This is a genomic window from Streptomyces sp. NPDC044061 (assembly GCF_056434305.1).
In genome coordinates this window covers 1-57671 of record NZ_JBWKFL010000026.1, presented here as the reverse complement: position 1 = coordinate 57671, position 57671 = coordinate 1, and the positions used below count along the sequence as shown (strand labels likewise).

51 protein-coding genes, 1 tRNA gene and 2 pseudogenes (1 of these 54 running past the window's edge) are annotated in these 57671 nt (G+C 68.8%); 23 read left to right on the top strand and 31 right to left on the bottom strand.

Going from position 1 to position 57671, the window contains the following annotated elements; translation table 11 throughout:
- Window positions 1–740: the final stretch of an NACHT domain-containing protein gene (locus tag AC07CM_RS34035; RefSeq protein ID WP_478880335.1), read on the top strand. Its footprint begins 2212 nt before the window's first position; the window shows 740 of its 2952 coding nt (coding positions 2213–2952); its start codon lies off the left edge, out of view; the stop codon is at window positions 738–740.
- A 120-nt stretch (window positions 741–860) separates the two neighbouring features.
- Complete coding sequence (locus tag AC07CM_RS34030) at window positions 861–2279, top strand: helicase associated domain-containing protein (protein WP_478880334.1); 1419 nt, start codon at window positions 861–863, stop codon at window positions 2277–2279.
- A gap of 222 nt (window positions 2280–2501) precedes the next feature.
- On the opposite strand, the gene tpg is transcribed toward AC07CM_RS34030, so the two are convergent.
- A complete protein-coding gene (tpg, locus tag AC07CM_RS34025) occupies window positions 2502–3059 on the bottom strand; it encodes a telomere-protecting terminal protein Tpg (RefSeq protein WP_478880333.1) in 558 nt (185 codons plus the stop codon).
- Window positions 3060–3068: 9 nt separating this feature from the next.
- Window positions 3069–5318 carry a telomere-associated protein Tap gene (gene tap, locus AC07CM_RS34020; protein WP_478880332.1) on the bottom strand — a complete coding sequence of 750 codons (2250 nt, stop codon included), beginning with the start codon at window positions 5316–5318 and terminating at the stop codon, window positions 3069–3071.
- A gap of 404 nt (window positions 5319–5722) precedes the next feature.
- On the opposite strand from tap, the gene AC07CM_RS34015 reads away from it, so the two are divergent.
- The 4 genes from AC07CM_RS34015 to AC07CM_RS34000 all read left to right on the top strand — a co-directional run bounded on the left by AC07CM_RS34015 (window position 5723) and on the right by AC07CM_RS34000 (window position 11386).
- Window positions 5723–7117, top strand: coding sequence for a DNA-binding protein (locus tag AC07CM_RS34015; protein WP_478880331.1), 1395 nt, complete (start codon window positions 5723–5725; stop codon window positions 7115–7117).
- A gap of 173 nt (window positions 7118–7290) precedes the next feature.
- Window positions 7291–8187 (top strand): TnsA-like heteromeric transposase endonuclease subunit, encoded by an 897-nt coding sequence (locus AC07CM_RS34010; RefSeq protein ID WP_478880330.1) that lies wholly within the window; start codon window positions 7291–7293, stop codon window positions 8185–8187.
- The gene (locus AC07CM_RS34005) at window positions 8184–10334 is read left to right on the top strand and encodes a Mu transposase C-terminal domain-containing protein (protein WP_478880329.1); all 2151 of its coding nucleotides are present in this window, start codon (window positions 8184–8186) and stop codon (window positions 10332–10334) included. Before AC07CM_RS34010 ends, AC07CM_RS34005 begins: the two co-directional genes overlap by 4 nt.
- Before the next feature lie 83 nt (window positions 10335–10417).
- Complete coding sequence (locus AC07CM_RS34000) at window positions 10418–11386, top strand: TniB family NTP-binding protein (RefSeq protein ID WP_478880388.1); 969 nt, start codon at window positions 10418–10420, stop codon at window positions 11384–11386.
- A gap of 1085 nt (window positions 11387–12471) precedes the next feature.
- Here AC07CM_RS34000 and AC07CM_RS33995 read toward each other — a convergent pair.
- Window positions 12472–14292, bottom strand: a complete 1821-nt coding sequence (locus tag AC07CM_RS33995) for a serine/threonine protein kinase (RefSeq protein WP_478880387.1) — start codon at window positions 14290–14292, stop codon at window positions 12472–12474.
- A gap of 190 nt (window positions 14293–14482) precedes the next feature.
- On the opposite strand from AC07CM_RS33995, the gene AC07CM_RS33990 reads away from it, so the two are divergent.
- Window positions 14483–15085 carry a TetR/AcrR family transcriptional regulator gene (locus tag AC07CM_RS33990; protein ID WP_478880328.1) on the top strand — a complete coding sequence of 201 codons (603 nt, stop codon included), beginning with the start codon at window positions 14483–14485 and terminating at the stop codon, window positions 15083–15085.
- 629 nt (window positions 15086–15714) lie between these two features.
- On the opposite strand, the gene AC07CM_RS33985 is transcribed toward AC07CM_RS33990, so the two are convergent.
- Window positions 15715–15927, bottom strand: coding sequence for a hypothetical protein (locus AC07CM_RS33985; protein WP_478880327.1), 213 nt, complete (start codon window positions 15925–15927; stop codon window positions 15715–15717).
- 281 nt (window positions 15928–16208) lie between these two features.
- Between AC07CM_RS33985 and AC07CM_RS33980 the strand changes: the two genes are divergently transcribed.
- Complete coding sequence (locus AC07CM_RS33980) at window positions 16209–16412, top strand: cold-shock protein (RefSeq protein ID WP_388446727.1); 204 nt, start codon at window positions 16209–16211, stop codon at window positions 16410–16412.
- Window positions 16413–16582: 170 nt separating this feature from the next.
- Window positions 16583–17360: pseudogene (gene istA / locus AC07CM_RS33975) on the top strand (IS21 family transposase); the annotation flags it as partial.
- Between the two features lie 550 nt (window positions 17361–17910).
- Here the strand turns inward: istA and AC07CM_RS33970 are convergent.
- From AC07CM_RS33970 to AC07CM_RS33920, 11 genes are all read right to left on the bottom strand, one after another.
- A complete protein-coding gene (locus AC07CM_RS33970; RefSeq protein WP_478880326.1) occupies window positions 17911–18471 on the bottom strand; it encodes a hypothetical protein in 561 nt (186 codons plus the stop codon).
- Window positions 18464–19018: an RNA polymerase sigma factor gene (locus tag AC07CM_RS33965; protein ID WP_478880325.1), complete on the bottom strand. Its 555-nt coding sequence runs from the start codon at window positions 19016–19018 to the stop codon at window positions 18464–18466. Before AC07CM_RS33965 ends, AC07CM_RS33970 begins: the two co-directional genes overlap by 8 nt.
- Window positions 19018–19260, bottom strand: coding sequence for a hypothetical protein (locus tag AC07CM_RS33960; RefSeq protein WP_478880324.1), 243 nt, complete (start codon window positions 19258–19260; stop codon window positions 19018–19020). Before AC07CM_RS33960 ends, AC07CM_RS33965 begins: the two co-directional genes overlap by 1 nt.
- Window positions 19261–19697: 437 nt before the next feature.
- The gene (locus AC07CM_RS33955) at window positions 19698–23111 is read right to left on the bottom strand and encodes a CHAT domain-containing protein (RefSeq protein WP_478880323.1); all 3414 of its coding nucleotides are present in this window, start codon (window positions 23109–23111) and stop codon (window positions 19698–19700) included.
- Window positions 23112–23220: 109 nt separating this feature from the next.
- The gene (locus tag AC07CM_RS33950) at window positions 23221–23538 is read right to left on the bottom strand and encodes a hypothetical protein (protein WP_478880322.1); all 318 of its coding nucleotides are present in this window, start codon (window positions 23536–23538) and stop codon (window positions 23221–23223) included.
- The gene (locus tag AC07CM_RS33945) at window positions 23535–24356 is read right to left on the bottom strand and encodes an RNA polymerase sigma factor (RefSeq protein WP_478880321.1); all 822 of its coding nucleotides are present in this window, start codon (window positions 24354–24356) and stop codon (window positions 23535–23537) included. The genes AC07CM_RS33950 and AC07CM_RS33945 overlap by 4 nt, the downstream gene beginning before the upstream one ends.
- 428 nt (window positions 24357–24784) lie before the next feature.
- On the bottom strand, window positions 24785–25657 hold the full coding sequence (locus AC07CM_RS33940; protein ID WP_478880320.1) for a GNAT family N-acetyltransferase: 873 nt from the start codon (window positions 25655–25657) through the stop codon (window positions 24785–24787).
- Window positions 25658–25756: 99 nt separating this feature from the next.
- Complete coding sequence (locus AC07CM_RS33935) at window positions 25757–25969, bottom strand: hypothetical protein (RefSeq protein WP_478880319.1); 213 nt, start codon at window positions 25967–25969, stop codon at window positions 25757–25759.
- 2 nt (window positions 25970–25971) lie between these two features.
- Entirely contained in the window at window positions 25972–27087 is a 1116-nt protein-coding gene (locus AC07CM_RS33930; protein ID WP_478880318.1) for a radical SAM protein, read from the bottom strand.
- Window positions 27088–27334: 247 nt separating this feature from the next.
- On the bottom strand, window positions 27335–27868 hold the full coding sequence (locus AC07CM_RS33925; protein WP_478880317.1) for an ATP-binding protein: 534 nt from the start codon (window positions 27866–27868) through the stop codon (window positions 27335–27337).
- 4 nt (window positions 27869–27872) lie between these two features.
- Window positions 27873–28364: a hypothetical protein gene (locus AC07CM_RS33920; RefSeq protein ID WP_478880316.1), complete on the bottom strand. Its 492-nt coding sequence runs from the start codon at window positions 28362–28364 to the stop codon at window positions 27873–27875.
- Window positions 28365–28526: 162 nt separating this feature from the next.
- Between AC07CM_RS33920 and AC07CM_RS33915 the strand changes: the two genes are divergently transcribed.
- The 5 genes from AC07CM_RS33915 (at window position 28527) to AC07CM_RS33895 (ending at window position 33810) form a co-directional block, all read left to right on the top strand.
- Window positions 28527–29759, top strand: coding sequence for a helix-turn-helix domain-containing protein (locus AC07CM_RS33915; RefSeq protein ID WP_478880315.1), 1233 nt, complete (start codon window positions 28527–28529; stop codon window positions 29757–29759).
- 15 nt (window positions 29760–29774) lie between these two features.
- Complete coding sequence (locus AC07CM_RS33910; protein WP_478880314.1) at window positions 29775–30137, top strand: hypothetical protein; 363 nt, start codon at window positions 29775–29777, stop codon at window positions 30135–30137.
- A 605-nt stretch (window positions 30138–30742) separates the two neighbouring features.
- Entirely contained in the window at window positions 30743–31198 is a 456-nt protein-coding gene (locus AC07CM_RS33905) for a DUF3761 domain-containing protein (protein ID WP_478880313.1), read from the top strand.
- A 182-nt stretch (window positions 31199–31380) separates the two neighbouring features.
- On the top strand, window positions 31381–33219 hold the full coding sequence (locus tag AC07CM_RS33900; protein ID WP_478880312.1) for a TerD family protein: 1839 nt from the start codon (window positions 31381–31383) through the stop codon (window positions 33217–33219).
- Between the two features lie 327 nt (window positions 33220–33546).
- Entirely contained in the window at window positions 33547–33810 is a 264-nt protein-coding gene (locus AC07CM_RS33895; protein ID WP_478880311.1) for a hypothetical protein, read from the top strand.
- 16 nt (window positions 33811–33826) lie between these two features.
- Here the strand turns inward: AC07CM_RS33895 and AC07CM_RS33890 are convergent.
- Together AC07CM_RS33890 and AC07CM_RS33885 are read right to left on the bottom strand one after the other, a co-directional pair.
- A pseudogene (locus AC07CM_RS33890) lies at window positions 33827–34087 on the bottom strand (IS5/IS1182 family transposase); the annotation flags it as partial.
- Window positions 34088–34666: 579 nt separating this feature from the next.
- The gene (locus tag AC07CM_RS33885; protein ID WP_478880310.1) at window positions 34667–35914 is read right to left on the bottom strand and encodes an FAD-dependent monooxygenase; all 1248 of its coding nucleotides are present in this window, start codon (window positions 35912–35914) and stop codon (window positions 34667–34669) included.
- A gap of 282 nt (window positions 35915–36196) precedes the next feature.
- Here AC07CM_RS33885 and AC07CM_RS33880 point away from each other — a divergent pair, with 282 nt between their 5' ends.
- A complete protein-coding gene (locus AC07CM_RS33880) occupies window positions 36197–37591 on the top strand; it encodes an APC family permease (protein ID WP_478880309.1) in 1395 nt (464 codons plus the stop codon).
- A gap of 310 nt (window positions 37592–37901) precedes the next feature.
- Here AC07CM_RS33880 and AC07CM_RS33875 read toward each other — a convergent pair whose 3' ends face one another.
- Entirely contained in the window at window positions 37902–38174 is a 273-nt protein-coding gene (locus AC07CM_RS33875) for a hypothetical protein (protein WP_478880308.1), read from the bottom strand.
- Window positions 38175–38495: 321 nt separating this feature from the next.
- Between AC07CM_RS33875 and AC07CM_RS33870 the strand changes: the two genes are divergently transcribed.
- Both AC07CM_RS33870 and AC07CM_RS33865 read left to right on the top strand, forming a co-directional pair.
- Window positions 38496–40175 carry a chloride channel protein gene (locus AC07CM_RS33870; protein WP_478880307.1) on the top strand — a complete coding sequence of 560 codons (1680 nt, stop codon included), beginning with the start codon at window positions 38496–38498 and terminating at the stop codon, window positions 40173–40175.
- A 159-nt stretch (window positions 40176–40334) separates the two neighbouring features.
- A complete protein-coding gene (locus AC07CM_RS33865; protein ID WP_478880306.1) occupies window positions 40335–40763 on the top strand; it encodes an SPW repeat protein in 429 nt (142 codons plus the stop codon).
- A gap of 238 nt (window positions 40764–41001) precedes the next feature.
- Here AC07CM_RS33865 and AC07CM_RS33860 read toward each other — a convergent pair whose 3' ends face one another.
- Entirely contained in the window at window positions 41002–41361 is a 360-nt protein-coding gene (locus AC07CM_RS33860; protein ID WP_478880305.1) for a hypothetical protein, read from the bottom strand.
- Window positions 41362–41627: 266 nt separating this feature from the next.
- Entirely contained in the window at window positions 41628–42164 is a 537-nt protein-coding gene (locus AC07CM_RS33855; protein ID WP_478880304.1) for a MarR family winged helix-turn-helix transcriptional regulator, read from the bottom strand.
- Between AC07CM_RS33855 and AC07CM_RS33850 the strand changes: the two genes are divergently transcribed.
- Complete coding sequence (locus tag AC07CM_RS33850) at window positions 42140–42697, top strand: ATP-dependent DNA ligase (protein ID WP_478880386.1); 558 nt, start codon at window positions 42140–42142, stop codon at window positions 42695–42697. The two genes, AC07CM_RS33855 and AC07CM_RS33850, sit on opposite strands and share 25 nt — an antisense overlap.
- A gap of 14 nt (window positions 42698–42711) precedes the next feature.
- On the opposite strand, the gene AC07CM_RS33845 is transcribed toward AC07CM_RS33850, so the two are convergent.
- Window positions 42712–44382 (bottom strand): S8 family serine peptidase, encoded by a 1671-nt coding sequence (locus AC07CM_RS33845; protein ID WP_478880303.1) that lies wholly within the window; start codon window positions 44380–44382, stop codon window positions 42712–42714.
- A 213-nt stretch (window positions 44383–44595) separates the two neighbouring features.
- Window positions 44596–45057 carry a hypothetical protein gene (locus AC07CM_RS33840; RefSeq protein WP_478880302.1) on the bottom strand — a complete coding sequence of 154 codons (462 nt, stop codon included), beginning with the start codon at window positions 45055–45057 and terminating at the stop codon, window positions 44596–44598.
- A 367-nt stretch (window positions 45058–45424) separates the two neighbouring features.
- Between AC07CM_RS33840 and AC07CM_RS33835 the strand changes: the two genes are divergently transcribed.
- The 3 genes from AC07CM_RS33835 to AC07CM_RS33825 all read left to right on the top strand — a co-directional run bounded on the left by AC07CM_RS33835 (window position 45425) and on the right by AC07CM_RS33825 (window position 46736).
- A tRNA-Gln gene (locus AC07CM_RS33835) sits at window positions 45425–45496 on the top strand.
- Window positions 45497–45593: 97 nt separating this feature from the next.
- Window positions 45594–46205 (top strand): ATP-dependent DNA ligase, encoded by a 612-nt coding sequence (locus AC07CM_RS33830; protein WP_478880301.1) that lies wholly within the window; start codon window positions 45594–45596, stop codon window positions 46203–46205.
- A 288-nt stretch (window positions 46206–46493) separates the two neighbouring features.
- The gene (locus tag AC07CM_RS33825; RefSeq protein ID WP_478880300.1) at window positions 46494–46736 is read left to right on the top strand and encodes a hypothetical protein; all 243 of its coding nucleotides are present in this window, start codon (window positions 46494–46496) and stop codon (window positions 46734–46736) included.
- 82 nt (window positions 46737–46818) lie between these two features.
- Here the strand turns inward: AC07CM_RS33825 and AC07CM_RS33820 are convergent, their stop codons facing one another.
- Together AC07CM_RS33820 and AC07CM_RS33815 are read right to left on the bottom strand one after the other, a co-directional pair.
- Entirely contained in the window at window positions 46819–47220 is a 402-nt protein-coding gene (locus tag AC07CM_RS33820; RefSeq protein ID WP_478880299.1) for a hypothetical protein, read from the bottom strand.
- Window positions 47221–47290: 70 nt separating this feature from the next.
- Window positions 47291–47464, bottom strand: coding sequence for a hypothetical protein (locus AC07CM_RS33815; protein ID WP_478880298.1), 174 nt, complete (start codon window positions 47462–47464; stop codon window positions 47291–47293).
- Between the two features lie 1003 nt (window positions 47465–48467).
- Between AC07CM_RS33815 and AC07CM_RS33810 the strand changes: the two genes are divergently transcribed.
- On the top strand, window positions 48468–48821 hold the full coding sequence (locus AC07CM_RS33810; RefSeq protein ID WP_478880297.1) for a helix-turn-helix domain-containing protein: 354 nt from the start codon (window positions 48468–48470) through the stop codon (window positions 48819–48821).
- Window positions 48822–49121: 300 nt separating this feature from the next.
- On the opposite strand, the gene AC07CM_RS33805 is transcribed toward AC07CM_RS33810, so the two are convergent.
- From AC07CM_RS33805 to AC07CM_RS33780, 6 genes are all read right to left on the bottom strand, one after another.
- A complete protein-coding gene (locus AC07CM_RS33805; protein WP_478880296.1) occupies window positions 49122–49757 on the bottom strand; it encodes an IS3 family transposase in 636 nt (211 codons plus the stop codon).
- A 134-nt stretch (window positions 49758–49891) separates the two neighbouring features.
- Window positions 49892–50149 (bottom strand): transposase, encoded by a 258-nt coding sequence (locus AC07CM_RS33800; RefSeq protein ID WP_478880295.1) that lies wholly within the window; start codon window positions 50147–50149, stop codon window positions 49892–49894.
- Between the two features lie 128 nt (window positions 50150–50277).
- Window positions 50278–50865 carry a hypothetical protein gene (locus AC07CM_RS33795; protein WP_478880294.1) on the bottom strand — a complete coding sequence of 196 codons (588 nt, stop codon included), beginning with the start codon at window positions 50863–50865 and terminating at the stop codon, window positions 50278–50280.
- 121 nt (window positions 50866–50986) lie between these two features.
- Entirely contained in the window at window positions 50987–52897 is a 1911-nt protein-coding gene (locus tag AC07CM_RS33790; protein ID WP_478880293.1) for a M50 family metallopeptidase, read from the bottom strand.
- 175 nt (window positions 52898–53072) lie between these two features.
- Entirely contained in the window at window positions 53073–53285 is a 213-nt protein-coding gene (locus AC07CM_RS33785; protein ID WP_478880292.1) for a hypothetical protein, read from the bottom strand.
- A 443-nt stretch (window positions 53286–53728) separates the two neighbouring features.
- A complete protein-coding gene (locus AC07CM_RS33780) occupies window positions 53729–54151 on the bottom strand; it encodes a hypothetical protein (protein ID WP_478880291.1) in 423 nt (140 codons plus the stop codon).
- Window positions 54152–55442: 1291 nt separating this feature from the next.
- Here AC07CM_RS33780 and AC07CM_RS33775 point away from each other — a divergent pair.
- Window positions 55443–56348, top strand: a complete 906-nt coding sequence (locus AC07CM_RS33775; protein ID WP_478880290.1) for a pentapeptide repeat-containing protein — start codon at window positions 55443–55445, stop codon at window positions 56346–56348.
- On the opposite strand, the gene AC07CM_RS33770 is transcribed toward AC07CM_RS33775, so the two are convergent.
- Window positions 56324–57439, bottom strand: a complete 1116-nt coding sequence (locus AC07CM_RS33770; protein ID WP_478880385.1) for an IS630 family transposase — start codon at window positions 57437–57439, stop codon at window positions 56324–56326. The two genes, AC07CM_RS33775 and AC07CM_RS33770, sit on opposite strands and share 25 nt — an antisense overlap.
- Window positions 57440–57671 lie beyond the last annotated feature (232 nt).

Here is a 57671-nt window from a genome sequence, read left to right as displayed (position 1 = left end):
AGATCTCCGAGCACCTCTCACCCGAGCACACCCACACACTGCACATCTCCTCAGACCGTTTGCTCAGGAATCTGAAATTCATCCGCAAACTCCCCGCCTTGAAGACACTCGAACTATCCGAGTGCGCGCAACTAGCACACCTTGAAGATCTCGCAGGAACCTCTCTCACCAGCTTGAGCCTCACTAACCAACCACGCGAATTTTCCTTCGACGCGCTAAATTCATTGCCGGAGCTGACTAGTCTCTCTTTCTATACACACCTACCGTCAGAGAGCCTTGCGGACGTGCCTGCGCCGGAAGGTTTGACATCCTTGAATCTGGGCTGGACCGACGCTTCTCTGGGTGGCATCTCAAGGTGGCAAGAACTGCAAGAACTGACAATAGCTGATGGGCTAAATAACGCAGCATGGCAAGAAATTGCGACGCTCCCCCACCTGACAGAGCTGTGCATTTCTGGCTACGACCTTAAGCATGCCGTATCCCTACCAAACGTCACCTATCTCCGGCTTATATCCCCGTCAGACCCACAACTAGACTTGATTCCGAACCTATTCCCCAACCTCCAGCGCTTCTTCATTAACTGCCAAAGAGTGCAGTCAGACACCACTGACATCACCCCTCTGAGTCAGATCAAGGGCCTCGAAATCTCCGTCAGCTACGCAAGTAGCGTCACCGGCCTCGAACGATTCACCCCAGAAGCAGTCGGGCTGTACCCACGCCCACGGACAGCGAGCATCTGAACCGCCCTCAGGCCAAGTCCCGCACCGGATCCGACCTCGGCGCCCATGCCGCCGCGACCAGAACAAACGTCCCTCGCACTCCACTACTGCTAGATAATCGACACCCGCGAATGCGACTCCGTGTACTTCGCCGACGTACGCGGCTCCATGCCCGACCTCGTCCAAGCCGTCGGCCGCGCCCTACGCATCCACCCCGGCGACGGCAAGACCGCCTCCCTCGTCGTACCCGTCCTGCTCGGCCCCGGAGAGACAGCCGACAACATGCTCACCAGCCGCGCTTTCGGCGGGTTGGCGAAGCTGCTCACAGCGCTGAGAGCGCACGACACCCAGGTGGTGGAGCAGCTCGCCGAGCAACAGGCCCGAAGCCGCGTACGAGGCGTACAAACCCTCACTGGAGACGAGGAAGCTACGGGCGAGCGAAGCGATCGCGTGTCAGTGCCGGCCCAGCAGCTGCTGAAGTTCTCCACTCCGCGGGACCCCGCGCAGCTGGCAGCGTTCATCAACCTCCGCGTCCTCAGCCCCGAACACGCCCACTGGCGACGCGGCATCGAGGCCTCTGTCATCTACCAGCGGCTCCATGGTGACCTGCGGGTGCCCTTCACCTACCGCGTCCCCACCGCGGGTGGCGACGACCAGGAGCAGGAGGTGGAGGGCGGCGAGGGGTGGCCGGCCTCGCTCGCCGCGCTCCCGCTCGGGCAATGGATCGCCGACGCGCGCCGCTTCTACGCCCGGGGGGATATGGACGCCGACCGCGTGGCGCAGCTGGAGAAGCTGGGCATGGTCTGGTCCCACTACGACGTCGCCTGGGACGAAGGACTCGCCGCAGCCCGCGCGTGGGCAGCCGAAAACGGGCACCTCGCAGCACCAACCGACGCCACCCACCAGGGCTACCGCGTAGGACTCTTTCTCAAGAACGCCCGCGCCGCAGCCCGCCGAGCGGCAGTCAGCGAACAGCGGCAGGCCCAAGGGCTGCCTGCCGCATCGGCGGCCGGGGCGCTGACGATGGAGCGGCGCGAACAGTTGGACGACATCGACCCCGCATGGTGCCCCACCTGGCCCGTCGACTGGCAACGCTCCTTCCACCTCGTCCGCCAGCACCTCGAAGCCGGCGGCACACTACCCACCGAGCCGCGCATGGTCGTACGCCAAGGCGAAGACCTCGGAAAATGGGTACGCGCGCAGCAGCCGGGCTGGGACAAACTCACAGGCGCCCAGCAATGGATGTGCGAACACGTCCTCGGCATCCAACCCGCCGCCGACGACGAAAGACCAAAACCCCGGCGCAGCCAAGCCGACAAATGGGCGACGAACTACGCGGCCGCCACCCAGTACTACCAACGCGAAGGACACCTTCGGGTCCCGAGGAGCCACGTCGAGACCATCGTCATCAGCGGCGAGAACGGCGGCCGCGAGGGCGAGGGGGTGGAAGAACATCACCTACGACTAGGAGCATGGATCAGCAACCAGAGGTCCCGAGCCGCGGCGTTGGCACCCGAGCGGGCGGAGCAGCTCTCCGCGATCGGCATGAGATGGACATAGCCCCGTCAGGTATGGCGAAGGGCCCGGCCCAAATGGTCCGGGCCCCTTTGGATCAACCGCCGGCGTGAGGCTACGCAGTCTTTGTCCCGGTCGTGTCGGGCTGTGACCCCCCGTCGCCCGGGCCGCCAACCATGGCGCTCTGTTTCGCCGCCCCAAGCACGAACTCGCCGACTAAAAGCACTCAGTCACATGGACGGACGACGGCGACGACCCGGCCCCGATCTACAGGTCGAACTCGAGATGCTCGATGGCGGTGAAGCGGACCTCTTCCAGGCTGCCGGCGCGGCGGCCGCTGTCCTGGAAGTACACGTCCTTGAGTGCTTCGGCGGCGATCTGCTGGAGTTGCTGGTCGGTTGCGCCCTGCGCTTGTGCGTCGAAGAGACGGGCGGCGTACTGGGGCGGCAGGGCGACGGTCAGGTGGCGGAGGCGGGCGTCGTCGGTGGTGCCGATCGGGGCGGTGTAGCCGATCCGGGCGCGGGTGTCGATGACGATGCCGGCGGTGGTCGCAGCCCGCTGCCGGGCCTTGGCCCGGATCTGCGGCTGCCACCGCTTCTTCACCTCGTTCTCCAGGCGGGCGGCGAGGTCCGGACGGGGCTTTTTGATCTGGTCCTTGACGTACCGTTCGACGGTGCGCTGGGAGATCCGCAGCATCTGGGCGACGGCTCTTGTGCCCTTGAGCTGCTTGACCAGGTACCGCATCTGCGCGGGCGCGCTCTTGGGCGCCGGGCGGGTGAACGACTTCTGCACCGCGGCGTCCAGGCCGTTGCCGAACAGGCTCATCGCCCTCTCCTACTCTCCGTTGTCGACGTCGGTGACGGTGCCGTCCTTGATATACCGGGCGAGGTTGAGCTCCGGGGCGTCGAACCGCTCACGGACCTCCTCGCCCCACAGGACGCTCTGGGTGCCCTCGTGCTTGACCAGCCCGGGGTTGATGCCGAGTTTGAAGCCGCCCGGCAGCGGCCTGCCGTCCTTATAGGGCAGGAAGTCCAGCGGGGACGGTCCGTCGGACGCGTAGACAGCGCAGTCCGAGAGGATGGCCACCGGGTACTGCCCGGTGAAGGCGGCGTGCTTGACGATCTTGCGGTGCATGTTGATCCGGGTCCGGGAGATGACGGCGGCACGGATGTCGGGGCGCCAGGTGGGCCGGGCAAGGGCCCGCCACGGCTGCCCGGGCTTCCAGCCCTCGCCGCGAGGGCGTTCGCGCAGCTTGCCGATGCCGCCCTTCACCGTCGCCTTGATCGCGGACACCACGATCGCCAGCTGAGGGTCACGCCGGCGGTAGCCGTCCATCGCCGCCAGAAAGTCGGCCGGCGGCAGGTCCGCGCCCACCCCGAGGTCGGCCATCGTGGCGAGGTAGGCATCGCGCAGCCGGTTGTACCAGGCGTCCAGGTAACGGCCGTTGTCGTGGCGGACGTATGCCTCGACCGGGCGCACGTCGTAGCCGAGCTCCACCGCGTACGCCACGGTCGGCGTCGCGTACCAGGCCGGCCCCGTCGGGTTCTCCCCCTTCGGGGTGAAGGGGCTGGGCAGCAGACGTGCGTCCAGGTCCGCCCACTTGTCTTTGGCGAGCTTCACGCGGGAGAGGTCGACGTGGCTGAGGTCGACCAGCCAGGAGCCGGGCAGCTTCGCATCGAAGAGAGGGTTCTTGACGTGCGTGGGCGGGCCCAGGCCGACGTTAAGGCCGTTCGCGCCGGCGGCGAAGGCCATGTTCACATCGATGCCCACCAGGTGGCGGCGCAGGCATTCGGCGTCGGTGAGCGGGCGCGCCCAGTCGTACGCCTCCTCCACCAGGACCTCGGCCGGGGTGCGGTGGTGGAAGCGCGGCAGGTCCGCCAGCAGCGGGTGCCCGTCCGGGGCCTCGCACGGCGCGCAGTCCACCGGATCCTTACCCAGCGAGCCGGGGTTGTGCTCGGAAGTCCGCCTGCCGTCCGCGTCCGGTTCGGAGGCACGGGTCGGCGGATGCAGGGCCGTCATCAGCTCCAGACCGGTCACCGCGGTCGACCCACGCGGCGTCATCACCCGGGCCGCATACGTGCCCAGGAGCCGGGCCAGTTCCGCCGGCGGCAGCTGCCCCGCCTTGGCCCAGTGCCGGGTGTCGAGCGCATCCCACGACGGAATGCACAACTGCACGCAGGAGCGCTCCGAGCCCTGCGCCGGACGGTAGATCCTCGCCCACGGCCCAAACCCCCGCTTCGTCAGCTGCCACTCCGCGCGCCCCAGCTGCTTGATGACCTTGTGGCCCTCCGGGATCCGGCCGGCGAGCCGCTCCTCATCGATAAGGGCGACGGGCAGGCCGAAGCACTCCAGCGCAGCCTCGGTCAGCACAAGCAGCGGGTCGCCGTCCTTACCCGGCCCGGACAGCTTCGACTGACCGAGCCTCGCCTCACCAAGCGTCCACTCCACCAGGGCCGGAATCGACTTCGCCGGCACGTCCAGGACCAGACCGCCCGTGCAGTACGCGAACACCTGACCATCCGCGTCGACATCCACGACCGCCAACGGACCATTCTCGAAACGCTGATCGGTGTCGGCCTCCGTAGGGCCTGCAGGGGCAGCCTTCCGCGCGGCCGGGCGCCGCGACGCCGACAACGGCCTGGCGGTCGGCGCCGGACGCGACGCGGCAGCCGGAGCAGCGGCGTCGGTGATGGGGCGGGACAGGGGGTTCTCGGAAACCGTCACGGCCGCAGCCTCGGAGGCCGGAGCTGTGGATACGAGCCGCGCTTGCGGAACCGAGGCGGGAGCGTGCACGAAGGTCTCCGGAACAGCCGTGTCCGTCGCGGGCGCCGCGGAGTTGGAGTCGGCGGGGTAGAGCTGGGCGAGCTGCTTGAGCATGCGGGCGTACGCGTCCCGCTCCGGCGGCCGCGGCTCGGTCTTGCCGGCCTCCCAGCCACTGACCGTCGCCCGCCGCACCCGCAGCGCGGCGGCCACCTCGTCCAGCGTCAGGCCATGCGCCAGGCGCAGCCGCCTGCGCTCCGCCGGCGGCGGCAACGGCGAGCGGGACGCGATGAGCGCGTCGACCGCGTCGAACAGCTCAGACATACAGAACCTCCTGCCCCGACCCTAGCCTGAAGCGCACCTTTCGCGTACCAAACGCGTACGGATAGCGTAAACGGCAGTCAGGGTTCGCGGTTGCCCCGGAAGGAAGTCCTCAGGCCTGGGTTGTTGCAGGTCCTGAGTCGAGGATCCGCAGTGGTGTCCTGGCTATGCCGAACTGGCCGGAGGGAGCGGCTTGGTGTGAGAGATCTGGGAGTGCAGGCGGCCCCTGTGCGGCACAACGCGGTGGTAGAACGCTCGGGGACGGGCATGGGTGAGATGGTCACGGGCTTGAGCGAGCTGCGAGGCAGCTCTCTACAGCCGTCCCCGGGGAATCCGGTTTGCTTGATCCCCTGGGCATCCGTTGCGAAAGCTCCCGCCCGGGACGGCGAACACGAGACTGTGATGGAGTGACCCATCACCCCGGCCTCCTGCGGATCGCTCCCCTGCGAGGAGAGACGACCTCGTCGCTGATCTGCCGCATCGCGAGCCGCTACGGGCTGGAAGCGAAGGCGTTGCGGTCCTGCTGGCACTGGCACAACCACCAGCCCGGGCACGGCGGCGGGGGTGCGCGAGCCGATGCCGAGGTGCTGCTGAACGCAGCCGGACGGCAGCTCCTGGCAGGCTTGTGTGGCGTCAAGGAAGGCGTGCTGGCGCGGGCGTTGCCGTCCTGGGCGCGGGAGGACGCCAAGTTACTCGCCGAAGAAGACGGAGTGCCGGCGGCGGCGTGGCGGATCGGCGGGGCGGTCGCCGGGCCGGTGGCGTTCGGCTGCCGCCTGTGCGCCGCCGTGCGTACGGGGACGGTCGTGCGGGTGGTGCGGTACGCGCCGCTCTGGTCCCGGGTGTGTGTCCGGCACGGGCGGTGGCAGCTGGACGCGGACGCCGACCAGCCCCACGAGCATCTGGACGTGCGGCACCTGCCGGAGGTGACCGCGGCGCAGCGGCGGTGGGCCGGTGTGGCCCGGCGGGCGGTGCGGGCCGGAGCAGAGCCGGAGAGGGTGTTCGCGCTGGCGCACGCGGTGGTGGCCCGATGGTGGGAACAGGCCCTGCATTGGGAGCGGGAGACGATCTGGCCGCAGCGCCTGCACCAGGTCGCGGGCGGCGACGCCGGGGGTGATCTGGAGCGGTGGCGGATCGTGGGGCGCGACGCGGTCGTCTTCCCCGAGGTGGTGGCCGTCGCGGACGCGCTGCTGGACCCGGCCATGGCCCAGCTGGCATGGCTCGACAGCGGCGCCGGACGGCCGCGGGCGCTGCCCGCCGACGGGGCGTTCTGCCGCCGGCTCGGCCAGCGGATCGGGCGGGAGTGGCTGGGGCCACTGGCCGCCACCGACTACGGCGGCTCGCTGACCTCCTGGATGGGCGCTGTCATCCGCATCCGCCGCGGCGCCGGCGGGCCACCGGGTTACGCCAACGACCCCTGGTGGGTGCGCCAGGAGAACCAGCCCGCCACCATGGCCGGACAGCTGCGGGTGCTGGGCAAGGAGAAGAAGGCGCCCGGCTCGGGGAGGATGTGGCGCGCGGTAGTGCCCGCCGAGCAGCGGGCGCTGATCACCAGCGCGATCGAGAGCGCCGAGGAACAGCTGCTGCAGCTGCGCGGCGTGCAGACCGGCCCGACCGCCGACGTCGCCCAGCAGCTTCTGCGCACCCTGCGCCACAGCGCCGCCCTGATCGACAATGCCTGGCGGCGAACCGCCCTGGTCGCGGCGAACGCCGGGATGCCCCTGGAAGAAGTCGCCCAGTGGGCGGGAATGCCTCCCGACGCCCTGATGAACATGCTGACAGCCGGCCAGGAAGACGGCGGCTGAAGAACCGGCCGGGGAGCACGGGGCGCCCACCAAAGGCCGCGTCAACCGTTAGCGCACGCGGTACCCGTTCGGGGCAGGAATCCCGGAACCCACGGTGCCCCTACGTGGATACGGCTTGGCTGAAGCAGGTGATCAACGCAGGTACAGCCGGGCCGGGGAGCCGGGCAAGGCGGGTGACGGCCGGTCGCGGTACCGAGTTCGAGGCGGTCTTCCTCGACCCCGTCGGCCAGGTGGTCCAGCAGCGGTGGGCGGACGCCGCCCTGGCGGTGGCCTTCGAGGACCTGCCGCCGGTGTCCGCGTTCCCGGTGATCCCGGGCCGGCGCTGGGGGCCTGGGCTGTGGTGGTCGGCCACGACCGGACGGCACGTGGCCGCCGGCTCCAACGCGATGCGTATCCAGCTGATGGCCCTGGACCGCGACCCGCGCGTGACCGCCCTGGCCGGACGGCCAGTCCGGCTGCTGTGGCGCAACCCCCGCGGGCAGGTCCGCTCCTGGGTGCCGCAGCTCTTCGCCCGCTACACCGACGGCACCGCCCTGCTGGCCGACTGCCCCAGCCACCCCGACGCCGGCGGCGAGCGCGCCCTCAACTCCGCCGAAGCCGTCGCGGAGGCGTGCGCGCACATCGGCTGGACCTACCAGCGGCTTGCGCCGCTGGATGAGGTGCTGGCCGCCAACCTGAAGTGGCTGGCCGGCTACCGACACCCCCGCAACGCCGGCCGCCCCGGCCTGACGGCGGCAGTCCTTGAGGAGTTCACCCAGCCGCGGCCGCTGATCGAAGGCGCCGAAGCGGCCGGCGACCCGATCGAGGTCCTCCCCGCCGTCTTCCACGCCCTCTGGCACAGACGGCTGACAACAGACCTGGATACACCGCTGCACGAACACGTCCTGGTCGGCCCCGGCTCCCTCCTCGATGCCGGTGCGGGGGTGCCTGTCGGCCGCCTTCGGAAAGACGCCGGCGAGGGTGAGGACGGCCATGACGAGGAGGCCCAGGACATCAGTCAAACCGCGCAGGACGCGGAAACGGACACAGGCGGCGATGAGGCCGGCGCCCGGCATGAGGAGGCGGTGTGAGCAGCGGGCGGCCGGTGGTGGCGGTCGGGGCGCATGTCCGCTTCCGCGGGTCGCGGTGGCAGGTCGTCGCCCTGGCCGGACAGCGTGTGCATCTGGCCAGCGAGGACGGCAGCGATGAGACGCTGCTGACGGGGCACCTCTTCGCCGACCCGGGCTTCGCCGTGCTGGGAGCGCAGGCGGACGTGGAACAGCCTCAGGCGGTGCCCCGGTGGGGGCTGTTCGAGACCGCCCCGGCCGCGGCGCGGGAGAAGGCGCTGGCCTGGCAGCGGCACGTGAGGGAAGTCGAGTGCGGCCTGCCCGGCGGGCCCGGCAGCGGCGGAGCCGTGCGCGAGCAGTACGACCCCGAACAGCACACGCTGGCCGAGCGGGAGCAGGCCAAGGCCGAGGAGCTGACCGCGCTCGGCTTCGCCCGGGTGTCGCGTACGACGGTGCAGCGCATGCGCCTGGCCTACCGCAAGCAGGGCCTGTGGGGGCTCGTCGACCACCGCACCACCCGTGGCCCCAGTGCTTCAGGGCGGCAGGACGAGAGGGTGGTCGCCGCAGTCAAAGATGTGCTGCGCAAGCAGCGGGGCCGCTCCAAGGGCACCGTCAGCGCGTTGATGCCGCTGGTCGCGCAGGTCCTTCAGGACCGTCACGGCGGCAGCGTGCGTATGCCGGCGCAGGCCACCTTCTACCGGCTCATCCACCAGCTCGCCGGCCCCGCCGACCATCCCACACGCCCCGTGCGCACCCCGCCCATCACCGAGGACGGACGCGGCCACACCCCTACCGTCGCACTGCGGCCAGGGGAGCAGGTGCAGATCGACACCACCCGCCTGGACGTCCTCGCCCTGTTCGACGACGGGACCCTCGGCCGACCCGAGATGACTATCGCGGTAGATGTCGCGACGCGCGCGATCCTGGCCGCTGTGCTGTGCCCGGGCGACACACAGGCCGTGGACGCGGCCCTGCTCCTGGCCGAGATGGCCGTGCCCCACCCAGCCCGCCCCACCTGGCCCGACGCCCTGCGCTTCACCCACACCCAACTGCCCGCACACAAGCGGCTGCTGACCCTGGACGAACGCCTCGAGTGCGCAGCCGCCCGCCCGGTCGTGGTGCCCGAGACGATCGTCGTCGACCGGGGCAAAGTGTTCCTGTCCAGGACGTTCACCGCCGCCTGCGAGACCCTCGGCATCAGTGTGCAGCCCGCCCCGCCCTTCGCTCCCACCGCCAAGGGCATCGTCGAGCGCACCTTCGGCTCGATCAACTCACTGTTCTGCCAGCACCTGCCCGGTTACACCGGCTCCGACATCACCCGCCGCGGCCGCGACGCCGAACGCGAGGCATGCCTGACCGTCGCGCAGTTGCAGGATCTCCTCGACGAATGGCTCGTCCACTGGCACCACCGCTCCCACGAAGGGCTGCGCCATCCCGTCCTGCCCAAGGCCGCGCTGACGCCGAACCAGATGTGGGCCGCCCTCATCTCGGTCGCCGGCTACGTGCCGGTGCCCCTCACCCGGGACGACTACCTCGAACTGCTGCCGGTGCGCTGGCAGGCCATCACCGAACGCGGCATCCGCCTCCATCACCGCACCTACGACTGCGACGCCCTCGGCCCGTACCGCGGACAGCCCTCCCCCATCACCGCCCGCGGCGGGAAATGGGAAGTCCACACCAACCCCCACGACGCACGCCAGATCTGGCTGCGCCTGCCCGACGGAGAACTCGCCGAGATCCCCTGGATCCACCGCGCCCACGTCCACCGCCCCTTCAACGAACAGACCTGGCAGCACATCCGCACCACCATCACCCGCCACACCGACCCCGACAGCCACGAAGCAGAACTCGCCGACGCCCTCGACCAGCTCATGCGCCGCGCCCGCACCGGACACGCCACACCGACCGAACACCGCCTGATCACCCGCACCACACCCGCCAGAACCCCCCTGCCCCCACCACGCTCCGCACCCGGCCATACAGAGCAGGAATCGGAGATCCGTGCAGCAGAGCCCACAGCCCAAACAGACAGCCTCGACCATCTCGACGACACGCCCGACGAAACCCAAGGCCTGGACCAGGACGCTGAGGAAGGCGACGCCAGCTCGCCCGCCCTCCCCTACACAGGCCTCGGGCTCTACGACGCACAGGCGGAGGCCCTGAAGTGGTGAACAGCCACCCACCCGCCAGAAAGAACAGCCACGACCGCCTACTCACCACCGACGCAGCAGACCCAGCGGCGCCGCCCTGGCCGGTGACCACCTGGCAGGGCTGGCAACACTTCGCCACTACCCCTCCGCCCGCCCCGCCCCAGCCCGGCGAGGCGCCCCGCAGTCGCGAGGAACGCCTCGCCTACCACTCCGCGTTCGTCACCGTCCGCACCCCCGCCATCGACACCCTCGCCCGCCAAGTGCGCACCCTGATGATCCTCGGCCGCCACCAGACCACCACGGCACGCCCCAGCCTGATCGTCACCGGCCCCGCAGCCGCCGGGAAAACCACCGCCCTCCTCCACGTCGGACGCACCTGCCACCTCGCCCACACCCAACGCAACCCCATCCCACCCGGCTCAGCCCACCCCCAGGTCCCGGTCGCCTACGTCCTAGTCCCGCCCGGCGCGACCGCAAAGACACTCACCGCCGAGTTCGCCCGCTACCTCGGCATCCCCACAACCACCCGGATGACCCAGGCCCAGATCACCGACGCGGTCTGCCACACCTACAACGCCGCCGGCACCCGCCTGGTCCTCATCGACGAAATCCACCGCCTCAACCCCCGCACCACCACCGGCGCCCAAGCAGCCGACCTCCTCAAAGACCTCACCGAACGCATCGCCGCGACGTTCGTCTACGCCGGCATCAACGTCACCACCACACCCCTGTTCAGCGGGGTACGCGGCGCCCAACTCGCCGGACGCGCCACCCTCATCACCTGCGGCCCCCTCCCCGCCCGCCACGGCCGCACCCACCCCTTCACCGACCTCATCACCGACCTCGAAAACGCCCTCGACCTCACCTCACACCGCCCCGGCACCCTCCCCCGCCACCACGCCTACCTCCACCAACGCACCGCCGGCCGCATCGGAAGCCTCACCCGCCTCATCCGCCAAGCCGCCATCACCGCCATCCAAGACGGCACAGAACGCATCACCAAGGCATCCCTCGAAGCCATCCGCCTCGACCACCTCGCCGAACAACACATGCGCCCCACAAGCACCCGCTGACCAACCAGACACGGGACGGCGAGCCCTCCCCGCAGCGAAACAGACCGCTACCACGAACCCCCACGCCGACCAGGCAAAACACCTCTGACCAGGCAAAAAAGCAGCCAACCCCTTAGACACAGAAGCTACCTACAACAAGAGGGCCACTCTCACTACAACCCCCACAACCCCAGATCAGGCCCCCCACACCCCAAGAAACCGGGCTATCAACCAACCACCAACACCACAGCTCACACATCACCCCACACACCAACTACCCCCCGCCGCAGCGACACGACGCGTAACAAGAAGCAAGACGCCCCACTCCCCCGACGCACACCACCCATCCCGTTCGGCCTCGTCTCTCTTCTTCCTGCAGCCTGGCAAGCGTGGGGGTGTGCAGAGGGGGATGTCGGCCTGCCGACCACGTCTGAGAGGCGTGGTGACCTGCGGATACGTCGTCAGGCGCCAGGTAGGTACGGACAGTTGCCGGACGGGTTGTCGGCACGGTCCACGGCGGGGTTCCCAGCGGCGTTGTCGATCCGTGGCCGTGGTCGAGCCCTCATGGTCGACAGTCCGGTCGGGGCCATCTGATGGCCTACGCCGAACACGCGGCACCCACAAGGACGGTGCCCTGTACATGAGGAACACCCGGCGATGACCGACACCCACACAGGCAACCGCGACCGCCTCGCACTGGCGATACTGACCCAGTACCGGATAGCCACCACCAAACAGATACACCTGATCCTCGCCCCCGACGTACAATGCTGGAGTTTCGCGATGCCCTGGGACGTTGGTAGAGGCGCAACGCCAACGGCAAGATCAAGCGGCTGCGCACTCGGACCATGGCAGGGACCTACACGTCGACGTCCCCTCCGAGGATCTTCGGACTCCGAGGATCCTCGGACGTTGATTGATTCGCGTGCCGACGCGGCGGGGACCGGCCATGGGCCACAGCTGGGACAACCTCAACCTCGCTGGATAGACGAGCGGCCCACGGTAGAGACAGCTCCAGCGGCGTCCACTGAGAGATCATTTACGGGACGGCCCTCAGTCAGCCGCATTCATTCTGAATGCTTACGAAAGGGTTCGGACGGCTACGGCTACTTCTTCGCCCAGTGCTGGGACGCCTTCCCGGAGTCGCAGTCGTACGCCGTCACGCTGCTACCCGAGGCCAGATCGAGGCACTGGCCGCTCTGCACGCTGCGCAGCCTCCCGCCGGAGCCCCTGGTCCAGAACATCGAGGACTGGCCGTACGCCTCACACGAGCCGACCGAGGCGTTGTTGCCGAAGACGGGGGTGACCAGGCATTGGCTGCTGCCCTGGTTGACGACCTTGAACGAGCCGTCCGACGCGCTCAGGAAGGCCCAGGAGCTGTTCGCGTCGTCTGCGCAGCTCCCGTGGATCAGCCCGTTGCCGTAGGCCGTCAGGGTCAGGCAGTGGCCGTTGTCCCCGTTCACGAGGTGGAAGTAGCTGCCCGCCGTGGCGTCCTCGTCCGATGCGGCCGTCGGCCTACTGCCTGAACCGCCCGAGCCACCTGAGCCGCTGTTTCCGCCCGAGCCGTCCGAGGCGCCGGAGTCGCGGGAGCCGTCCTTGGCGTCCGCGCCCGTATCGGTACCGGCGCCGGTGCCCGAGTTCCTGCTGCTCGTCTGCGCCCCGCTCATCCCCTTTCCCTTGCCCTTGCCCGACGGCGGCTTCCCCGGAGTCGCCGTGCCCGAGGGGGACTGGGTCGGGGTGAGCGACGCCGAGACCGTGACCGACGGCGTGACGCGGGCGCCGGCCTGTGGTGCGGAGGTGTTCGGCAGGAGCTGGATCGCGAGGGTTGTACCGGTGACCACGACCACAACGGGGACAGCAGCGAACAGGATCCGGGTACGGCGGCGGTGCTCGCGCGGCTCACGGCGGGGCGTGGACTCCGGCTCTGGCTCGGGCTTCGGCTTCGGCTTCGACTCCGGCTCGGCGGACGGGAGGGTCGGGACAGGGACGGACGGATCCTCGATCTTCGGGACTGGTGTCGCGGCGAAGGCGGCTCGTTCGGACAGCCGCTCGGTGATGGCCTGCGGCCACAGCGGGGCGGTGAACGGCCCGTGCTGTTCCGCGAGTTCGACGAGTTCGGCGGCGGTCGGGCGGGCGCCGGGGTCCTTGGCGAGGCAGGCCGCGACGACCTCGGCGAGCTCCGGGGCCGGTTCGCGCACGGGGTCGAGGTCGGGCTCCTCGTGCACGATGCGGTACAGCACCCCGTGCCCGGACTCGTCGCCGAAGGGCGGGCGCCCGCAGGCAGCGTACGCGAGCACCGAGCCGAGGGCGAACACGTCGACGGCGCCGGTCGACTTCCGTGCCCCCGAGGCCTGTTCGGGCGACATGTAGGCGGGCGTGCCCACCACCATGCCGGACAGGGTCAACTGGCTCTGTTCCGCGGCCTGGGCGACGCCGAAGTCGATGACGGTGACGCCGTCGAGAGTCAGCATGACGTTGGACGGCTTGACGTCCCGGTGCACCATGTCCAGCGCATGTACCTCCGCCAGTCCCGAGGCCGCCTCCCGCAGCAACAGCCACAGCGCGTCGGCGGGCAGCGGAGCGCCGTTCAGTTCGACCGCCTCGCGCAGGGTGAGTCCGGCGACGTACGCGGTGGCGAACCACGGCGGCTGTGCGGTGCGGTCGCTGACAAGCAGCGGCGCGGTGGCCCGCGCGGGCAGCTTGGCGAGGTTGTCCAACTCGTGCCCGAATCGGCGCAGGAAGGCCTTGTCCTCGGCGGCGACGGAGGACAGCACCTGCTTGACAGCGGCGTAACGCCCTTCGTGGACGCCGAGATACACGCGGCCCATGCCACCCGCCCCGAGCCGGCCGATCAGGGGGATGCCCCCGATCCGCCGCGGATCTTCGTCCTCCAGCGGCTCGGCACCGCTTCCGCGCAGCTCTAACACGTCGTACCCGTCTTCCCCGTTCGCGATCGTCACGGGAGTGGACGAGTGCCCGCCCGCTCCCCCCACGGCCGGGCGGACACTCGTGACCCGCACAGGCAAGTCTGGGTCAGCGGGTAGTAGAATTAGAAGTACTTTCTAGAAAAACACTCTAGATCTCTGTAAACGGAACCAACGGAATCGGCGGCACCACATGACTCCCAAGCAGCAACGCGGCGAGGCGACCGTGGACCGCCTCCTCGGCGCCGTGCTGCGCATCTACGCGGAGTCGGGCGAACAGGGCCTGACCGTCAGTGCCGTCACCAAGGCCAGCGGGGTCAGCCTGGGCAGCCTCTATCACCACTTCGGCAGCATCGACGGCCTGGTCATCGCGGCGGAGCGGCGCTGGATGGGCAGGCTGCTCGACGAATTGCTCACCGCACTGCAGGCCGCGCCGACCTCGCGTGACGGCATCGAGGCCGTCGTACGGGCCTATTTCGCGTTCGTCCGGGAACACCCGGACGCCGCACGGCTCATGCACTCCCCATACGGCGACCGCCAGCCGATGCGGAGCGGCCAGGAGCAGCGAGACGCCCAGCGGGCGAGGGTGTCAGCCCTCACCCGCTGGATCCAACCCCGCGTGGAATCCGGCGAGCTGGCCCCGCTCTCCCAGCCCCTCATCGAGTCCCTCGTGCTGGGCCCGGTCGTCGCCATGGCCCGCCGCTGGCTCTCCGGTATCCACGACATCGACCTCGACGAGGCGGCGGGGATCCTGGCAGAGCGAATCTGGCTGTCGGTCAGCGCAGAGCCGAGGTAAACGCAGCCCGCTGGTCGGCCAAGAGCGCGCCCCGATCCCCGGCCGCGGCCGCGCCGCCCATCCCTTACTCCTTCAGCCAAGGGACATGGGCAGAGCAGCCGCAACGGGGATGTCAGCAGGCCGACCACGGCAAAACCGCATGGTGACCTGCACGGACACGGGGACGCCCCTGCAGGCCGCGCAACACCTAGCACAACACTTGACGCAACATCCAACGCAACAGACAGACGCAACCCTTGCCGCAACCTCCTGCTTCTGATCGACCGAGGCGTGCGGTCACGCGGCCTGGACAGCTCGCCGTGCGCGGGCCAGCTGCCGCAGCTCGGAGCGCGCCGCCGGCACCGAGGGCACGGTCTTCCAGTAGGGGTGCCACCACAGCCGTACGGACAGGAGCAGCAGGCGGCGGCGCAGGGCGGTGGTGTCGCGGCAACCGCGTCACCCCTCTCCTCGCCCGCCGGATCCACCACAGCGTCCACGCCCGCGCCCAACACACCACCCTCTACCTCGAAGACGGCACACCCAGCGCGTAACCACATAGAGTCGGGGCCCCTGGCCAGCGAACCCGAGCCCACACGCGACAGCAGTGGGCCGAACGGGTGACGTCGGCCGCCAGCGCCAAGGCGGGACGCTCAGTGCTCCCACACCTCCGGGCCGCCGCCGTGCCACTCGATCAGCGGCGAATTCGCCACGTCCACCTCGTCCAACCCCTCCAGGCCGACACGCTCCAGGAACACCGCCAGATCGTGCAGACCGAATGCGGTGCCCAGCGTCTCGCTGTCGACCTGGACACGCCGGCCACCACCCTCAACGGGCGGGAACACGATCACGCGAGGCTCAGCCATAGCCTCAGCCTCACCCGGCGGCAGGCGATGCGCACTTGGGAAACGGCTGTCAGCGGCGGCCGGTCGCCCCACGGGACACGTTGCCGTCGTGGTTCTTTGTGGCCGAGCGTCACCAACCGGTGTAACGTCATGATCAGCAGTCGTGGTTCCGAAGTCCCGTTCGCCCGTGATCGCAATCGCGGGCGTTTTTGCTGTTCAACGCCTCTCCGGACCAGGGCGATCACCTCCGGATCCGGCACAGTGCGGGACCCGATACGAGTCCCCTCGAAGGAGACAAACACATGGCCAAGGGCACTGTGAAGTGGTTCAACGCAGAAAAGGGCTTCGGCTTCATCGAGCAGGAAGGCGGCGGCCCGGACGTCTTCGCCCACTACTCGAACATCGCCGCCCAGGGCTTCCGCGAGCTCCAGGAGGGCCAGAAGGTCGAGTTCGACATCACTCAGGGCCAGAAGGGCCCCCAGGCGGAGAACATCCGCCCCGCGTAACGCCGAACACGAAGAAGCCCCAGCCGGGATGCACCCACCGGCCGGGGCTTTTCGGTTCTACCCGCCCCCGATGGTGGGTGTCGGTGGCCTCTGAAAAGTGGACCAGTGGTGGCCTTTGAGAGTTGACCCCCTTCAGTGGTCTGGCTCGTTGAGCCGGGCCAGGAGGAAGGGTGATCGACGTGGAGGACTGGGCGGAGATCCGCCGGTTGCACTGGGCCGAGCAGATGCCGATCCGGGCGATCGCGAGGCATCTGGGGATCTCGAGGAACATGGTGCGGCGGGCATTGGCCAACGATGTGGTGCCCAAGTATCAGCGGCCGCCGCGAGGTTCGATCGTGGACGAGGTCGAGCCGCAGATCCGTGATCTACTGCGGCAGTTCCCGGAGATGCCCGCGACGGTGATTGCGGAGCGGATCGGCTGGAGCCGGTCGTATTCAGTGCTCAAGCGCGGGTCAGGGATCTGCGGCCGGCCTACCGGGTGGCGGATCCGGTCTCGCAGACGGTCTACGAGCCCGGCGAGCTGATGCAGTCGACCTGTGGTTTCCGCCGGCAGAGATCCCCCTCGGGTTCGGGCAAACCGGCAGTCCGCCAGTTCTGGTGCTGGTGGCCGGCTACTCGCGGTGGATCATGGCCCGGATGCTGCCGACGAAGGCCGCGGCCGACCTGATTGCCGGGCACTGGCGGCTGCTGACCGGTCTGGGGGCCGTCCCCAAGGCCCTGGTCTGGGACAACGAGGCCGCCGTTGGATCCTGGCGAGGGGGACGGCCTCAACTCACCGAGGATTTTGCGGCATTCGCCGGACTGCTGGACATCCGCATCATCCAGTGCCGACCCGGTGATCCGGAGGCCAAGGGCCTGGTCGAGCGGGCCAACGGCTATCTGGAGACCAACTTCCTGCCCGGTCGAGTCTTCGCCTCACCTGCTGCCGGCTTTGCGGCCGAACTGGGCGGCGATGTCCCCCCCTCTGTCAGCGTCCCCCGCACTCCAGCACGGCGAACATCAGCACGGGTCGGCGCATAGCAGTGTGGACAACTGCGGGCGGAAAGCCCGTACCTCGCCCTCAGGCCACGGGACGCAGGCCTGGTCTGGTCGGACACTGACAGCCCCACTGGCCGCCCGATCTGAACGACGTGTCCGCCGCAGAGCCGCCGGGTTTCATCCACGAAGCCGGCCCGGCTTAGGCGCTGGGGTTCAGCCCAGGTCGACGAAACGGGTGTCGGCGCCGCGGTCTCCCGCAGCGAGACGATGCCGACCCAGCGGTTCATGTCCCGGCACAGCCCGGTGGCCGGCGGGTGGCGGCAGCGCACTCCCCGGCGTCATACGAGCGGGACCTCCCGAGCCTGCTGTTCCTCTCCTCATCCCACCGCATCTCACCGACCCAGTGATCACAGCGGAACCACCAGGTCAGAGTACGGCCCCGTCGGCTGGTTGGGCAGGGCAGCGTGAGGCAGGTCGCAGGGAAGCGGCGGTTGAGCCCAGGGCGCGCCGAGCAGCAGGGTCAGCACACACCGCATTCCTCGAAGTCGTCTGAGTTGTCGAACAGGTGGAAGACCGCATCGTGAGCCTTTTCGAGGCACATCTGGAGGTCGCTCGGGTCCCACGCGTCGAGGAGGATCGGGTGCACCGCGTTCACGATGTCGTCCATGAGGTTCATAGCCGACATCCGCCTCAACCGCCGTTCGCTCAGTCCTTCTGTCAGCTGGTTGATGGTTCCTAGGGCACGTGCCACGCCGGGCACCCTTTCTTCCGCCAGTGCTGCACGCAGCTTCAGAAGGCACTCGATGGTGTATACGAGCGCGTCACTCGGATGTGCCTCACCGTACACAATCGTGAGCTTTTGACGGATCTGCACCGGCGTGGGAACGCTCATTGCGCTTCCGGGCAGAGTGGAGAACGGCCCCTGACTGTCCAGGGGGATGAGGGGTGTCCTCGGGGGTGTGGGGGGGCTCTGCTGGGTTGCGATGGCGTCGACAAGCTCGGTGTGGGTGGCCGCGAGGAGCTGGTCCAGGCGGTCGTCGGCCTCGGTCCGCTCGTGCTCATCGAGCGTGTACTCACGCATTCCTCTCTCCCTTCGTGAGGCCGAGCGTGGTCTTCAGGCGTGCGCGTGCGCGGCAGATGTTCGTGTTGACGGCGCCCGGGGTCATGTTGAGCGCTTCGGCGATCTCGGCGGTGTCGGAGCCGCTCATCACGAACGCCATCACGGTGCGCTGTGTCGGAGGGAGCTGCAGGATCGCACCAACGATCCTGCGTGTCTGCTCGGATAGCTCCACGCAGGTCACGGGGCTGATACCGCCGGGGAGGTCGGGAAGTTTGTCCGTTGGAATCTCACGGGTGCGCTCGTTCTGCCGTAAGTAGGCGCGAATCGCGCACGTGCGCAGGTAGGCGTGGGGATGTTCCATAGTCATCCACCGGTCGGGGAGCAGCTTGGACAGCACATCGTGCGCGAGGTCGTCGGCCTCCCACACGCTCGCCCCGGCGTAGATCAGGAACGCAGTCAGGCGCTTCTTCTCCGTGCTGTAGAAGACCGAGAAGTCGCCGCGCCGCACCAGCTCGGCCAACGGGCCTGGCCGGTTTTCAGGTCCGGCTTGAACCGGGGTTTCACTCATCACGCCGCCTCACGAGGCGGGAGCTTGATGGTGACCCGCCGGCCGTCGGGCAGAACCTCGGTGATCACGCTGCCGGGCGGCAGCGAGCTGATGGTCTCCATCAGCGTCGCACCCTGCGACTTGGCGCGGCGGATCTCCAGCTCAATGCGGCGCCTGTGCGACCACGCGCTCAGCCAGACGTATCCGAGCCGGAACGCCGAAGCCGCCACGCCACAGCCCGCGGTGACCGTCACCGGGTCCATGGTGCCTCCCCATTTCTGTCTCGGCGGCGCATCCCGAGCACCGCGTCACCTCCTTAAGGCACGAGCCCCCTCCTGCATTACATGTCGATTCAGATGGGCCGGACCGATCTTGAGGCCAGGGGGCAGCCACAGCCGGCCAATCGGCCTCAGCATGCGTTCCGACCAGGTCAAGGGTGTTCGGCGGGAGCATGCGGACGGGGGTGGGTACGGGCCCGGCAATGGCGGGTCTTGACGGCTGCCCCGCTCTTTCGCGTCCCCCGGGCGGTCCCGGCGACCAACAGCCCGACCGGAAGGCACAGGGGCAGGCGTTCTCTCTGCTGCCGGCCGGTCGTGCAGAACGCGTCCAGAAGCCGGGCGGTGGTGGGCTGACTCAGGACGGCTTCCTGATCCGACGCCGGAATTCGCGCCGAGGGGCTTGTCTCGTGTGCCGCGGCAGCTCACACACCGATGTGGACGAAGGGAGCCCACCGCGCCGGCACCCCAGGGAGCTGCTGCCGTAGCCGCCGGGTCGTCGCGTGCAGTGCGAGCGCGGTGAGTCTGGGGTGCGGGGGCTGGCTGCCCTGGGCGGTCAGGTGCTCGTACAGAGTCTCCGCGGTCCACGCGGCGGCCCTGTCTTCGACCGCCCACAGCGTGCCGACAACGTGCGCGGCGCCGGCTGCGAGGAATGATGAGGCCAGGTGTACCGCTTCGTCGGATGGGCTGCCGCCGACCGCGCCGGTACTGCATGCAGACAGGATCACCAGCTGCGTCTGCTCGAGCCGGTGGCTGAGCAGGTCACGCACCGACAGGGACCCGTCTGAAAGCATCAGCCGGTTCGCTGAGGAGTCGTGCCAGTCCGTCACGCCGTGGCAGGCGAAGTGGAGGATGGGGTACTGGTCGAGCTCGGCGAGCACCATGTCGCGGCGTGCCTCGGTTCCGACCAGCAGTGTGGCCTGCGGCATCATCAGGGACACGGCCTGTGCCTCCTGGCGGACGTGGGGCAGCGGCGGTGCTCCTGGTGTGTCGGGCACCGCAACGATGAGTGCACCGGTGTGCCGATCCGTGGCCGGGTCGGACGCATCGGGGTGTGTCCGTCGCCGGTTCACGGCGAGGGCCTGGAGGGTCGGGGTGTAGGAGGAGATCGCCCGGTCCAGGACCGAGTCGTTGCCGTTTTGGTGCCAGCCTGCTGCGTGCAGCGGCAGGCAGGCCAGTGGCCCGATCGGGCACCACCACACCCGGGGCCAGGAGCTGCCCTCGGCCGGCGGGCCGGTGATGTCCAGGGCTTGCAGCACTGGCGCAGCCACCACGTCCCACAGCCAGGCGAGCGTGTACATGATCTGCGACTGCGCACGGTACATCTCTGCTGCCGTCTGAGGCATGATCGTTGTGAGGAAGCTGTCGGCGTGTGTGGCCACTGCGTGCGGCGTGAGGTCCGGCAGGGGGATGACGTGAGGGCGGGCGCCGGGCTCCGGGCTTAGCACGATGGCGTCGCTGCGGTGCTCGGTGACATTTACCACGATGACCGGGCCGTCGCTCGTGGCGTGTTGCAGGTCGGCGAGCGCGGGCGGACGCAGGAATCGGCTGAAGCCCGGCAGCGCACGGATCTGCGTGATCGTCTCTTCCAGCTGGACAGCATGCGAGCGCCGTGTGTCCGCGTCGATCTCGGGGAGCGCCAGGGCATTTCGCAGTCGCTGGAACCGCGTGTGCAGGACGGGGTCGTGTGCCGCCAGCTCCTGCAGTTCTCCCCGCGCGGTGAGCGCCTCGCCGAGCAGAATGCCCCGGGCCTGCTCGAGCAGCTCCAGCGCGCGCCCGGGGCGTCCTGCCTCGAGCGCGGCGGCGGCGGCCTCGGAGCCGAGCCCGGCATACCGCCCGAGTCTGTGCTCGCGGTCGTTGTGGGCTACGGAGGGTGGTGCGATGCGCGGCAGCAGTTCCACCGCCAGCTCAAAGCCCTTGAGGGCTTCGGCGGTGTCGCCGTCCTGGCGCGCTGCTTCCGCGTAGGCCCAGGCAGCACGTATGCGCACAAGCGGGGATGCAGCCGGGGGTTCGGCGGAGGCCCACAATGCCCGGCGGCCCTCGGCAGCATCGTAGGGATCCCGGGTGTACTCATGCCGCAGACGCATGGCGTTGCCGAGGTTGGCGAGCTGCACGGCCCGGCTGGGGTGACCGTCTGCAAGGGCCGCGACCGCTGCTCGCAGCAGAGAGATGGTCTCGTCGAGGTCGTCGGCGGCACTGGTGTACTCGTAACGTGTGCGCAGGATCGCGCCGAGGTTGCCGAGATGGACTGGCAGGCTCGGATGATCTTGAGGCGTCGACTCGACGGCTGCCCGGCTCACCGTCACCGCCTCCACGAGTGTCGAAGGATCGCCGGTCAGGTCGTGGTAGGTGCGCAAGGCGTTGCCGAGATTGCTCAGCTGCGCGGCACGCTCGGGGTGATCGACTGGCAGTTGTGCAACGGCTTCGCGCAGCAGGGCGATTGCTCGGTCGAGATCCTCAAAGGTGCCTCCGTTCAGGAAGCGGGCCCGCAGCATCGCCGCCAGGTTGCTCATCAGGCCGGCTCGGGCGCTGTCGTCATACGGCGTCGACTCGACTGCTGACGTGGCGTATGAGATCGCTTCCTGAAGGGCTTCCGTGTCACCGGTGTCCTGATGCAGCAGCCACAGCGCTGCGCTGGCCTGAGCGGCCGCGGTCGGACGAAACGGGTCTTCGGTAGGAAGATCAGCCAGGCACTGGCGCCACAGATGCGCCGCCTCCAGCAGATCCACCCTGTCCCCGCCCCAGCGGAAGCGTTCCACCAGAGCGTCGGTGAGGACGCCGACCACGCGGGCCCGGGCGGCGCTGTCTGCATAAGTCAGCTCCCGGAAGGCCCCCCGCGCAGCGCGAATGGCTTCCTGGAGGGCGGCCGGGTCTGACGTGCGCTTGTACCGGACGAGCAGGGCCTCGCTGAGGGCCTGCAAGCGCAACCGGAATTCGGGCTCCCCCCGGGGTGTACGTGCGACGGCCTCACGCAGGAAGAGCACTGCCTCGGACAGCAGACGCTCATAGCCGGTCTGGGAGAAGGCCCTGGAAAGGACAGTTCCGAGATAGGCGGCGGTATCGGCGCCAGCCTCCCGCAGGGCCAGCTCCACTGCCCGGTGCGCAGCCCGTACGGCCTCCTCCAATGCTTCCGGTTCACGGCGCTGGGCGAAGCGGACGAGTAGGGCGGCCGCTAGGGCCGAGAAGGCCGCCGCGCCGTGGTCCGTCGTTTGCGTGTACCGCGTCTCGGCCCGCGTGGTATCGATACAGAAATCCAGAACCGGCTCATCACCTGTGTCCTGGTGCAAGGACATCAGCGCTCCGGCGAAGCGGAGGACGATCTCGGGGCGTTCCGGTGACTCCTCTGGCGTGGCGTCGAGCGCGGCCGCCAGCAGTTGGACGGCCGTTCGCAGGTCGGCAGGGTCGCCGGTGCTGTCGTACCGGTCGAGGTAGGGCTGGGCCATGCCGTTCCAGCCGGCCGGCTCGTCCTCGGTGACGTCGCCCGCGGTATCGATCAGTGGCAGCAGGGGATCGGGAACTGCCAGGGCGTCATGGCGATGGATTCGGGAGAAGAGCGCGATGGCCGCCACGCGGTCCTCGTCTTCCTCCTCCTCTGCGGCTTGGGCGTTTGCGGTAGCTGCTCCTCGCAGGCAGTAGCGGTGCCAGTGCACCAGGGCCGCGACACGCAACGCCTCCAGTGCGGCAGGGCCCGTGCCGGCGTCATCTCCCTCAGCGGGGAGCGCTGCCACGAGGAGGCGAGCTTGCTGGACCGCCTGGTCGTCCAGGAGCAAGGCCACGTCGCCGTGTTCGGCCAGGGCGTCGAGCCGGGAGCGCAAGGCGGCCAGCAAAGTGTCGATCATCGGGGATCCACCGGGACGGCACGGTCCTCGCCCCATGCCCCAGGGGAGGAGCACGGCCGCGCATCAGCGGTCGGACGCCACCCCCGGGCTCTCGCTCGCACTACACGGATCAATCGCTGCTGGTCCGTTCCACTGCAGGAAATCCGGATTCGTCGACGTGGCAGGGCGCGGCCGGATCGCTGCGTTCTTCCCTCCTGCGCGTGCCTTCGGCGATCTCCTCCCAGGCCAAGGCGCCGATGAAGTCGTGTCGCGCTGCACGGCGTTCGGCCATGCCGCGTGCGGCCTCGTCGATGAGTTCGTCCTCGCTCATCGCCGACACGTCGCGGACTTCTTGCCGGCGGGCGGCCTCCGCCTTGATCCCGGCGAGCCAGGCATTGGCGGTGTCGGCACCCGCAGTGGCCGAGCCGGAGTCGTTGCCGTGCTTCATGACTGTCCCTCCCGGGGGTCTTCAAGATGCGCCGCCAATGCCTTGCGCGCCCGAAAGAGACGGGTGCGCACGGTCCTGGCCGGGATACCGAGGAGCGGGGCAATGTCCTGCGGATCCAGACCGGACATCGACAGCGCGAGGACCTCCTGGTGCGCGTGGCTCAGACGCAAGAATGCACGCACGAGGTCGATGCGCGCGATGATCCCCGCCGCTTCGGCCCCGCCGTCCGTAACCGGCATCGGCAGCGCGGCCTCCACTTCGCGCGCGCGTTTTCGGGCTTGCAGCCACTTCAGGGCGAGCCGCCAGGCCACCTTCTTGACGTAGGCGAGGGGGTTGTCCATCCGTGACACCCGGTCCCAGCGCTCGTAGACGATCACGAACGCCTCCTGCGTGATGTCCTGTGCCTGCGTGGGATCCTCGCGTAACAGGGCGCTGATCGCGCGCCGTGTCTTTTCGAAGTTCTCGTGGACGAAGAAGACCTCAAGGTCCGGGCAGCCGGTCGTCGGGCATACGGTGGTGGGTGCGGGGGCCCGCGGCGCAGCCGGGATGACAGGGGCGCGTTGTCCGGGCGTCAGGAAAGCTACCTGGTCCTCGTCGAGCGCTTCGGTGGGCAATCCCCGCTGATACAGCGTGGGTTGGGCAGGGAGAAGCTCGACCAGGGCGGCATCGCGAAAACGTAACGCTGCGCTGGTGTCGACAGCAGGCTCGTCATCCGTCTCGGACTCAAGCCCCGCACACGGCTCCTGGTACGGCTCGACACCCGTGCGGACAGGCGGCGATTCGGCCGGGGGCAGGACCGGCTCACTGAATGAGTTCACGGGTGCGTCCTTCCCCCCACGACGGGCATCTGGTCAACGCGGGCGAGGCCCCAGCAGCGACCGGGCACAAGGGTCATACCCGAACGAGGGCCGAAGACGGCGCCGCGTTCCCTGGCCGAGCAGACTTTCTCGCAGTCCTTGGCCCACTGCGCACAGCTCACGGCAAACCCGTCCGCAGCCTGACGCTCTAGCGGCACACGCAGCACGATGATCGTCCCACGGCGGCGCTGCCAGCCAGCGGCATACGGGCTGTAACTGCTGCACGTGCGGCCTTTCGATCCAGACGTGGACGCTGCGTGCGGCTGCGGGGTTGGAGCGGCTGCCGCGAGGGTGGCGAGGACGGCGGCCGTACTCGCGTCAACGTCCCAGGTCGCCAGAACCCTCGGAGGAGGGCCAGGACCTCCCCGCCGAGGTGGTGCCAGTCGGCGTCAGGCGTCTCGTTGGTTGACGAATCCGAGCGATGTCAGGCCCTCGGCCGCGCACAAGTGGTCGGAGGCTCCGCCCACCTCGGTCTGCAGGAGCTGGTACGCGGCGCGGTGCTGGTATCCCCAATGCATCGCAGCGCGCCACAGGGCCCGGCCGTAGCCGTGGCCCCGGTACTGGGGCAGCACCCCGAAGTACTGGGGCAGCAGGCGGGCGCAGTGCGTGGCGTCGAGCATGGTCTCCATGGGACCGATGGCGCCGGCGACGCGGCCGTCGTGGAGGACGGTGAGGACGGGGCCGACGGTCCCGGCCAGCATCTGCTGATGCAGAAAGGCGAACCCGTCGCCGGCCATCTGCGCGGCGAACCCCTCGAATCCTGCGCCCTCGTGAAGCTGCTTGTCCTGGTAGACCGGCACGGCCGGCGCCTCGCCCGGCCCGTGAGTGAAGTCCTTGAGCTGGACGCGTGTCCCCACTCCCTGGGCGTACGCCTCCGGCTGCTCAGGGCCGACGAACCACACCACGCGGGCCGTTGCGGCGCCGTGGGTGGCGGCGAGCTTGCGGGCCAGGTCGGCGCCGGCCGTCAGGCTATCGGGCGCCGCCCCGTACACGTAGACCTTGACGACGCCGGCGCCGCGCACGGCGAACGTAGGCACGAGCGTCAGCGTCCGGTCGTGCTCGAGGGCGTCGACCAGAACGCGTTCGGTCTTGATGTCGGACCAGCGGCGGTCTTTGTCATACGGGAGAAAGCGCCCGCTTCCGGCGATGTCCACGACGGCCTCGAACAGGTCGGGCAGGGGGTCTTCCCGCCGCACGGGACCGAGGGTCGGCACGTACGGCACGGGCATCACGGGCTCGATCCAGCCCCAGTGAAAGCGCATGCATGCACGCTACCCAGACGGCGCGTACGCCGCAGGCCCCAGCCGAAGTCACGTCCGGGGCCTGCGCGTCCAGCACCTGATCAGGTGCGAATCACACCGTTAGTGCGGGTTGTCGTCACCGGCGGCGCACGAGCACTTCGCGCTGTCCATCACGGTGTCCATGTCAGCGATACCGGTGATCCGGGCCACCGGCGTGACCGGTGCCAGGACCGGCCGCGTGAAGTACGGCCGGCCGCCCTGCTCGGGGCTGTCGTCGCCTGGGAGCGGACGCCTCGGCGAGAACGGTGCGATCTCGACTGCTACAGCGGTCATCTTCACCCTGCTTTCTGTCCGTGCTGGCAGTAAGCCGCCAGCGGGGCCTTCGCCTCCTGGTAGTGCTTGGCCAGGGGCCTGCACACGCGGCAGGTACCGGCGAGCGTGCAGCCTGAGCAGCCGCCGGTCCGAAGCATCAGGCGGTCCGCGATCGCTCCCAGCCGGGCGAGGCCCTGGATGCCCTCGTGGGGCAGACTGATCTGGTCGTCGCGGCCGATCTTGCAAATGGACACCAAGCCGTGCGGGTCCATGTGGAAGAAGGTGTGTCCGGCGTTGCAGCCGGTGAAGGTCTTACGGAGCCGCAGGTGCTCCTTGGACTGGGCGGTGAGCACCTCGCCGCCGCCGTAGATCGTCGGCGTCATGTTCGTGAAAACCTCGAACTCGACGCCCCACGACCGGCTCAGGTCGACCATGGCCTGCTCCTCGTGGCCATTGTCGTCGGTGACGACGATGCTCATGCGTAGCGGCAGGCGGGCGTGGCGGCCGGCGTTCATGCCCTGCACGAACTGGTCCCACGCGCCTTCGCGCTGGGTCAGCTCGTCGTAACTGGCCTTAGTCGCGCCGTACATGGACACCGTGACGCGGTACGGCGGGCACTGCTTGAACAGGCGGAGCAGATTCTCCCGCCACAGCAGGGAGCCGTTCGTAGAGACCGTGATCATCATGCCGAGTTCCCAGGCGTATCGGTACGCGCGCAGGAAATCGCGGTCGATGGTCGGCTCGCCGCCGGTGACCTGGAGAAACAGCACGCCAGCCTTGGCCATGATGTCCAGGCACTGCCGCTTGTCCTCCCACGGCATGCCTGAGTTGACCTTGAGGCCCAGGTAGCAGTGCTTGCACTTGTAGTTGCAGCCCAGGTTGACCTCCCAGGAGGCCTTTCCGTAGCCCCAGGTGGACGGCTGCCGTACGAGCAGGAAGTCACTGGGCGGGCGGCCGGTCACGTCCAGGTCTTCCCACTGCTCGCGGACCGCGTCGGCGAGCCAGGCCGGGGGCGGCGCTGTGGAGTCGAGGGCGCACAGCTCCTCGTACCGCTCCACGGGGAGCAGGGCGCCGCCGCGGCTGCCCGGACGGACCAGCACGTGCTGATCCAGGAACGGACTGGCGATCAGGGAATGCATGCGGGCTCCATGAGGGGTCGGCCGCCCGGATCGGGGCGGGAGTCTGCGGGTGGGCTGGTCCCGGCCGCCTGGGGTCGGCAACGGCCGGGACCGGTGTCCTGACTGCCGTCACTCCCCCACGGAGGGCCGGCCGGGAGGTCTGGGCTGCCCCCCGGCCAGAGACCCCGCAGCGGAGGAAGCGGGTTCTGCGGTCAGGGAGCTGATCGGTTCGCAGCGACCGGCCCGAGGTGGGTGTTGGGGAGGACGCCTATCCGTGGGCGACGGCGGCGACCAGCAGGGCCGCGAGCGCCACCGCGATGAGGACGTAGACCGCCTGGCCTCGCTGAGTGGCGAACATGGGGATGCGGTCCTGCACGGGGGTGGGCTCCTGCTCCAGGTCGGCCCAGACCCGTTTGCCCCAGGGCAGCCGCTCCGTGCCCCAGCGGACAGAGACGGCGTCCACGATGGCCATGCCCCGGCCACCGACGGCGTCCTGCGAGGGAGGGAGCAGCACCGGCATGGCCCGGCTCTTGTCAATAACGGCCACCCGTACTAGCTCGTGGTTCAAGCGGCGGACCGTCACCCGGATCATGTCGTGATGGGCGTGGCGGACCGCGTTGGTCACCAACTCGGTGACGACCAGCTCCGCCGTATCGCTCAGGCCCTGCAGTTCCCAGTCGGCGAGGGCTGCCCGCACGAGGCGGCGGGCGACCGGCACGGACTCCGCTCGGCGGGGCAAACTTCGGCCCGCGGCCGCCTTCTCACCCGGGCGGCCCTGGGCCGTGCCGCGTCTGCCCGTCATGACGTCACCCACTGATCTGCTTCTTTGCGTGCACGAGATGGCAGCGGCCGATGTGGACGAGCTGCGACACCGCCTCCCGCGGGGCCAAGTCGCCGAGGCCGCCCAGCTCCACGCACCAGGCGCTGCGTGCGGTAGGGGTGGTGGCGTCCACGGCCTGGACACCCAGGTAGTCGCCGACGACCGTGAACCCGACCTCATCTCCCACTGGTTGCCACTCCCGTCGGCGACCCCTGCTATATCCGACCAGGACGGAGTAGCGGAGCATCTCGCGGCGAGTCGGACCCGAACCGGGTAGTGGTCGGGCGGCCTCCGGCTCATCGCTTCCGGCGGCAGCGTGAATGACCTCGCTGATGTGCACGGCGTCGAATGCGCCGCCGCAGCAAAAGAGCCTCGACGAGAGGGCCGCCTCGGGGCTGTCCTGGATCAGCTCGACGTCGATCGGTACGCCGCCCTCGGCTGACTCTGTCACTTCGAATCTGCTGATCTGGGTCTTCACGGCGTGTCCCTCGCTGGCTGCCGGTGGTCTGACCGGATGAAGACAGCGTTCCGCGTGAAGGGCGTGCGGACCACGGCGTCCATGGGGCAGTGTGGGGACGTCTCTGGGACATGGGACAGGCGCCAGGATTGCGGGCAGCAGCAGTCGGGGAAGGGGGCGTGCATGAGCATCGCCGACCGACGTAGAGGCCGGGGCTTCACCCAGGAGGGGTTCGCCTTCGCTGTAGGCGTCGACCGGCGCACCGTAGGCCGATGGGAGACGGGCAAATCCAGGCCCCAGCCTCCGCAGCGGCTGAAGGTCGCCGAGGTGTTACAGATGGACCTCGACGAACTCGATGCATTACTCAATTCAGCCGAGGTGCAGCCGAAGCCCGAAGGGCCGGCGTCGAGTGCCCACCACGTCCCAGGGGACCCAGACGACATGATCCGACGCGAGTTTCTGCGCCTCATGGCGGTGTCCGGTACGGTCGCCGCCATACCTGGCGGTGAGGTGGACGCCCTCGAGGACAGCGCCGACGACTTCGGACGCATGAACGGCCATCTGTGGCAGGTGTATCGACTCGCCCGCGCCAAACGCTCTGTGTTCCCGGTAGTGCAGTCTCAACTCACCGCCGTAAACGATGCGCTGCGCGACGGGCGGGCCCAGGCGGGGCCGCTGTGCTTCGCGGCCGGCGACCTGTTCCAGTTGGCGGGCGAGCTGGCCTTCGACGCCAACCGGTACCACGATGCCGCAGCCTCGTACTCTCTTGCAGCCAGTGCGAGCAAGGAGGTCGGCGCCTGGGACCTGTGGGCGTGCGCCCTGATCCGGAGCGCCTACGTAGACCTGTCCGAGCGCTGTTACAAGCGAGCCGCGGACACCCTGGGGGCCGCACGCCGCGTCGCCCTGCGCGGAGACAGCGGCCTTGCGACCAGACACTGGGCCGCAGCCGTGCAGGCGGAGGCGTTCGCCGGGCTCGGTGACTTCAACGCCTGCGAGGAAGCCCTGGACGACGCGGAAAGGGTGGCCAGCCTCAGCGGGCAGGTATCGAACGGCGGATGGCTGCGCTTCGATGGCTCGCGGCTTGCAGAGGAGCGAGGCGCCCGGTATCTGCAACTCAACCGACTCGACCTGGCCGAGACCGCGTTGAAGCATGCCCTGACGCTCGCTCCTCTGGCCGCGGGTCACTCCTTTCGGCGCCGAGGCGCGGTGCTCGTCGATCTGGCCGCCATTGGCACCAAGCGCACGGACTCGGAGCAAGTCATGCATTACGGGCTCGAAGCCCTGCGGCTGGCACGGGCCTCCGGGTCCGGGTACGTCGCCCGTAGACTCCAAACCCTGACTGCCGAGCTGGCCAACTTCGGGCGCGACCGGCACATCGCCGAGTTGAAGGCCGAGATCGGCACTCTGACAGCGTGACGAGAAGAGGACGGCATGACAATTGAGGGCGCGCGGGTCTTCCGCGAAGCGTGGATCGCTGGAGTGCACAAGCACTTCCCCGGCGAGCCGAAGCCGAGCTACGTGACTCCCTGGGAGGACACGCCCGAGTGGGAACGCGGTGCGGCCGGCGCCGTGTACGAGCAGGTGCGCCAGTCCCTCGAACTCAGTGCCAGCCACGCTTCCCGCCTGTCGCGCGAACAGAAGGGCCGCTTCGTCGCGACGTGCTGGACGGCACAGATGTTCAAGCACTTCGAGGACCCGAAGCCGGGGTACGTGGCCGACTGGCCGGACCTGCCGGACTGGCAGAAGGAGACGGACGCGGACATCTTCGAGGCCGTCGAAAACAGCCTGAAGTAAGCCGGTCCCGAACGGGCGAAAGACCCCCAGCCGCGAGAGCCAGGGGGCTTCATCATGCGATCATCGCACCGGGCAGAGCGCCGGTGGCACAGTCCTCGTCGAGCGGCAAAGCGCTGCAGGTAGCGGCAGGCGCGGGTGCCTCGACGCTGCAGAGCGGCGAGATACCGGGCGTGAGAACACCGATGGGTCTGGGCATCGATGCGAGCGACACGACCACACCACCGCCCAAGCGGCGGACGGGGCAAGACGGCCGCCAACAGCTTGCGCGCTGAGCACTTCGTATGCGTGCCCGCCGACGTCACGCCCGACTCGCCGACCGTGCCCGGCGTCGAGCAGACGATGTTGGTCAAACGCCTGTGCGAAGTACGCGCGTTGACGGCGTTCAGGCACGCGAACTACGCCCCCCGAAGCACGTGCCACGGCTCGGGGCGGCAAGCGAGTCATCGCGATTACGTAACGGGTATGTGTGCATTGCAGGGAAAATTTGTAAAGTGCTCAACTGATCGGGCCACAAGGCGTCCGAAAGTTCCGCAGTGGGGGGTCGCCACGTGAGTCAGAACCAGCCCGGTCCGCCGTGGTCCGTCCGCCCGCCGGAGCCCGTCCGCATGCCTGACATCCGCCCGTTGCACAAGCGCAAGCGTGTGTGGGCCGGCGGATTCACGCTGTTCGTCATCGGTGCCACGATCGCGAGTACGGGATCCAGCGAGGCCAGTTCCAGTTCCACGCCGCACCCCAAAGTCACGGTCACGGCGACCGCGACCCAGACGGCCGCGCCGGCTCCCACGGTCACGGTCGCGGTCACCAGAACGGCCACGCCGCACCCCACGGTGACCGTGACCAAAACGGTCAAGCCCGCGGCACCGGCGACACACCAGTCGAGTTCCGGTTCCTCCGGCAGTGGGGGCAGCAATTCGTCGGCGGGCGGCTCCTCCAGCTCGGGGGGCGGAACGTCCCACCCGGCCGGGGCCACCGCCCTGTGCAACGACGGCACGTACAGCTACGCCGCCCATCACCAGGGCGCCTGCTCGCACCACGGCGGTGTTGCCGTCTTCTTCAGCTAGGAGACGCAGCGCGTGGCACGGCCGACCGAGCCGTGAGCGCAGCTGGCCGCGCCGTCGCAGCAGGCGGGTACAAGTGCCCCATCCGGCAGGCCCCGGATCACAGCAAGGATGCAGAGGAAACCATGGCTTTCGGGTTCCGTGTGGGTGTGCCAGGAATGAGCGTGCGGGTCTCGACTCGGGGCGTGCGCGCATCCGCGGGGCCCCGGGCCGCGCGTATCAGCGTGGGCAGCGGCGGCACGCGGGTCTCCTCCGGAGTGGGCCCGCTCTACGCCTTGAGCTCGCTGAGTAGGGGGCGCCGCACCGGCACAAGCCGGAATCGGACCGTCGCCCCCTCGCCGGCGCAGCTGGACCGTGCCCGCCGCCAGGCCGAGCGGGCTCAGCAGGAGGCACAGCGCGACGCCGCGATCGCCCAACTGCAGGAGCTGAGGCGGCAGACGACCAGCGTCCACCTTCAGTCCTTCACCCCGATCAGACCGCCGGTGGTGCCGGGGCCCCCACAGCTGGGCCTGGCCTGGGCCCTGGCGGAGGCCCAGGCGCACCATGTCGCGGGGCTGGGGATCTTCGCCCGCGCCGAGCGCGCCGCCGCCAAGCAGCGCGCCGAAACGGACGCCCCGATCTATCTCGCCGCCGAAGAGGCCCGCCTGCACGGCGTCCACGAGCGGCTCGCCGCCGAGGCCGATCAGTGGTGGCGGTCCCTGCTCGGCAACGACGAGGAAACCGTATGCGAGATGGTCAACTACGCCTTCTCCGACAACCCGGCCGCAGGCTGTGCGGTGGGAGTCGACGGCTCGGTCCTGTCGGTGGTGATGCGGCAGCAGGACATCGACACGCTCCCCGACCAGACGCCCGGCCTCACCCCCAGTGGTCGCCCCACCCTCAAGAAGCTCACCAAGAGGGACCGCACCCTGTGGTGGCTCACCTCCATGGGGTCGAACCTCGTCGCCACGCTCAAAGAGGCATTCGCTGTCGCGCCCGGGATCACCGCCGTCGACCTGGCCGTGCTCACCCGCCTGCCCGACACCCAGCGGCTCGGCTTCGTGGCCTACGGCCGCTGGACACGCCAGGCCGTCGAAGCCGGGCCCTGGCAGGAGGCGAACGACGCGCTGCGGTTCCTCGACATCGGTCAGGACGTCGCCTGCGCGGTCGCCACCACCGCTTCCGGGAACCTGTCCAGCACCATCAAGCCCTTGGACACCAGCCGGCTGCCCGGGCTGCACAGTCTCCTCGACCACGCCCAGGACGACCCGGGCCGCGGCGATGCCACCCTGGCCGACCTGGACGGTGACCTCCGCGCCAACGTGCCTGGGGCGCACTCCGCTCCCCCACCGGATCACTACCGCATCCGCCCCTTCGCCGAGTGGAAGAACCAGCAGACCCCATCGGCGCCGCCGTCCATGGCACCACCAGGCCCCACGCCCACCATGCCGGGCCCCACGCCCGCCCTGCCGACCTTGGCGCCCGCCCCGCCGAGCCACGCCCCTGCGACGGTGCTCGCACCCGGGCAGAACCTGGTACTCCCGCAGGAAGCCCGGCAGGGAATGCACATCGCCTTCACCTTCGCCGGCGCAGACGCCGACCTCACGCTGTTCCTGACCGATGGGGGCGGCCGGGTCACCTGCGATGAGGACTTCGTCTTCTACAACCAGCCCTCGGCCGCCGGGGGCGCCGCCCGCCTGCTGGGCACGCAGGCCGAAGGCCCGTACACCGTCGAACGCGCGGTCCTTCACCCCGCCGCGCTGCCCCAGCACGTCCAGCGTGTCGCCATCGCCGTCACCATGGACGTCGCCGCCGGTCTCACCTGCGGCGCCCTCACCCACGCCGCCCTGCACGTGGACTGCGCCTCCGGAGCGGCCTGGACCTTCCAGCCCCCCGCCGACCCCGGCATCCGCGCCATGGTCGTCGCCGAGCTGTACCGGCACACCACCGGCGCAGGGCCGGTGTGGAAGTTGCGCGCGGTCGGTCAGGGCTGGGCGGACGGTCTGGCCGGACTAGCCCGCGCACACGGCGTCGACATCGAGTAGCGCTGCGCGCATCCCCCACCGAGAGCCACTGAGCGAACCACCCCGGCCCCCCTGAAAGTGACCCACCCGATGCAGCCGTCACCCTGAGGGTCCTTTCGGCTACGGGGCCTGCTCGTTGCGACGGCCAATCCTGGCGAGCAGGCCCCGGACTTTGACTCCCACGTGTCCGCGAGAGCCCCTTGCACCCTCTTCTACGGATCCCCACGACAACTCGTTCGCAGCAGACCCCCACGGGTATCGGCCTCATCAGAGGACCCGCTTCACTGCACCCTCTCCAGCACCACCAGGAGCTGTCCGGCCGATCATGCTGCTCGCTAGGGTTGTGGCGTGTCGAAGACCAGCGTGAGCAACGAGACCGAGGGCATGCTCTGCTTGTGGGTGGAGCCCTGGGGAACTGACCACTGGATGTGCCCCGGTGAGCAGTTCACCGTCGTGACGGAGCTGGAGCCGGAGGAGTCGCCGTTCAACGTAGTCGTCCATGCGCAGGGCATCACCGTGTGGGTGAACTCGGCCAACTCCTCCGAGGTCGTCGACAAGAACGGCACGATCATTCCGTGCGGGCATCAGCGCCCGGCTGATCCGGGATGGTGACCGGCTTTGGAGGCCCTCAGGACTTCAGCCGGATGACGAGCGCGGCCGCGGTGACAGTGCCGAGGAAGACGTAGGCACGCTTGTCGTAGCGAGTCGCGACGGCGCGGGAGTTCTTCAGCTTGTTGATGGCCCGCTCGACGGTATTGCGCCGCTTGTACCGTTCCTCGTCGAAACCCGGTGGCCCCCCGCCTCGTGACCCCTTGCGCAGGCGGACGGCCCGACTGTCGGTCTTCTCCGGGATGGCGTGCCGGATGCCCCGAAGTCGCAGGTACTCGCGACAGGCTGGCCCAGCTCGACCTGCCCGCCCCCGCCGAGGTGACCGCGGCGCACACTGCGTATGGTGCACGGCCGAGCTCCACGGCGGCACCGCGGTCGACCTCGAACCCCGACACGACAACATCAACGACGCGCCCTTCCGCTGGTACCCCAGCGGCTGCCGGTCGCGCGCAGGCCGTTCTCCCTTCGCCCACGTTTGCGACGTCGAGATGCCGATCACGTCTGTGGTCTCCACCCTGCTCCACAAGAAGGTCAGCCTGACCGAGGCTGCAGGCACCCTGATGCAGCGGCCCCCAAGCCCGCGCATTGACATCTAGCGGCCCACTAGACCCCGACGACGTTTGCCTCGACGACCACCTACTGATCGACTCGCAGACCGGCAGTCTCTTCTAGTAGCTGTGCTGCCTGCGACCTTGCTTCCTCGAGGATGCGTTCGGCCTCCGTCTTGGCCTTCTCCGTTACCTCCCGAGCTTCTCTGGACGCCCTCGCCTCCGAATGTGGCGATGGTGCCCGGACCAGGGCTGGGGATCAGTGGCATGGACACCTTCCGGGCGGTGGGGCCGTTACTGCCTCGGAGTGTTCACGGCCTGCGTGGACTCGCCCCGTCGCGAACGGCGTCAGTGCCACGGTTCTCCGTCACCCAGGCCGGGATCGAAGCGAGTTGCCGCAGAGGCGGGCGCTGTCTCCCGGCGAGTGAGAGGCCGACGAGGCGACGCGCACCAGGCAGGTCGGAGAGCCGTACGGCAGTGCGTCGGATCCTCAGGGCCAGCGGTGATTCGGGTATGAACCAGCGGGCGGCCCGGCGAGCAACGCGCTGCCGGTGTGTGATGACCGGCCGCCACAGGCGTTCGTACGCGTGCAGCGCGTCCTCGACGCGGGAGGCCCGGGCGAGTTGGTCGGCCAGGACGTAGGCTCCGCCGATAGCCAGGGAGGCGCCTTGCGCGGCGAGTAGGGACACGGCGTGGCAGGCGTCGCCGACCAGTACGACCCGGTCTCGGCTCCAGCTCGCCATGACCACCTGGGCGACTTGGTCGTAGTAGATCTGCCGGGCCGGCGGACACTTGGCCAGGGCCTGGGGGACGAGCCAGCCGAGTGAGCCGTACTCGTTGCGCAGAGCGGTCTGGGTGTCCGCGGGGAGTTGGGGATCGGTGGCACGATGCACGGCGAACACGGCGACCTTGCCGTCACGCAGGGCATACAGGCCCATCTGGCGTACGGCGGTTTCGGTGAGGCAGAAGCGATCGCCGAGTTCCGCATGAATCACGGGGTCGGCAAAGGTGAATGCGGCGGTGTGGTAGCCGAGGTGGCGTAGGTGTCTCGTCTGTTCGCCGAAGACTTGGGCGCGCACGGTGGAGTGGATGCCGTCGGCGCCGACGAGGAGGTCGGCTTCGATGCTGCTGCCGTCGGTGAGGGTGATGCGGACGCCGTCCGCCCGCATGTCGATACGGGTCGGACCCACCCCGAAGCGCAGAGTGACAGCCAGCGACAACCGTTCGCGCAGGGCCAGTTCGAGATCAGGCCGCATGATGCTCAGCAGACGCCCGTTCATGGCACGGGCGAACGGGCCGTACCCGAGCCTGGCACGGCAGTGCCCGTGCTCGTCCAGGAAAGCCGCCTCGGACACCGGATAACTCAGTTCTTCCAGCCAGGGCAGCACCCCCATGGCCTCCGCCGCGTCGTAGCCGGGGCCGAAGAAGTCGATCATGTATCCCTCGGCCCGCGGCCCCGGAGCCTTCTCCAGGACCACGACCTCCCAGCCGAGCAGATTGTGCAGGCGGCCGGCCAGGGCCAACCCTGCGATCCCGGCCCCGCAGATGACGACTCTCATCGGTGCACACCGCCTTCCTCCGCTCCCGGGGCGATCGGGACGGACTTTTGGGCACCACTCTCTTTTTTGCACTATGCAAAGCTTATGTGTCAAGAAGGCCCGACTGGTGGGCCCTGTGGTCCGCTCACCTGCACCGAGTCGACGCCGGAGGGAATCTTGATGCGTCCCTAACACCCCACTGACGTGCCTTTGACGTAGCTTTGACAGCGGTGTGCCGGGAAGCCTGGTCGGCGAAGCGTCTTCAGCCAAATCGTCCGTCAGGACGTCCAGGAAGGTCTTCACGTGACCCCCTTGAAGTCGGCCGCCGCCACGTCTGCGACCGCGCCTCCCGTCGCGCCCGGCCCACGCCGCTCCGTTCTCTTCTTCGCGTTCGCCTTCGCAGTGATCGCAGACCCAGTCTCCTCGGTGGCGTATGCGATCGAGGCGGCGCTGCGTGCGCTGCACGGCGACCTTGCACTGCTGCTGCCCACGATGAGCCTGGTCATCGGGCTTGTCGTGATCGTCACTGCGAACTACTGGCAGCTCGTGCGGCGCTTCCCCAAAGGCGGCGGCGCGGCGGCCGCGGCCGGGCGGGCGTTCGGCCCCCGCTGGACGTTCCTGCCCATCGGCGCCCTGGTCGTCGACTTCGTGCTGACCATCGGTATCTCGATCGCGGCCGCGGCCAGCGCCGTCATCGCCCTCTTCCCGGGCCTGGCCCCGTTCCGCGTCCCGCTCGCGCTGCTGCTGCTTCTGGTGGTCGCGGGGCTGACATGGTTCGGGCACGGCGGACGGCTGCTGTTCGCCGTCATGACCGTGGCCTTCGTCCTCATCTCCGTCGCCGTCCTCGTCCTCGGCTTCACCTCGCCGCACGCCACCGGCCACGCCGCCGGCACGAGCGACCCGGGCCGATCGGCCGTCCTCGCCGCCGTGCTGGCCTTCCCGGTCGCCATGGCGCTGGCCACAGGCGTCGAGGCGCCGTCGACCGCGATCGCGCAGCTCGGACAGCTGGACGACACCCACCGTCGCCGCTTCGGCCGCGGTACTCTCGCGCTGCTGCTGATCATCGTCGGCGGGCTGACGCTGGCCCTGACCGCACTGGGCGTACAGCTGCGCATCGGCATTCCCGGTGCTGACTCCACGCAGATCGCGGACATCGCGCACGCCGCGGCCGGACCGGGTTGGCTGTACGGCGCCTTCCAGCTGACCAGCTCCCTGCTGCTGCTCGCCGCGGCCAGCTCCTCCTTCCAGGCCGGGCCCGGACTGCTGAAGGCGCTGGCGGGTACGGCCGACCGGCCGGGCGTACTGCCGCCGGTCCTCGGCCGGACCAACCGGCACCACACCCCGTACTGGTCGGTGGTGGTCTACCTGGCGGCCGCCGCACTGATCATCGTCGCGGCAGCGGGTCAGGAGCAGGAACTCGTCCTGTTCTACGCGGTCGCGGTCTTCGTCAGCTTCCTGGTCGGCCTCGTCGCCATGGCCCGCTTCGCCCGCCGGGAACAGAAGCCGGGCCTGGCATGGGTCAACGGCCTGGCCGCAGCGGCGGTCGCCTTCACTCTCGCGGTGAACCTGCTGCGCGGCTGGCCGATGCTGTCCCTGGCCACGACCCTGCTCATCGCGGCCGGCCTCTACGCGCGATGGATCCGCGCCGGGCGCCCCACCGGCATCCAGGACGTCGAGGCACGCGCCGAAGCGGACTGATGCCCCGCGTCAGGGCCGACCTGCATCGTGACCGCCAGGAACATCTGTTGTCGGTATGGGCGGTTGGGCAAACTTGCCCTCACACCGTGCATGGAGAGTCATCCGCCGCCTGATGGTATGCGTGCGGCAGGAAACGGTCGCCGGCTTCCGTGCACGCTCAGGAACGTCGGAGGCGGGCGCGGCGGTGTGACGGCCACGATGGCCCCCCGTCGGTGTGCGCGACGCGCGCCGTCCGCCTGCGCTGCGATGCGGAACCCGCACCGAACCTGAGGCCCACGGTCAGGGGCGCCCAGCCTTGGCGAGGCCGGGGTCACGCAGCATGATGATCAGCACGCGCCCCGTCGACGGAGTGGGCGAACCGCTCGTATCCGAGTTCGACGCGGCACCGCCCGTGCTCGTCCACAAGGGCGGCCGCGGATGCCGGATAAAGCTCATCCAGCCATGACAGGGCCTTCAGCACCTCAGTGGCGTCATATGCGGGCCCGAAGAAGGCGATTGGGGCATCGCCGGTCCGAGCCTGCGAAGCCTCCTCGAGGGCAACGACCTCCCAGCCGAGTGCGTCGTGCAGGCGGTCAGCCAGCACAAGTCCCGTGGTCCCGGCCCCACAAATAACGGCTCTCATCGATGCACACCGCCCTCCTACGCCCCTCATTTATTGTTTGCACTGAGCAAAGGTCAAGTCAAGAAGGTCGTTGGCCGCGAGCAGCAAAGTGCGCGGCCCGGTCCCGAAGGACGGACAGGTGGCAGGCCGCCCCGTTATTTTGCATAATGCAAAGGTATGGAAGGGGAACCGATGAGTGCCACACCGGCAGCAACGGATGGGAAGCCAGCGTCCGATACGGCAACGAGGGCTCTCATCCCCGCACCGAGGCCGGGGGCGCTCCGGACCGCTCACTGGGGCCTGATGGCACTCGCCGTCCTGGTGGGCGCCGGGGCCGGCGTGGGGTCGATCGTCTTCCGTTGGTGCATCAAGACCTTCACCCGTCTCTTCTCCGGTCACGCCGACTACGCGGCGGCTCCGGGCGCCGACAATCCGCATGTCCCGTGGCTCGGCCCGTGCTTCGTCCTCCTCGCCCCGGTGGTCGGCGGACTGCTCTACGGGCCGCTCGTGAACCGCTTCGCCAAGGAAGCGCGCGGACACGGTGTGCCCGAGGTGATGCTCGCGGTCGCCCAGCGCGGCGGCCGGATCAGCCCGAAGGTCGCCGTCGTCAAGACGCTCGCCTCGGCGCTGACCATCGGCTCGGGCGGCTCGGTGGGCCGCGAGGGACCGATCGTGCAGATCGGCTCGGCCCTGGGCTCCACGCTGGGCCGAACCGCGAAGGTGACCGAGGCCCGCATGAAGCTCCTCGTAGCCTGCGGCGCGGCGGGCGGCATAGCCGCCACCTTCAACGCACCGCTGGCCGGCGTCTTCTTCGCCATGGAGCTGATCCTCGGCGCCTTCTCCGCGGAGGCGTTCGGCGCGACCGTGCTGTCGAGTGTCACGGCGAGCATCATCGGACGAACCGCCTTCGGTGACACCGCCTTCCTGAACCTGCCGGACTTCCACGTCGACCACCTCACTCAGTACGGTCTCTTCGCCCTGCTCGGCGTGATCGCAGCCGTCGTCGGGGTGGGCTTCGCACGCGTCCTGTACCTGATCGAGGATGCCTGCGACTGGCTCTGGCGCGGCCCGGAGTGGCTGCGCCCTGCGGTGGGCGGACTGGCGCTCGGCCTGGTGCTGCTGGCGCTGCCCGAGATGTACGGCGTCGGCTACCCGGTGCTTGAGAAGGCGACGGAGGGCGGCTACGCGGTCGGCCTTCTGCTCCTGCTGCTGGTCGGCAAGATGCTGGCGACCAGCCTGACCATCGGCATCGGCGGCTCGGGCGGCGTCTTCGCGCCCAGCCTGTTCATCGGTGCGATGCTGGGCTCCGTGTACGGCATCGGCGTCCACCACCTGCTGCCCGGTCCGGGCGGCTCGGTGGGTGCGTACGCGCTCGTCGGCATGGGTGCCGTGTTCGCCGGCGCGGCCCGAGCGCCGATCACCGCCGTGGTGATCCTCTTCGAGCTCACCGGCGAGTACTCGATCATCCTGCCGTTGATGCTGGCCATCGTGCTGGCCACCGCCACCAGCCGCCTGCTGGCCCATGACACCATCTACACCCTCAAGCTGCGCCGACGCGGCATCGACCTCGAAGGCCCGGCCCCCGGCGCGCGCATCAGCACTCAGCGCGTGGGCGTCGTCATGGAACCGCTCCCCTCGCCCCTGCCCGCCTCCATCACGCTCGCGGACGCCGCAGACCTGCTCAGCCTGTCCGGTCACGGCGCCCTCCCCGTGGTCGACGACACCGGGAAGTACATCGGCGTCGTCACGACCCAGGCGGTGGCGGAAGCCCTCGCCGAGCAGCCGGATGCCGCACCGACGCGCGTCGAGCAGCTCACCGAGCCACCCAGGCCGGTCACCGCGGACCAGCCGCTCGCTCAGGCCCTGCACACCCTGCTGTCGGCCTCCGGCACCGGAGTACCTGTCCTCGACTCCGAGCGGGGGAAGCCGGTCGGCTGGCTCAGCCACCAGAGCGCGCTGCGCGCTGTGCACTCGACCGCTTGAACCGGCGCAACGGCACGGGCAGCGCCCCCGCATCCCACGCCCCCGACCACCGACCGGACGTCGCACGACATCGAAATCCAGAGGACAGGCATACACAAAAAGGACATAGTCATTGCACAATGAAAAGGTCATGTCGCGAGAGGAAAGCGAGTGGCCGTCATGTCGGACCAGCGTCATTCGACCCTATCCAGACACTCTCCGGCCGGGACGCGGACCAGCACCGAGCAGATAACGTCGGCCGGCCGGACGGCGGCCGCTGGAGCGCTTGCCCTGCTGACCGGTATCTACGCCGCGATCTCGCCCTGGGTGGTCCACTTCTCCAGGACCAACCCGAACCTGACGGTCATCAACCTGATCATGGGACTCGGCATCGCCGCGGTGGGCTTCGAACTGCACCTCGCGCCGGAGCGGATGGAACCGCTGTCCTGGACCATGGTGCCGGTCGGCATGTGGTTCATCGTCTCTCCGTCGTCAGTGACGGCCGCCTACGAGGTGCCCTCCAGGGTGGTGTGGAGCAACAGTTGGACGGGGGCCATGTTGTGTCTGCTCGGCCTGATCGCCACGCTTTCCCCTTGGACGGAGTCCTGAAGCGGTCACGGATCAACCCGTGAGTGCGTGGGCCCAACGATTTGGCATCATGTGGCGCGGATCTGGCGATGGCCCCGAAGACCTGCTCTCAACTTCCGGCCGACCACCCCGCCGAGATTCCCAAGGACCAGCTCACACCGCCCCCACCGCAGCCCGGGGCGCCGATGGTCGCGTTTTAGGCCCCGACCCGACCTGAACATCAACACCGTTTCCCCCACCAACCCCGGCGGGCGGCTGATCAGCGGCCTACGACGTCGCCCCGTCCGGGTGAGGCCGGGGCGGCGCACGGGGTGGACAGCCGGTAGGAGCGGACGACGGCGACCACACACCCCGCAGCGAGTGCGGCGGCCCACGGGACGAGGCCCATCAGCGGCCCCGCCACGCCGGCTGCCGTCTCCGCACCGCGCGGAGGTACCTGCCCCTTGGGGTCGTAGGCGACGGCGAGTGCGTCTCCGGGGAGGGTCGCCGGCCCGCAGCCGCGCCAGATGCGGACTTTGAGCGGTACGCCGTCGGCGTCCGCCACCGAGCAGAGGTACCGTCCTTGCCCGCTGTGTGGCGCCCGGCCTTCCTCGACCGATGTCACCACCACGGACTGCACCAGCCCCGCTCCACCAGCACCACCCCGGCGACGGGCTGCGGCGCCCGGAGCGCGAGGCACACACCGAGTACTGCGGCAACACCGACCAACGCGCGTCCTGCCCCCAGGGAGACCAGGTACAGAGCAAGCGCCGCAGCACACAACAGTCCCGCCTCGCCGTCGGCAAACGAAAACTCGGTTCCCTGCCGGGCTTGGGCAACGCAGGCCACCCGATTGTGTTCGGTCAGGAGTAGGACGCCCCTCTCGCATCAGCTGTACGGGCGGAGTCAAGCGTCGCGCGCCATCGCACCGTCCACGACCCAGCCGAGCGGGTGCGGTTCGGGGTCGTCCAGGGCAGGGGCCGGGGGCTCCCCTCCCGCCTTGTTGAAGGCGTTGAGCGCCTCGATGAGTGCAAGCCGCTGCGTCGGGCCGAGCCGTGCGACGATCTCGGCGATCTCGGCGCGGCGGCGGGTGGTGACGTCCTCCACGGTGCGCCGGCCTTCCGCGGTGAGCTGTAGAAGCGTCTCGCGGCGATTGTCAGGGTTGGTCTGCCGGTCGGCGAGGCCGGCGGCGATGAGCCGGTCGACCATGCGCATGGCGGTGGAGGGCGCCACCTGGAGCAGCTCGGCGAGCGCGACCAGCTTGGTGGCACCCCTGGTGGACAGCACCACCAGCATCCGGAACTGCGGGAGGGTCACCCGTTCCTCGACCTCGCCGAGGGAGCGGGCGGAGACCGCGACCAGCAGCCGGGACGCGGTCAGGACCGCCCGGGTGACCGCGTCAACGTCGTCCATGGTCCCTGCAGGGATCTCGCGCTCCGGCATGCGTCCTTTTTACCGCGCCCAAGCCGGCCGTCTCCATCGACGCGGACACCGTCGTGCTGGGCTCGCGCCGCGGTACCGAGATGGGGCCGGCGTTCCCGGAGATCGTGGCGGGCGCGGCGCAGCTGCCAGATGCGACCGCGCTGGATGGCGAACTCGTCGTGTGGGACTGGGAGCAAGGGCGGCCCTCCTTCGATCAGCTGCAGAACCGGCTGCACCGCCGCGGAGCCGGAGCCACCCGAGCCACCCGAGCCGCCCGAGCCGCCCGAGCCGCCCGCGTATGGCCAGCGCAGTTCGTCGCGTTCGATCTGCTGCGGCTGTCCGGGACCGCGACCACCGCCTGGCCCTACATCCGGCGCCGGGCCGCGCTCGAGGATGAGTCCTCGGAGAGCCAGCCGCTGCCACCGACGACCCGCACCCTGCCCCCGCTGGGCGCGGGTCGTTTGTTCTGGGTGACCACAAGAGGAGAAGCAGTGACCGCGGTCGTGCCGCCCCACGGTCAGGCGCCGTCTGGCTGGGTGCCTCCGTGTGGGTAGCGGCGGGCAGGGGCCTATCCGGTCATGGCTGGGGCGAAGGGGGCCAGGGCTGGGGCGAGTTGCATGCCGGGGGCCAGGCCGAGGGCGGTGAGGGCGTCGGGCAGCCCGCGCCCGGTGCGGGCGGTGTCCGGTGTGCCGGGGGCGGCCAGGGGGCGGCAGCTGGTGGCGATGATGTCGAACAGGTGCTGGATACGGCCGGGACCGCGGGGCAGCAGCTGGCCGTGGAAGACCTCGTGGTGGGCGAGAACCAGGGCGGCCAGGCCGGCGATGTGGGCCGAAGCCGCAGCCGTGCCGTCGAGGGCCGTGTAGCCGCCTTGTGGAGCGCACGAGAGGACCGCCACGCCGGGGGCGGCTGCGTCGATGCCGGGGCCGTGACAGCTGAAGGGGGCGGCGAAGAGACCTTCCGGGGTCAGCTGGGGTCCGGTGTGGGTGGCGTGGGAGGTGTCGGGCGGGTAGGTGCCCAAGGCGCCCAGGGCGCTCACGGCGAATACGGTGGGCAGGCAGGCGGGGAAAGCGACCGGTCCGCCGGTGTCGCCGGTGGGGGCGATGCAGGCGATGCCTGCCGTGGTGGCGTCGACGAGTTTGCGGGAGACGAGGGTCGAGGGGTACGGGGAGGCGACCTGGATGTGGGCGATGTCGACCTCGCGTTCGATTGCGTGGTCGAGGGCGGCGATCAGGTCGCTGAAGTGGCCGTCGGGCAGCACCTGGCAGACGTCGAGCTCGGCGTCGACGGCGATACCGACGATGCCTTTGCTGGTGTCCGCACCGGCGATGATCCCGGCCGTATGGGTTCCGCTGCCGAGCGGATCCTGGGCCCAGCCGTCTTTGGTGCCGCGGACGAGGTCGATCCCGGAGCGCACCCGCTGTTTGAGATCGGGGTGGTCGATGTTGACGCCCGTACCGATGACCGCGATCTTGATGCCGTAGCCGCGGAAGGTGGGGGGCAGCTGGTCCAGCCGCATGGCCTGCTGGCCCCAGCCGTAACTCTGGCGTTCGGCCAGCTCCGGGTACACCTTCGCGAGCGGGGTGAGGGTGATCAGGTTCTCCCGCGCCACCGACAGGTTGGGACGGTTGATCCAGCGGTCGGTGTAGCCGCTCCTGGGGCGGACGTAGAGGGCCTGGATGGACTGTTCGGTGTCGGTGGCCAGGGTGAGGGTGACCGTTCCGTCGGCCGCGGTGATGCCCTGGGCCGGGCCCATCGCTCCGATCAGGAACACCCCTGCGCCGCCCAGTGGTTCGCTGTCCGGACCGCAGACCCGCAACGTGATTTCGACGGGCTCCTCCAGCGGCATGACCAGTCCCGGATCGCGCGGCGGTAGCATGCCCAAGCTCGGCGCGGCGGCGACTGCGGCGGCGGTTAGCGGCAGGTCGGGTTCGATGTGCACGTGCAGGGCCCGCATCGCCGGCAGCTGCATCTCGGCGGCCTCGACGACCGCGACTTCCGGGCAGGAGGGAACCACCCCGGCGGCCTGCAGCTTCTCCGACGGCTGCAGGCGGCGGACCACGGTGACATCGGGCATGCTCTCCAGCCGATCGCACACCGCGTCCATGCTCAGCTCGGGCACTCCCAGCGGAAGCAACTGCTGCGGCAAGGGAGTGATCATGTACCGTTGCCGACGCGGCTCCACCGCCACCGGGGACGGTGCGCTCTTCTTGCGCGGCGCCGCTTCCTTCTCCTCGGGCACCGGCCCGCCACCGGCCCCTACGCCCTCGGATTCACTCTGCCGGTTGTTCCGCGGCTTGCTTCCGGGCTTGTCCTTAACCATCACGCCTGCCTTCACCACGCCTATGTCGCCCCTTTGTGCCTCTGCTCCGGATGACGGTGGCTCCCGCCTCCACGGCAATGCGGTGCGCCCAAGAACGGATCCTGGGCACACCGCATCACGCGCCGCCGGCAATCAGCCGATACCGAAGGACTGACCCATCTGGCCCGAACCGAAGCCAGGCTGCTGGTACTGCTGCTGATACGGCTGGCCGAACGACTGCTGACCGAACCCGCCGCCCCACTGCTGCTGACCCTGCTGACCCTGCTGACTCTGCTGCACGAGCGTCAGGATCGCGGTCGGCAGTGCCTGCTGCACGGACTGCTCCACCGCGCTGCGCACACCCTGCAGCAGCGTCGTGTGCAGCGCGACAGCCAGGTACGGGTGCGCCTGGTGGCCCAGGCCCTGCTGCTGCAGCTGCTGCTGGACCTGCTGAATCTGCTGCAACGTCTGCTGCATACGCTGCGCGATCTGCTGGCTCGCCTGCTGGCAGGCCTGCTGGATCGTCTGCTGGACGACCTGAGCGAGCTGCTGCTGCGGCCCGGCCATCTGCTGACCGAACTGCTGCAGCGGCTGGGTACCGGTCATCACCGACATGGAAGACTCCATTCGACGCCAGAGAGAAACCGACATAACGGTAGTATGTCGGTTTTTCGGATGATTCCGACGCGCCGACGCTACGGCGCCACCCCCATGACCGCAATCGGACGAGCTGCCCCGGAAGAGCAGCCCGCCCGATCAGCCCCGGCAACGGTGAACTGCCGATGCCGCGGCAGGTCTCGCAGGCCGACTTGTCAGTTCACTACCAACGCTTGTATGTCCAGTTGGCCCCACGGGCCAGCTCGGAAGCCTGACCGACACACCCGGGATATCACAGTGCGTGTCGGAGAGAATGCGTAGATTAGGCACATGGTCGTAGCGCGTGGTGATGCGCGGTAGGACACGCCTCGACTGGCGAGGCGAATGGGATATGGGGTAATTGGCAGCCCGACGGTTTCTGGTTCCGTTAGTTCAGGTTCGAGTCCTGGTATCCCAGCAAGCCGGCTATCCGACCCGCCGTAGCGCAACCCGCAGTATGCAGGAAACGCTTGGATGAGTGGCCCCGGCAGGTGTCCGAGGGCAGGCTGGAAGTTGTGCTTCTTGCGCTGGCGCCCATGCTCGCGGTGATCGGCCCGGCCCCGGGGCTGGAGAATGAGGGGGAGTACGCGTACGAGACGCTCTGGAACGGGGTCCGGGTCATCGCCCACCTGCCCGGGAACGGGACGATGCGACTGCTGTCCCAGACCGGGGCGGACGTGACCGCCCAGTACCCCGAACTGGGAGCACTACCCAGTCTGCTGCCTGGGCCTCAGGCGGTGCTCGACGGGGAAATCATCACTTTGGACGGTGAGGGCCGGCCGTCGGTGGAACGCCTGCAGCAGCGCATGAGCCTGCACCATCCGCAGGCGGTCAGTCACGCCCTCGAGGACTTGCCCGTCCAGCTGATGCTGTACGACATCCTCTGCCTCAGTGAGCCGACCGTGCAGCTGCCCTACACCGCGCGCCGCGACCTCCTCGACGACCTCACTCTGGCCGGCCCCGGCATCAGTGTGCCCGCGGCCTGGCCCGCCCCCGCCGAGCAGGCCCTTGAGCAGTCCCACCTGGAGGGATACGACGGCGTCGTCGCCAAGCGCCTGACCAGCCCCTACCTGCCCGGACGCCGCACCCGCGACTGGATCAAAATCAAGCACCTGACACCAAAATGACCTTCTCGTACGGTCCCTGGTCCTCGCTCAGCCGTGTCGGGTGACCGCCGCCCGGCCACAGCCCGGGGATGCCAGGGCCGGACGGCGCGGCCCGCCGAAGCAGGCGGCCTCCCCGCACGGGTAAGAGCCCTGGCGGGAAGGGGCGGGAATGCCGACACATTAGTCCGGCATGGAACGACGCGCCTGTCAGACCGGCTGGCCTTCTGTATCTGTGTCACTCGATCAGGCGAGCGGTTTGTTTTGGTTGCGGACCGGGAGGCAGTTGAGGCGTCCGACGAGGTCCTGGCCGTGGCCCTCAGCGCCGTACGCGAGGACGAACGCGCCGGGTACGCACAGCGCCTGGAAGAGATGCTGACCGGGTACGGGCCGGGCAGTACACCCGCCAGTCACGGCCGCTACGCGCTGATCGGCCAGCCCGAAATTTTGATCATCTACGAACGGATGGAGACCGCCCCGTTCCTCCTGCGCAGCCGGTGGGACGGCGAGCTGGAAGACATCGCGTGGGGACCACGCATCCGACTGAGCCGGTAAGGCTGCCGGGCAGACGCTGAACGGGCCGCACCGGGTTCCCGGTGCGGCCCGTCGCTGTGAGCGGCCAGGGTGCACGGCTCACCTAGCGGTCACAGGATGGTGCCGCGCAGGGCCAGCGGTCCCCGGACATCGCATAGCGGCGGGCGGTCAGGCCGCGCTCGAGGGTCTCGCCGATCTGCTCGCACAGCAGCAGGACGTCGGCCGCGTCGGCATCGGACAGGCAGGCCGGAGCGACTTCGCGCATCAGCTCCCCGATCGCGTGCGTATGGGCGGCGAGTTCGTCGACGACGCGGCGCAGTTCGGCGACACTCGGGTCCGCCGGCGGACCGGCGGGCGGCGGTGGCGGGGCGGTGCGGACGTCGTTCATCGCCTCACGCAGCCCGGCCGTCTTCTCCGCGGCCTGCGCAACGCCGAGCACCGACTGCGCTGGTTCGGCGACGTGCTCCTGGTCCTCGTCGTGCTCGCCCACAACTCCATCGTCCACCGCGGCCACGGTCTGAGCCCGGTCCCGCAACTTGCTGTCCGGATGACGGGAGGCGCCCGCTGGCGGCAGGTCAGCGGACGAAGTGATGCCGGTGCGAGCGCCGCGACCAGCGCCTGCCGGACAGCACCACGTCGGCCACCAGCACCACCGCGCCGATGATCAGGAGGTAGAACAGCCCATGCACCGCCATGCCGATGAGTCCCAGGATGATCGCCACAAGGACCAGGAAGAAGAAGAGCGCCACGGGTGACCACCTCCTCCGACAGGCCGGTCAGCCACGCGCCAGACGGCGCCCGTGTTCAGCACCGGACTCGTATGGCTGCTCGTAGTGTTCGAAGATCTCGTAGTGGTCACAGGACGGTGCCGCGCAGGGTGCGGCGGTCCCCGGACATTGCGTAGCGGCGGGCGGCGAGGCCGTGCTCGAGGGGGTCGCCGGCACGATCCGCACCGCCTCCTCACGGAACTCGGCGTCGTCGCTACGTCGTTTCCCCACCCTCAGCTCCGTGTCGGGTCAAGGCTCCACGCTGGAGGGGAAGCGCGGTCGCAGGCTGAGTGTTCGCGGCTCAGCAAGCCGTGCCCTTCGCGGTGGGTCTGACGTTGTCCCAGCATGGTGGAAGGGTCACGGAGTTGGTTCATGCCGGGTGAATCATGGGAGAGCACCATGCCTGTGCGGCCACCGTCACCGATGAGCCCGAGGGGCGGCGGGGCACGAGCGATCAGGCCGTGTGTGCTGGTCAGCGGCTATGTCTGGCAGACTTCGCCGCTCTCCTCTCGCGGTTTCGGAGTCGATGAGCACCGGCGCTTCCCGATCTTGTGTGTGGTGGTCGGCCCCGTGCGGGAAGGGCGCCTTCTTACCGCAACGCCGTGTCACTCCAGGCGATGCTCCTACTCAGCGCACCGTGCACGGTGCGAGGTGGTGCACTGTGCAGGCAGACGCCGGCGGAGGCCTTAGCGGGGCGACTCGGGCGTTCGTGAAATCATTTGCCGCGATGGCATGAGAGGGCGAAAGGGTCCGTCATCCGCCTGAAAACCGTCTGCCCTGGCGGGTGGGTGTGACGGTACAGATGGCTGTGGCCGATCGCGGACGCTCTGCGGTGATTGTCGCCGGTGAGGGCGTGCACGATTTCTTCACAGGGGAAGATCCGGATTCACCTGAAACTACCCCGTAGTAAGGCCGTTAGACTCATTGACAAGTCCCCCTTCTCCTTCCACAGGAAGAGCCAGCGGTGCCCAACTCGCTACAGGAAATGATCAGGCGCAAGTTGGATCAGAATGGCTGGTCCTACGGCGAGGTGGCTCGCCGTGGCGGCATCTCGCGCTCCACGGTCCACCACTTGGCGACGTCGGAGCGACTGGCGCAGATGCCCCAGAAGACCACTGTGGAGGGTCTGGCCAAGGGGCTGGGCATACCGGCGGCATCGGTGCAGCGGGCTGCGGCCGAGGCCGCGGGCGTCAACCTGTACTTCGAGGATGCCCCCGAGATCACGGATCCAGAGGTGGAGATCCTCATCGCGAGTGTGCAGAAGCTGAGCGCGAAGGACCGCCGGCACGTGACGGTCCTGGTCGAGTCGTTGCTGCGGGCAGAGGGGTCCGATCAGTAGGCGGCGAGTTCCGGGGCGCTGTGCGAGAGGCAGGTCCGGTCGCATGGGCGGGGGAAATTCGCCGTGCTTCCTCCGATTGTCCAAGCAATGACGGCCTGCACCGTGAGGTAGTCGAGTTCAGTCACTGCGGACGCAGCTTGCACATCAACGACGCCGGGTGGCACGCATGGTGCATCCGGAGCAGAGTACAGGAAAAGGCGATGCGCCTGGGTTGCCGACACATTTCTTCCCGCGTGTGTGTCGGCGCTGAATTTGCCAGTGGTCGGTGAGGGTGGCGTCATGTCCATTGATCCGCTGTAGTTACAGGTTGGGGCGGGAGACCGGGTCACTCACTTTTTCGTTGAAACTGTTGAAGATTTCCAGGAGTCTTTCCTGCAGGGAGCTCGGTTCCGGGTAAAGGTGTCGGCTTCCCAGTTCACGGTGGATCTTTTCCCAGAAAGTCTCGACTACTGCGTGGTCGTACCGGTCCCCCCTGGCCCCGGTGGCCGGAGCACATGCCAGGAGGCCGGTGCGTTCGGTGTAGGAGCATGCGAAGACCCCGCCACGTGCGACATCTGCGGCCGGGTTCGTGTCGGCGCCGTGGATGATGGCCGCGTCGAGGGCCCGATGGACGAGTGAGGCGTCTGCCGTACCTGCGATGCTCCAGCTCACCAGGCGGAACGCCGTGTCCAGGACGACCGCCGTGTAAAGGTGTCCCGTGGACGCCTCTACGCGGCGCACATCGACGATCCAGAGATGACCGGGCGCATGGGAGCGGCGTCGGTGGACCTGGTCCCGGTCGTGCGGCCGTCCTGTTCTGCCGCGGATTCCGGCCCGGTCCATGAGGAGTTCTACGGTTCCGTGACTCACGTGGACACCGTAGCGGCGGCCGAGTTCTTGTCGAATGCGGCGGTAGCCGAATGTCGCACCGGAATCACGATGGATTTCGAGGATCATTCGGGACAGCCAAGCGTGTCGTAGTGATCGCATCGATGGAGGACGTTTGCGCCAGGAATAGTATCCGGATTCGGAGACGTCGAGAATGGTGACGAGTATCCGTGTCGGGAAGCCTTGCACAGCCACCCGGAAGATCACTTCGTAGCGTCTTTTGGGGGCATCACTTCCCTTACGACCTCAATAATTTTGCGGCATGCGAGGACTTCCTCCTCGAGTTCTTCGATGCGCGCGCGGGCCCGCGCCAGGTCCGATGCGGAGGCAAGGGAGCTCTGCCAGCGGTAAACGGTCTTCTGCGAGACGCCGAGTTTTCGCGCGACCTCTCTTGGGGGGTTTCCTTCGGAAAACAGCTCCACAGCGCGAGAACGCAGTTCTGCAGGGTGGAAGTCGCTCACTGGTCCTCGATTCCGGGGTAGGTGTTCTTCACTGCGGGATGGCGGTGAAAAGCGTTGCCCCGGGTGCGGTGATTCGAATGCTTGGGGCTGTGCCGGAAGTACACGGGCCCCAAGCGTCCGGGCGGGATCTAGCGGACGTGGCGGTGCATGGTCACGGTCGGCTCGAAGTCGGCCAAGGGGTCGCCTGCGTTGGCGCGGGGGGCGCGTTGCACCTCGCGGACGAGGATGCTCTGCACCTGCGCAGCGAGTTCGTCGGCATGGCGCTCGATCTTGGAGATGGGCAGGCTGGATCCCTTCAGGGCGCCGACCTGACGGTTGATCCTCTGCAGTTCACCGCGTGCCGCCTGACTCAGGCTGAACGCCCGTGGGGTCGCCACCACGAACTGATAGGCGCCGGCGAAGGTCTGGCATGCGGTGCAGTGTCCGTTCATCGACCGGCTGAAGTTGCTCGCGTTGATCAGGCGGGCGTTGCGACCGGCGGCGGTCACGATCTGGAAGGACAGGGCGATCGAGCGGCACGGGTCGTCCAGGGAGCACCCCACGGACTCCGCCGTGGCGCGGTTGTTGGCCGTTACCGCGACGGACGGACCGTATTCGTGGATCTCAAAGCTTTCGTCGAACTGGCTCAGGTGGGTCCGGTCGGCACGGCTGTGCGCCATGTCCACCGCAACAGCCGAGTTGTGCGAGAAGCTCGGGGCGGTGGTGGCCGAGGCCATCGTGGCTGTCATGGCAAGACCGGCGGTGGCGACGCTGAGGCCGACCGCGCTTTTCGTGACGACACTGGTGTGCGGTTTACGGTGGTTCAAGTTGTTCTCCTGGGGCTAGGGGTGGCCGGCGTCAGGACGGGCTGGGGCTCGTCGACGCCGGCCCGGAGGAGGAGGGAGACACGGTCACAGACTCCGAGACCGTCGGAGAAGGAGAAGGTGTCTGGCCCTCGGAGGGACTGGCTGTGGGGTGCGCGGGCGGGCGGGTGGCGGGGGCCGTGGCGGAGGGGGAGGCCCCGGTGGGGGGCGGGGAAGTGTCAGGCGTGTGCGACGGATGTGCGGGGGGCGCGGCCGCGCTGGAGCGTGGTGCACGTGCGAAGGGGCTGCGGCTGCCGGATGAGTCGGTGTCGCGGTGCTCGGTGGTGTGGCCGACGGCAGGAGTGGGCGTGCGACGGCCGGTGGGCTTGGAGTCCGGGGAGGCCGGGGCCTGTGACTGCCCGGGTTGCAGTGCGGGGGTCACGGGGGCTGCTGCGGGAAGCGGCTTGGGCGTCTTGCCCTCCCACCACGCGCCGGCGAGGGCGGCAACGCCCGCACAGGCGGCAGCGGCCAGCGCCAGGCGCATCCTCGGCTTGCCCCGGGTGGCTTTCAGGACCGCGCGGATCAGCCGGACGGCCACGCGGCAGGTGAGGTAAGCGCCGCCGGCCATCGGGCACATGAGCATCAGCGTTCCGATGACGCCGATCGCTCCGGCGGCCAGATGGCCTTCGCTGAAGGCCGCATAGGTGCCGGCACTCTGGTTCTCGAGGCTTCGCGTCGCCGTGCCGAGCAGCCGCGGAAGGTTCCACAGGGCGTACCCCGCCTCGGCGGCGAGCAGCGGAACCATCGTCAGTACCCAGGCGGTGACGACGGTTCGGGCAGAGCGCTTGAGGCCCGTGACGGCGTGCTTTTGGCCCGGCAGCATGCTCAGGAGGATCGGCTTGACCATGCCGTACAGGTCGGGAACGCCGGCCAGGTCGCCCAGGATGTAGTAGCCGTCGAGCCGTACCACCGGCATCAACTGCTCCAGGACCTCGAAGTGTGCGAGGTAGACGGAAGCGAGGAAGAACTCCTGTCCTGTGAGGAGATAGCCGGCCATCAGCGCCAGCATGAAGACGGCGTTGAAGTAGACGCCCCCCAGGCCGGTACGCAGTCTCCCGCTCTTCGTGGCCCGATAGACGTCGGTGACATCCGTGTACATGGAGGGCCAGATCAGGTAGATGCCGCATCCGATCTTGCCGGGGTCCGCACCGCTGTAGCGGCAGGCCGAGGCGTGGCCGAACTCGTGGAAGAGGAGCGAGGCGACGGTGAGGGCAAACACGATCAGCATCCACACCGGCTGCTCAAGTACGTGCAGCACCGGGGTGATGGCGCCGTGGACCGCGAAGAGCCAGATGTCCGCGGCCGCCATGCCGGCGAGGGCCAGAGCCACCACCGCGGGCCGGTGCAGCCAGGCGAGGGCGGCAGCGATGCGGGCGACCTGCGCCTCGTGGAAGATGACCCGGTGGCCGCGCAGGGACAGCAGGAGGTCCGACGTGGGAGGGGCGCATTCGGCTTGGTGTTCGTCTGACGGGAGCGTCACACCGAGCGGGCTGAGCCTGTGGTCCAGGAGGTACACGATGTTCTGCTCGGTGATCTCGGCCCCGTAGCGGCCGCTGACCCGGTGGGAGATGGTTTCGGCAGTGCGGACACCGTCGATGGAACACACGATCAGATACAGCAGGCGCGACAGCAGGAGGACCTGCCCGTCTCCCCGGCGGACGATGTACTTGCGCTCGGTGAATCCGGACCCCTGGTATTCCCCCAGGGTCTGGACGCCGTGACGGAGCCGGGGAACGGGCGCGGCATCCGCCGTGCTGACGACGTCGACGGTCATGACCTGCGTCGGGGCGGTGAGCGGCTGCGGTGAGCGGACGGGGTCCGCCTCGGCACGAGGTGGCTCGTCGCGCGGGGGTGACCGGTGGTCGTTTCTGTCTCGGCAGGCGCTGCTGTCTCCGGGCAGCTTCATTGTTCTCTCCACAGCACGCGTGATGCTTCAGCGGGTACGCGGCCCTTCCCCGCCACCGGGAAGTCCAAGGGTGGGGAAGAGCCGCGCTGTGTATCACCGAGCAACGTCCCCGTCGTCAGTAGGCCTCTTGCGGTGCTGCGGGGGGTATGCGGACTGTCCCCCGCAGCACCCCGTGTCACTGCCGGACGCTGATGGCCTGGGTGGCCTCGGACTGCGCGACGGCGAGCGGCGAGAACTGGTTCACTGCAGCTGACTCGTTGTGGGCGTCCAGGTTCGCGACCTTCTTCGAGATCGTCGTCAGCTTGGTGAAGTTGAACGAGAACCGCCCCAGGGCCTCCCGGCCGGGCAGCAGTTCCGCGGTCTCGGCCTCAAGCTGGTCCATGTTCATCAGCAGCACCTTTCATGTCATCGGTGAAGGAGCGAGCACTCGCCCCACGGGTCATGTGTCGCCTCCGCCGGCGCCGACCGGTCAACTTGTGAGCAGCAGGTCATCGGTCGGGCCGTGGAGGTCCGGACGGAGGTGACTGACCCAGGTGCTGCAGCGTCTGGGGCGTGCATCGACCCTGCCATCCAGAATCTCCGGACGGCTTGTCCGGAGGCTCCGGACACTAGCCGAAAACCCGGAGAAGGTGCAAACCATCCATATCGGACATGCGTTCAAAAACTGTCCTCAGTTTGATTCTTCGCATCGGGTTCAGCCGCCGTCACAGCTCCAGGCCTGCCCCCGGCACCGACGTCGGTGGTGACGGCGAGGTTCCGGGCAGTCACTCGAAGCGCAGGGGCGACCGCCCGACCGGATCCGCAAGCAGGACCTGCCACCACGCCACGTACTCACTCGCCCGGTTGATCAGGCCCCTGGGCAGGGTGGTGGCGACGCTGCTCGCCCAACCACCTGAATCCCGCCCGCATCTGACTCTCCGTCAATCCGGTCCGCTCCAGAAGCTCGGGCGGCTTCAAGCCCTCAGGGCGGGTCGACAGAGCCCGCTTGAGCCTCTCGGCCCACAGTTCTTCACGGACGAACGGACGCTGCCCGAAACGCTCTTCAAGGGCCCGCCGGCATTCCTGCGAGCAGGCCGTGCCCACCCGTTGGCCGTCTTCCTCGGGATGGAGCAGATCAACAGCCGACGAGTCCGGCAGGACAACCACAAACGGGAAGGCATTGCGCTGCGGCTCAACACACAGCGTCGCCCCGCACTCGTCGCACCTGGCCGCCGACGCCCCCTCGTCGGGTGGGCCGTGCACCTCCGGCCTCATGGCCGCTCGCTACCCGCCGCCCGTGATCCCTACACCGGTCCGCCTGCGGACTCACCCGTGGGTGCGCCCACCGCGGTTGCGGCGGCCCGACCGTCGCGCGCTGGGCGCCGGCCGCCAAGGCCGACCGGGACGCCTCGGGTCCGTCGGGCTCCGGCAGAGCCCCGACCAACCGCAGCAGCGTGTCCTTGCCCCGCTACCGAACCCCCTGCGCCAGACGTGCCCCGGCCCGGCCGGCCAAGGCCGGCCCGATCCGCGTCAACACCCCGCGCAGTAAACGCCGCCCCCCGACTCGTCCCCGAAGACGAGAGGCGACCGCCGCAACGGCGCACGCAGACGTGGCCGGCGGCGCCCCATCCGGGCAGGCCGCGACGGAGGGGCGCTGGACGGAGCCGTTTCGACCGCGCCACAAGCGCCGCACGGCCTTTCTTCCGCTACGCCGTATGCCACTGCCCGACCGCCTGCCCAGACACCCCCGGCAGTCGGGCACCCCGCACCTGCCGCACCCCTTGTTCGAACAGGTCGGCGGCCTGCATCCGCCGCGCCTCACGCTCAGCCGGCCCCCAACGCGCGGCCTTCGAAGTCCCCCTACCGCCCTTATGCTCGACCTGACAGATCGCCAAGCATGACCTTACAGCGGCTAACACAATGAGGTGCGTCGGGCCTGATGGCCGTGTCCATGACGGGAGTTGAGCGTTCAGCCAGTGTGGGGGGCGTCGCCGTGGATCGTGCTACTGCTGTGGCCGGGAACCTTTGCCGGATTAAGGGTGTGTCCTGGAATTGCACGGACGACCCCGACGCGTTGATAGGCATCGGCTGCCTCGTGTGCCGGGGGTCTGCGCGACGGCCTCAGGCCCTCGGACTGATCCGGCCCACCTACCTCAAGAGATCTAGGGGCGGAGCAAGACGGCCTGCGCCTTGCCGCGGCCATGCACATGGTCCACACGGCCCACCGGCCTGCCGACCACTGGCCAGCACACCCTCGTTCAGCCATCTCTACTCTGACCAGCCCTGCCACCTGCATCACGCATGGCCTCCCGAGCGGGTGGCTACCCGGTGTGGCTTCCCAGCCCCCGTCGCGGTGGGATGTGGCATAGGTCAGGTGACCGGGACACGCAACATCGGACGACTCCGTCGGATTGCGCATCGACGTGCCGTCAGGCGAAGGCAGCGACTAGGACGGCACCGGCTTAGGACACGTGCTAATGCGGGTAGCAACGCCACGCAGGGGCTCTCTCTGCTGATCCTCAGCCTGCCGGGGCTGGCAGCCCTGGCGGCGCTGCTCTTCACCTGGATGCAGGTCAACCAGGCAAGCAAGGAACTGCAGATCAGCGAGCAGGGCCAGGTCACCAGCCGGTTCAACAGCGCTGTCGTCAATCTGGCGTCAGACTCGATTGACTTGCGCCTGGCTGGCATCTACTCGCTCGAACGCATTATGCACGATTCCCCCCGCGACCAGCCCGCAATTGTCACCCTGTTGTCCGCATACGTGCGGCGGCGCGCTCCCGCACCAACGAGCGCCACGCCGACGCAAGAGAGCCCGCCTGCTGACATCGAAGCGGTGATGAATGTCCTGGCCGGACGTCGCCCCGCCGACGACAGCGGATTGTGGATCAACTTGAGTCACACCAACCTGAGCGGGTGGGGTCAGGAATCCAATGAACGACTCATGAACGGCATCAACCTGGAGGACGCTCACCTCATCGGAACCAACCTCAGCGGGGCCGTCATCCAGCATGCACACCTTCATGGCGCCTGGCTCGAGAATGCGAACCTTCACCACGCGTCCTTGTTCGCATCAGACCTGAGTAGGGCAATCCTGACCGGTGCGGATCTGCGGGAAACGAGTCTCAATGACGCGAACCTCACGGACGCATGGTTCTGCGGCGGCGACCGGCCCTCCTACCGCGTGCCAGGCCCATGCCCAGACATGACCGGCACCATTCTCGACAACGCGAATCTGACCCGAGCCTCGCTCGTCGGCGCAAACCTTTCCGGGGTGGACCTCATCAATGCCGACCTGACCGGTGCTGATCTTTGGAAAGCCAACCTCAGCAAGGCCAACCTCAGCGGCGCGATCCTCACCGGAGCGAAGCTGGACGGCGCCAGACTGGACGGCGCCAGACTGGACGGCGCACGTGGCCTGCCACCGTCTCTGCTCCGCGAACGTGACCGTCAGGAGAAGTCCCCGCCTGGATAATGCTGTGACCGCCTAGGTTCGCCGGGAGGGTCAGTTGCGGGTTCGAGGGGGCGTCCGCCCCAGCGGAGGCCTTTCTCACTACGGATGCGGGCGCGCTCCTTGCGTTCGGCGGCCAAGACGTCGCGATGGCGGGCGTTGGCGTTGCGCCACCGGAGGTAGGCGTGCAGGGCCCGAGTCTGGACGGTGTGGTTTGGGTGGTTGGAGCTGGCGATGGTGAACTGCCGTAGTGGTCCGAAGTGAGCCTCGATCGGGTTCGCCCAGGACGCGTAGGTCGGCGTGAAGCACAACGCGACCTTGTTCTTCTTCGCCCAGCGGCGGATGTCGGCACCCCTATGGGCGGACAAGTTGTCCAGGATGACGTAGATCGGGGCGCCGTCGGGCCGGGCGGCACGGATCGATCTCAGCGCGGCCAGCGTGATGGCAGCACCCTTCCTGCGGCGATTGACGCCCCACAGGGTGTCGTCACCGAACGAGTAACAGCCGTGGAAGTACCGGACCCCATGGGTGCGGTGGTAGGTGGCCGGCAGCCGGGCGGGGTGTTTGCGCTCGGTCCAGGCCGAGCCCGCGGTAGGCCGGATCCCGAGCGGGCCGAACTCGTCGAACGCGAAGGCCCGGTCCGGGAAGCGGTCCACGACCTTCTCGATGCGGTCCAGCTTCGCCTCGCGGTCCGGGTCGGGGGAGTCCTTCCACGTCTTGGCGCGCTGGAAGGTGACGCCGCGGCGGGCGAGCAGGCCGCGTAAGGACTCGCGGCCAATATGGATCACCCCGCCGTGTACTTTCCGCAGGTAGGCGACGAGCTTTCGCAGCGACCAGCGGGTGAAGGGCTGGCCGAGCTTTGTCGGGCGGGTGGTGGCCGTCGCCACGACGAAGTCCTCGTCGTCAGGGCTGAGTCGGCGGGGACGGACTCCCGCCCACCGAGGCTCCAGGCAGGCCAGACCGATCTCATTGAACCAGTGGATGACATCCCGGACGGTGTCCTCGTCCGCTTGCACCAGCTGGGCAATCACCGGCACCCGGTTCCCGCCAGCCGGGGCCAGCAGCATCATCGCGCGCCGGTAACAGACCGAACTGGTGCTGCCGCGACGCACGATCTACTGCATCCTCTGCCCCTCCTGGTCGGTCAGTCTGCGCAGACGGACAGGCCCGGCCACCGTGCCTCCAGAATCGGACGTCACCACACATCCAACCGCCACGACCACCAACCCGGCGAACCTAAGCGGTCACAGCACTAGTGTGATGCGCCAGAAATCATGAGGCTTATTTCTCTCCGTCTTGGCTGTTGGGTGGGGTGATCCTGGTGAGGTAGTCGGCGAGGGACTTGAG

Coding starts and splice junctions, on each gene's coding strand:
- tap (WP_478880332.1), bottom strand. CDS start 5,318: ATGTCTGAGCTGTTCGACGCGGTCGACGCGCTCATCGCGTCCCGCTCG.
- AC07CM_RS33955 (WP_478880323.1), bottom strand. CDS start 23,111: ATGATCGACACTTTGCTGGCCGCCTTGCGCTCCCGGCTCGACGCCCTG.
- AC07CM_RS33885 (WP_478880310.1), bottom strand. CDS start 35,914: ATGAGAGTCGTCATCTGCGGGGCCGGGATCGCAGGGTTGGCCCTGGCC.
- AC07CM_RS33785 (WP_478880292.1), bottom strand. CDS start 53,285: ATGAACATGGACCAGCTTGAGGCCGAGACCGCGGAACTGCTGCCCGGC.
- AC07CM_RS33950 (WP_478880322.1), bottom strand. CDS start 23,538: ATGAAGCACGGCAACGACTCCGGCTCGGCCACTGCGGGTGCCGACACC.
- AC07CM_RS33990 (WP_478880328.1), top strand. CDS start 14,483: ATGACTCCCAAGCAGCAACGCGGCGAGGCGACCGTGGACCGCCTCCTC.
- AC07CM_RS33925 (WP_478880317.1), bottom strand. CDS start 27,868: ATGACGGGCAGACGCGGCACGGCCCAGGGCCGCCCGGGTGAGAAGGCG.
- AC07CM_RS33790 (WP_478880293.1), bottom strand. CDS start 52,897: ATGAAGCTGCCCGGAGACAGCAGCGCCTGCCGAGACAGAAACGACCAC.
- tpg (WP_478880333.1), bottom strand. CDS start 3,059: ATGAGCCTGTTCGGCAACGGCCTGGACGCCGCGGTGCAGAAGTCGTTC.
- AC07CM_RS33855 (WP_478880304.1), bottom strand. CDS start 42,164: ATGCCGGAGCGCGAGATCCCTGCAGGGACCATGGACGACGTTGACGCG.
- AC07CM_RS33970 (WP_478880326.1), bottom strand. CDS start 18,471: ATGCGTGAGTACACGCTCGATGAGCACGAGCGGACCGAGGCCGACGAC.
- AC07CM_RS33910 (WP_478880314.1), top strand. CDS start 29,775: ATGACAATTGAGGGCGCGCGGGTCTTCCGCGAAGCGTGGATCGCTGGA.
- AC07CM_RS33775 (WP_478880290.1), top strand. CDS start 55,443: ATGCAGGTCAACCAGGCAAGCAAGGAACTGCAGATCAGCGAGCAGGGC.
- AC07CM_RS33915 (WP_478880315.1), top strand. CDS start 28,527: ATGAGCATCGCCGACCGACGTAGAGGCCGGGGCTTCACCCAGGAGGGG.
- AC07CM_RS33795 (WP_478880294.1), bottom strand. CDS start 50,865: ATGGCCTCGGCCACCACCGCCCCGAGCTTCTCGCACAACTCGGCTGTT.
- AC07CM_RS33985 (WP_478880327.1), bottom strand. CDS start 15,927: ATGGCTGAGCCTCGCGTGATCGTGTTCCCGCCCGTTGAGGGTGGTGGC.
- AC07CM_RS33965 (WP_478880325.1), bottom strand. CDS start 19,018: ATGAGTGAAACCCCGGTTCAAGCCGGACCTGAAAACCGGCCAGGCCCG.
- AC07CM_RS33810 (WP_478880297.1), top strand. CDS start 48,468: ATGATCAGGCGCAAGTTGGATCAGAATGGCTGGTCCTACGGCGAGGTG.
- AC07CM_RS33865 (WP_478880306.1), top strand. CDS start 40,335: ATGTCGGACCAGCGTCATTCGACCCTATCCAGACACTCTCCGGCCGGG.
- AC07CM_RS33940 (WP_478880320.1), bottom strand. CDS start 25,657: ATGCGCTTTCACTGGGGCTGGATCGAGCCCGTGATGCCCGTGCCGTAC.
- AC07CM_RS33840 (WP_478880302.1), bottom strand. CDS start 45,057: ATGTCGGTGATGACCGGTACCCAGCCGCTGCAGCAGTTCGGTCAGCAG.
- AC07CM_RS33980 (WP_388446727.1), top strand. CDS start 16,209: ATGGCCAAGGGCACTGTGAAGTGGTTCAACGCAGAAAAGGGCTTCGGC.
- AC07CM_RS33870 (WP_478880307.1), top strand. CDS start 38,496: ATGGCACTCGCCGTCCTGGTGGGCGCCGGGGCCGGCGTGGGGTCGATC.
- AC07CM_RS33805 (WP_478880296.1), bottom strand. CDS start 49,757: ATGATCCTCGAAATCCATCGTGATTCCGGTGCGACATTCGGCTACCGC.
- AC07CM_RS33960 (WP_478880324.1), bottom strand. CDS start 19,260: ATGGACCCGGTGACGGTCACCGCGGGCTGTGGCGTGGCGGCTTCGGCG.
- AC07CM_RS33935 (WP_478880319.1), bottom strand. CDS start 25,969: ATGACCGCTGTAGCAGTCGAGATCGCACCGTTCTCGCCGAGGCGTCCG.
- AC07CM_RS33780 (WP_478880291.1), bottom strand. CDS start 54,151: ATGAGGCCGGAGGTGCACGGCCCACCCGACGAGGGGGCGTCGGCGGCC.
- AC07CM_RS33930 (WP_478880318.1), bottom strand. CDS start 27,087: ATGCATTCCCTGATCGCCAGTCCGTTCCTGGATCAGCACGTGCTGGTC.
- AC07CM_RS33905 (WP_478880313.1), top strand. CDS start 30,743: ATGCCTGACATCCGCCCGTTGCACAAGCGCAAGCGTGTGTGGGCCGGC.